Below are 55,543 nucleotides of genomic sequence, written 5' to 3'. Positions count from 1 at the left end.
GGAGCGTGGGCGAGGCGAGCGCGTCCTCCGCGACGCTGGACGCGAGGCGGACGAGGCGGGTGTCGGACAGCGGCGTCATCCCGTCCGGCGGGTCGACGTCGCGCAGCACCCGGATCACCTCGGCGCCGCCGGGCAGCGGGTCCTGCCTCGCCAGGTCGTCCGCCCGGGTACCGAGTTCGGCGGCGTAGTCGGCCAGTTCGGCGGGTGTCGGGTCGTCGGTGCCCGGCAGCGACTCCAGCGCCACCAGCACGTGCCGCCCGCGGCGCAGCCGGTCGAGCCTGGGCTCGCGGCCCTCGTCCGACCCGGTGAACGCCTCCGCCTCCACCGCCGCGCGGACCACGGCGAGCGAACGGGCCACCGTGACCTCCGGTGGGGCGTCGGCCGCGCCGTGCCGGACGCGCAGCAGGTCCGCCAGCTCGGCGGCCGTCGTCACCCCGCCCTGCCCCCGGACCAGACCGACCAGTTCGTCGCGGACGGGCGTCAGCCAGTCGGCCTCGGCCCACCGCTTGATGGCCTCGGTGTGGTGCCGGGACACCGTCGCCTGCGTCGTCCCGGCCGCCTTCGAGACGGCGCTCTGCGTGGGCCACACGTCCTTGGGAACCGCGCCGTCGGCGTCCGGGAGGCCGAGCAGCAGCCGCAACGTCTTGCCCCTGCGCGAGCCCCGGCGCTCTTCGGCGGGGACGAGCAGCGCCGCGAGGTCGTCCACGCGCGTCCCGACACCGGGACCACCGCCCGGCGGAGACGCGTGCGCCGGACCGGCGACCGCCTCGTCCCCCGGCTCCTCGCCCGCCCTGCGGTGCGGGCGCAGCGCGGTCGTCCACTGCTTGTGCCGCCGGTTCAGCTCCTTCTTCGCGACCGCGCCCGCGCCGCGCGCCTTCGAGATCTGGTACGGCGGGACGTCCAGGAGCTGCCCGACCGTCGTCGCGTTGAAGCCCGCCGCGACCGCCACCGCGCGCGGCGACAGGCCCGCCGCGATCAACGGTGTTTCGAGAGTCGCCGCGTCCGCGGCGATGTCGCGGGCCGCCTTCAACTCCTCCGGGCCGAGCCCGGACTCGGCGTCGCCGCCGGCGAGCGTCGCCTGCGTCGTCGCCGGGGCCGTCGCGTCCGCCCGGCGGAAGATGTCCTGCCAGGCGGCCTCCATCTGCGCGAACGTGTCGAACCGCTCCGACACGTCGCGGTGCAGGGCGCGCTGAAAAAACAGGGTGAGGCCGTCGCGCAGCGCGGGCTCGAACAGTTCGGCCGACAGGTACGGGTACGGGTCGTCGCCCGTGCGCGGGTCGGACCTCTCGTCGCCCCAGCGCGGCCGTTCCCCCGACGCCATCTCGTGCAGCGTCACCGCGGCTGCGTACCGCTCGGCGTGGTCGTCGAAGTCGGGACGGCTCGGCGTGCCGAGGAACGGGTCGAGGTAGCCGCGCGTGCCCGCGGTCGGGTCGCGGTCCGACACGTCCGTGAGGGAGAAGTCGAGCAGCTTCAACTCCCACGTGCGGTCGGCGCGGCGCAGCACCCCGAAGTTCTCCGGCTTCAGGTCGCGGTGCCGCACGCCCTTCGCGACGAGCTGGTCCAGGGCGCGGAACAGGTCGCGGCCGAACCGCTCCAACTGGTGGTAGGTCAGCTTCCCGTCGTCGTGGAGGACGGCGGCGAGGGTGCGGTCACCGGCGAACTCCAGGTCCAGTACCGTGCGCTGGGCGAGCTGCCGTGGACCGCTCAGCAGGCGCACGATCGCGCCGCCGCCGACCTTGGCGAGGGCCTCCGCCTCCGCGGCGAGACGGCCCGCCTTCGCCTCGTCCAGCGCCACCTTCAGCACCCGCTCCGGGCTCGGCTCGGCGCTCTCCTCGTCGTCGGCGTCGCGGCGCACCAACAGAGCCCGCGACGTCGCGCCGGAGCCGAGGACCCGGTCGACCCGCCACACGCCGTCGGCGTCACCGTCCACGACCTGGCCGGGCATCGCGGTCAGCGGGTCGGTGCCCTCCCAGTCGGCGGCGAGGGCGTCGTCGGGGACGACGGCGTCCTGCTCGGCGGCGTCCAGGTCCGCGAGGAACCGGTCGGCCGACTCCAGCCGGTTCGGCGGGTTGCCCTGCGTGGCCTCGAACACCAGCCGGTCGAGCCGGTCGCCGAGGCCGTCCGCGACCGCGTATGGGTGCAGGCCCCCCGCGTCGCTCAGCGTGTCGATCAGGGTCGCGCGGTCGGGCGCGGGCGGACGGCCGGTGAGGATCAGGTACGCGATCGCGCCGACGCCGAACACGTCCATGTCGACCGGGTCGGGGTACGGCTGGTCGAACTCGGGTGCCAGGTAGACGAGCGCGGCGTCGTCGACGAGTTCGGCGTCCAGGCTGGACTGGCCGATCGTCATCGGGGTGGTGGTGTCGAAGTCGCGCGCGGCCGTCTGCCAGTCGATGATGCGCAGCACCGGCTGCGACCCGTCGTCCTTGGCCGACACGTACACCGACCGCGCGGAAAGCGCGCGGTGGTACAGCGACCGGTTGTGCGCGTACCGGACGGCCTCGGCGAGCTGCCTGACCAGCGCGAGGCGCGTCTCCGGTGTGAGCGACGCTCCGTGCACGTCGAGGTAAGAGTCGAGCCGGAGGTCGCGGTGGTGGTGCCGGAAGAGGATCGCCGAACCGCCCTGGTGCTCGCGGATCTGCACCGCCTGCGCGATTCCGGGGTGGTTGATGCCCTGGAGCACCTGGTACTCGCGGCGGGCCGCGCGGTCGACCGTCCGTCGCGCCTCGTCCGTCGCCTGCTGGTTGACCAGGTAGATCCGGACCCGGCCCTCCTCGTGCACCATGTCGTGCCGCTCGGCCAGCCGGTCCTCCCAGCGCGGCCCGGCCTCCAGGACGCGGGGCTCCATGCGCCACTCGTCCCCGAACCGCAGGTGCGCCGTGGAGTGCGTGATGCCGGTCCGCTCCAGCATCTGCGGAAGGCGCTTGGAGACGTCGGCCGCGACCCTGCGCTGCTCGTTCTCCGGAGGACGGCCCAACAGGTCGTGCCAGATCCGGCCGAGGCCGGTCTGCCGGTCGTCGCGGCCGTACACGCGGGTGCGCTGGACCTCGTCCAAGCCCGAGTCCAGGTTCGGCGCGGACAGGAACACCGCCGGTTCGATCCGCGGCATCTTGACGCTGAAGAACCCCAGCTCCTTCGCGGCCCAGGCCAGCCGGCTCTTGAGCTCCTTGGACTTCCAGTCGGTCAGCGACAACGGGTTGCGGATCGTCCTCGGACGGTCGGCGGTGAACGTCCACGTCGCGCCGCTGTTGACGAGACGCCCCGGATGCCCTTTGAGTTCGACGAGGTAGAGCCCGCCGGGCGTCGCGATGAACAGGTCACACTCGTGGACCCGCCCCGACGGAGCGACGAAGGAGAACAACGCCCAAGCCCGGTACGGCTCCACGTTCGGCATCAGGGCCTTGACGTGGTCCAGCCCCTCCTGCTCCCAGGGGTAATCCGACTCCCTCTCCTGGAACCACCGCCGGACGGGCCTTGGCGGCCCAGGAACGGGCCTGCCCGACCGCGACATCACCACTCCGCTCCCCACACTCCCCAGCTCTGAGCGAGCCTAGATTCTACCGACGCGACTATGCCGCTCTGGAGCGCTTTTTCGCGGAGCTATGTCAGGAAACGGCCATCAATAGCCGTCATCTCGCGCCCAGCCCCAGACGTCCCCGGCGCCGGGGACGTCTGGGGCTGGGCGCCGGCGCCGGAACGCGCCGACGCTCGCGACGTCGTGCACGTGGACCGGACGGCTACAACGTACGCAGGGTCTCGCTGAGATAGAGGGACATCATGCGTGCCAGGCTGTCCCTGTTCTGTTCGTTCAACAAAAAGGTCTCGACCCCGGGCAGCTTCTTGAACTGATCAGCCCACGGCGTGCTCCGTAACACGATCGTGCCGAACACCAGGGCGTGGGGCGAACCAGAAAGAACCGCGGTTATGGCCTCTTTGAACGGCTCGGAATAAAGCTGCATCGGCCCGATCTCGTCAAGGACCAATATTTCTCTACCGGATCTGGAAGTCGCCTTCCGGATGAGCGGTACGCACACCTTTTCGAGGAAGTCCAACTCGATGCCGTAGCGGCCGACCCCTGCACTGTTCGGACCGCCGACCCTCAGCGTGCTTTCGGAATCGGTGGATGCGAGCACGCCCTTGTGGCCGTCCAGGGTCGTCAACCCGAATCCCTGGCGTTTGCCGTCTCGCCGGACCTCGTCCGCGAAGAAGCCGAAGCAGCGCTCGATGCCAACCTCCTCGACTACACGCCGGACCGCTGTCGTCTTACCCGCGGCCTTGTCGCCCGTAAGAAGCAGAAACCTACCCATGGATGTGTCCTGTCGTCTGATGAGTCCGTTGCGAAGCCACTACCTGAAGATGGGGAGGTAGGCCCCTTTCACGGTTCCGTGCATGACCGGATTCTGCCGCGATCGGCTGAATCTCGACACACCCTCGTACACCACGTCGTAAAGCGTGGACAGGCCGATCCGCTCGCCTCCGGCGGCGGAGGTCAGCCCCCTGTGAAGGAAATAGGTGAAAACGCCGTGCCGCAACGACGGATCCTCCCAGGCGACCTCGTCTTCCGCGGCGGCGCCGAGAAAGACGGTTCCCTCACCGAGCCTCAGTTCTGGCAGCCGGACGGCCATCCGATTCTCCCTGCGCCGGGCGGCGAGCATGGGGCCGATGATGCCGCGGCCTCCTGAGAAGCCGCTGAAACAGGCGTCGGTGACGAAGACCACCAGGGCCGCCGGCAGACGGGCGGCCAGCCTGGCTAGATCCAGCTCGACGTCGATCGACGTCGGCAGCAGGGAGTCGTATCTGCTGTCGTGGCAGATCAGGTAGCGCGAGGCCGTCTCCGCCCCCGGCGTCTCCAGTTCGGGGGACCCGTGCCCGGCAAAATAGACGAGGACCACGTCTTCCGAGGAGGAATTCCGTGGGAGGTCCACTCCTATCGCTTGCATGATGTTCACGCGGGTGGCCCGATCGTCGAACAGCTCGGTGATCTCAATCGACTCGGCGAACGACGAACTCCTCAACATGGCGGAAACGGCCTCCGCGTCGCGGCGGGCGAAACTCAGCTTGTTGATGGCGGGATCGGCATATACGTCCACCCCGATGACAACAGCATGGATACGCATTAGAGCGACTCGACCTTCCCGGAAATCGGCTCCCCTTCGGGTACCGCTCCGACGAGTTCGGAGAGTACCTCGCAGGTCATCGTGTCACCATATCCCCGGAGACCGAGCCGCTCGGGAATGGGACGTTCAAGGTCCTTTACGAGCCCGTCACGAGTACGCACTGACTGCCGGTAAGCCGAGCCGGACCGATAGCGCAGCACGGTAGCGGTGACCTGTTCCAGCAGCAGCTCGGCCGTCTCGTCGAGAAGCCGCTCGGTGAGCGTCTCGCCGGCGTCGCCCAGCCCGAGCAGTCTCCGGGCGGAGGGCAGTTCGGAGACCAGCCCATGGATCGGCCCCACTTCGGCGGCGATCGAGGGCACGTCGGAAAAATGGCGGTGGAACTCGTGCGGAACGACGTCGAAAAGGAGCCTTACACCGCCGGCGGCGGCACCGGCGGCGATCTCGCGCACACTCGCGTAGGTCGGTGTCCCCTTCCTGGTCAGACTGAGGCCGGACACCCAGACGGCGTCGAACCCCGGCAGAGCTTCGACCGCCTCACGAACCGCTGTACCGGACAGGCCCTCGTTGGCGGCGCCCCGGGAGGCGAACATGATCCGTGCCCCGGTCGTGCCGTAACCGATGATCGCCCGGCCGGTCGGCCGCCGCTCGTCGACGGCCAGCCGGTGCCCGATGGCCCCGTCGGTCAGCGCCTCCGTGATCGCCCGACCGGCGACGTCGGCGCCGATGGCGCCGACGACGACCGGTGTGTGACCGTGCCGCCCGGCGGCGGCGGCGAAATGGTAGGACGTGCCGCCGGGAACGTCGGCCATGGGAGTCCACAGCGAGAGGTCTCCGCCGTCGCGGGCCATGACGGAGTCGAGCGCCAACTCGTCCTCCACGACGGTGTCGAGGCAGAGATCACCGAGCACGAGTACCTTCATGCCGCCGCCTCGACGCCATGACCGCGCGGACTCGGATCCGCGCTCACGGGGACGGAGTGCCCGCGCACCAGATCTCGATCTCCCGCAGGGCCTCGGATACCTCACCAGAGGCGTGCACGATGTTCTCCAGAGCGCGCTTCTCCTGGAAGCTCAGGATCACGTCGTCGGAGCAGTGGCCGCCGCGGAGGGAGCCCGGGTCCGCCTGCGACGGCAGCGTCGCACCGATGATCTGCCGAGTCTTGCGGACCGCGGCCGGACCCGCCGCCTGGAGCACTACGATCGGGCCGCTGCACATGTAGTCGACCAGCCTCATCCTGATCAGCCGGCCTACGTCCGGTGCGTTCTCACAGCCGGTGAGCTCGCGCCAGTCGATGCCGTTCGCCTGGAGCCGCTCGACCGCACGGGCGCCCGCGTTCTCAAGCCATTCCGGATCCTCCGCGTAGTGGTCGAGGATCTGGGCCTTGGTCGCCCGCGTCAGCTTCAGTTGTACGATGCGCAGGCCCGCCTGCTCCAACCGGCTGACGACGCGCCCCACGAGGCCGTTCGCGACGCCGTCGGGCTTGATGATCACCAGGGTCCGCTCCACCGTCAGACGCTCCCGCTCTTGAATCCGCCGATGGTGTACCCCCGGGCCAGCTTGTCCTCGTAGTACGCGCGGAGCCCGGGGTGCTCCTCGAGATCGACCGCGACCGAGTGCATCCCACTGACCGCAATGTTCCGCTCGGTGAGCCCTTTGGCCTTCTCCGGGCTGTCCGAGAGCAGCAGGACGGACCCGACCCGCAGGTCATGGAGGACGGCGGCGGCACTGTTGTAGGTGCGACGGTCGGCCGCGTAGCCGAGCCTCTGGTACGCCTCGGTCTGCGGGATGGACTCGCGCTCGGCCAGGCTGGCCGCCAGCATCAGCGCCATATGCCCGTTTCCCCTGCCGTCCTGGTCAAGCCAGATGATCACGCCACGGCCCTGCTCCTTGATGAAGAGCTGGGCGGAGATAAACTGCTCTCGGCAGTCGCATTCGACGCTGTTGAAAACATGCGCCGAAATACAGTCGGAGTGCATGCGACAGGGAACGTCCGACGCGCCGCTCACCTCGCCGAGGACGAGCACTATCAGCTGGTCCTGCCCGTCATAGTAGAGCATCTCGCGCCAAACGCCGAACGCGGTTCGTAACGGCCTTTCGGCAAGCCGTATGATCATCTCTTTCACCTCGGTTCCTGAATCGGTTCTTTCTTACGGCCGACGGATGCCCAGATTGTCGAACAACATCTCCTGCACGGCCATGACATGGCTGCAGGTCTTTCGCATCGCATAGAAGTCACAGGTGCAGGACCATATTTCGTTCGAGAAGGAGACCTCCCTTTGCGCGTGTTCGGACTGCATGGTCACTCTGAACTCACGGAGCGTCACCCGCCCGGGTTCCTTGGTGTATCTATGAGCCTTCTTCCGTTTGGCGACGATCGCACTGTCTTCCTCTACGTTCATGGGAACATCCTGGGTGTTGAGCCTCATTGATCCGCAGCAGGTCGCATGGGGATCTTTTCCTGCACGGCCCAGCCGACGATCTCCTTGGCAAGCCCGATGTTCAACTGCCGGGCGAGATTGACCGCCTCCAAGGCATGCGTTCCGGCCTCCTCACGGGCCCCGCGGGCTGCCGCGAGAACGGCGCGTCCGTATTGGGCATGGGCGATCCATACAAGGTCGACCAATCCTTCCGATATCTGACGACTTTCGGTGAAAAGCCGCTCAGCGGAGACCAAGTCGTGCTGTTCTACGGCAAGTTTCGCCAACTGAAACAACGTCGCCTGCTCCATCACCGGATCACCGACCAAACGCTCGATGGCGAGGGCCTGCGAGTACAGATCTCGTGCCGTGTCTATGTTGCCATCCGCGTGCTCGATACGGGCGAGTTCGTGAATAGTCTTAGCAAGATCCCGATCGGCGCCTCGCGCCTCCCTAACGGTGCGGGCATACTCAAACAGCAGTCGGGCGGCAGCCAGGTCGCCTCTGCGATAGAGGACCTTGCCGAGCTGGTGATCGATGTCCGCGAGGGCGTGTCTCAGCTCGGAAGCGCTTTCCTCGGCCAATTGGCGGCCTGCCCGGTAGGCGGCTTCGGAACCGTCGAAATCACCGCATCTATACAGGACTTGCCCTTTTCCAAGCAAAGCGGTCAGTTGGTCTCGCGGCCGGTTCAGCGCCCGTGCCGCCTCGAGGGCCAGTTCGTAGTCGGAGGCCGCTTGGTCGAACTCGGCGAGGCGGTAGCGGACGAGCCCCCTCCTGAGAAGGAGGCGGAGGCGGGCGGGCGCGCCATCGGGGACCATCGCCGCGGCAGACTCCCCGATGTCGAGAAGTTCCTTCGCGACCTTCCACGGGCCCCGGCGCAGGAGCGGCAGATCCGCGTCGCCGACCACCTCGACGCAATAGGAGATGATCTCCCGCCACATTTGTAGGTCCTCGGCGAGCCGGAGCGTCCGCCTGATGTTGCCGAGTTCGTCGCCAGGGTAGCCATCGAATTCAGAGGACACTTTCTTCTGGATGTCCAGATGTCCTCTGATCAGCGAACGAGCCTTCTCGTCGGACAGCCGGTCATGGTGCAACCTCAGGTGAGAGACGACGAGCGGGTGCATCACGCAGTGCACTTCGCCGGCGAGATCGTACCGCCCGATGATCGCCGCTCCATGCAACTCGTTGAGGACCTGGGAGTAGAGGGCGCGAGCGGCCTCATCGGCTCCTGCCGCCTGCGCCACGAGGCTGCGCCAGGTCTTCTCCCTGCAGCGGTCTTCGAACATGGACCACGCGGCGATGAAGTCCATGACTAGGGGCTGCTTCTTCTCCAGTTTAGAAATGATCTGCCCCAACACCTCAGAGTTGATCTGTACGGGGCCGCGCAGGTGGTTCCTCTGAAGGTCTTCCTTGAGCGTCGACCACGACTGTCCGATGTCGAGCACCGAACCGGCGGATACGAGCGTCCGAGGGTGCATGAAACATAACTCCGCGACGAGCGCTATCTCGTCTCCGAGGAGCTGCTGAGCACGTTCTCGGCCGCCGAGCAGGCCGATCATCAGGTCGCTGGACGCCGACACGGGAAGGGAACCGACATTGACTCTGTTGGGGCCGATCATCTCCTTGAACTCCTGCGGGTATTCCTGGGAGATCAGGATGGCCCGGCCGCCCACGCTCGTGTTCCAGGCGGTGAACAGCGCGCGAAGTTCCTGCAAGGTCTCCTCGGACGCGCTTTCCAGGTTGTCCAGGACCAACAGGCATCTGCTCGCCGAAAGGCGCCGGGAGACCTGCGCGGCCAGGACCGCATCCGGCCCCTGCGTCAGTTCCCATCCCAACGCCCTCGCGACGCCCTGGTAGACCGGTTCGCCACCTGGCCGGAAATAGCCGATTCCGTCAGGAAATCTCCAGTTATAGCGGCTGGCGAGCGTCTGGGCGAGGGCCGTCTTGCCGAACCCGGTCACACCGGTGATCGCCACGAAAGGCGAGTGCGATCGCTCACCGAAGAGGATGTCATAGATCTTGATGGCCTCGGTCTCGCGGTCGAAGAACTGGTGGTGAAGCGCGGGGAAACTGTTGTGCGGAGAGCAGGCCAGGAAGTTCGGAGATGCAACCCCTGATTCGATCTTGAAGATCGCCTCCTCCGTCGCCCGGCCGCGGACCCTCAATGCAGGCTCCGACTCGGGGGCCAGCCCGGAAAGTTCAGTCGACGCCTCACTGACCGCGCGCTCCGGGCTCATTCCCGCGAACAGCATCCGATAGATATCCACGAGCACGGCCCGAGCGGAGGCTCGCGGAATATCCCCGGCAGCCGATATGACGGTGACCCCGGCGGCCGATCGCGCGATACTGTCCGCCAGCTTCTCGGTCGCGCACCCGTTGAGAACCAACAGTAGATCGGAGCACTGTCTGAAGAGCCGGGCGAACCTGTCGTACGGCAGCCTTACCATCAACCCATTGTCCGCCTCGAACTCAAGGTGTTCCCCGGTGGCGTGCATCGCGATATGGACGATGTCGAACTTATTGGTGGCCAGCGCCATCCTGAGCATGCCCACGGTCGGCGGATTGAGCGCGATGATGTCGACGTCCACACGAAGCTCGTCCAGCGCGCGGTAAATCTCCTCGAGCTCGTGACGAGGCTCCAGCCGCTCCGGATCATTGAGCGGGGACGGAGTGACAAGCAGGATGCGATGCTGCGCCGTACTAGCTGCGAGCGACTCTGTCAGGGTTACGGGCCGCCGACCCGAATCCCGGTTTTGGTCATACAATTATCCCCCATGCCACCTGGAGTGGGCCGATTTTATACCAAGGTCCCTACGTTATTGCAGTCCAGATACGGACACTATGTATAAGCACCAATTTGGAACCCTCTACAGAAAGGATCTCCACACAGATGGCGTCCGTCGCACACTGGATCATGATGGAAAGTCCAGTGAGGAGGCTCTTCGCCGCGTTCCGGTGCGCGCGCTCGGTCGTGGGGCCGGCCAACACCTACCGACCGATCGCGGACGTGCCGTGAGCACTCCGCGGAAGGCGCGACGCGACCGCGCTACCGGCTAGCCACGACCCGGCCGCCCTGTGCGCCATCGTGAGCCTCGCCGCTCTACTCCATGAGGCCCCGACCGCCTCGGGCTCCACGCGCAGGTGACCACCAAGACGGCGAAGAGGCCGCTTCCATGTGTTGGAAGTGGCCTCTGGCCTTGCTTGGTGAGGGGTGGGCGATACTGGGTTCGAACCAGTGGCCTCTTCGGTGTGAACGAAGCGCTCTCCCACTGAGCTAATCGCCCCGGTGGCCGAAACTCTAGCGCATGTCGGGGGTTGCGCGTGCATCCGTTCGGCGGGGGTCAGGTCCAGAAGGCGGGGTCTTCGATGTTCCAGGGGACGACGAAGCCGTAGATGGCCAGGTAGGCGGCGACGGCCGCGGCGGCCAGGACGGCGGTGGTCGTGCCGAGGATCAGGTTGCGGCGGCGTTTGCGGGGGTCGAACGCCTTCTCCTTGGCGCGGTCGGCGGCGGTCTTGGCGCGGTGGAGGGCGCGCTGGGCCCAGGCGAACTCGGTGGCGAGGATCGCGAGGCCGATGACGATGCCGAGGAGGCCGGGGCCGGGGGTGACCATCATGACGAGGCCGCCGATGAGCACGGTGGCGCCGACCGCGAAGACGCCGGCGCGCCAGGCCGTGTTCAGGAGGGGGTTGCGGCGGAGGCGGGCGCGGAAACGGTGGAACCGTCCCTCCTCGTCCGGTTGGGCTTCCTTTTTGTCGCTGATTGCCACGGCTTTACTTTAAGCCAGGGAGTTGAAGTCGAAAACCGGGAAGATCCGTTGGCGAGGGTCGCGCGGGGCGTCTTTGTGCAGGTCAAAGGCGGTGAGATGGGTCACAAGGCCCCGGGACGCCGGAATGTTCCAACGCGCTCAGGCAGTTAGGCGTCATAGATCGCGGGGATGTCCGTGGGTGGGAGCACCGGGGGCACTCCCCGCCAGGGGACCGACGTCAGAGGGAATGGCCATGGACAGCAGTACCACAGTCTCAGCGGAGCTGGGCCTTCGTCTCGTCGTCCCCGACCGCACGACCGTCCCTCTGCTCGCCGGGATGGAGTACGCGGCCGACGACCCGTACGCGATCCGCATGGCCTTCTACGTGGGCGATGACGAGCCGGTGGAGTGGATTTTCGCTAGAGAGCTGCTGACGGTCGGCATCGTGCGCAAGGTCGGGGACGGGGACGTGGAGGTCTGGCCGGGCTCCGACGACGGCACGCTCAACATCGCGCTGTCGTCCCCGTTCGGGGACGCGCTGTTCGAGGTGCCGCTGTCGCCGCTCGCGGACTTCCTGCACCGCACCTACCAGGCCGTCCCGGCCGGTGAGGAGAGCGAGTTCATCGACATCGACGCGGAGCTGGAGAACCTGCTCTGGCCGTCCTAGCCGGACAGGCGGGCGATGTGCCGCATCTTGTTCATCGCGTCCAGGGCGGCGACCTTGTAGGACTCGGCGAGCGTGGGGTAGTTGAAGACGGCGTTGACCAGGTAGTCGACCGTCCCGCCGCAGCCCATGACGGTCTGGCCGATGTGGACGAGCTCGGTGGCCCCGGTGCCGAACACGTGGACGCCGAGGAGCCGGTGGTCCTCAGGTGAGACGAGGAGCTTCAGCATCCCGTAGGAGTCGCCGATGATCTGCCCGCGGGCGAGCTCCCGGTAGCGGGACACGCCGACCTCGAAGGGGATCTTGGCCTCGGTGAGGGCGTCCTCGGTGCGGCCGACGAAGCTGATCTCGGGGATGGTGTAGATGCCGATGGGCTGGGTCTCATGGATCTCCGCGACGGGCTCGTCGCAGGCGTGGTGGGCGGCGAGGCGGCCCTGCTCCATGGACGTGGCGGCGAGGGACGGGAAGCCGATCACGTCCCCGACCGCGTAGATGTGCGGGACCTCGGTGCGGTAGTGCTCGTCGACCTTGATCCGGCCGCGCCTGTCGGCGGTGAGCCCGGCGGCGTCGAGGCCGAGGTCGTCGGTCATGCCGTGGCGTCCCGCCGAGTACATGACGGTGTCGGCGGGGATGCGCTTCCCGCTCTCCAGGACGGTGATCGCGCCGCTCTCCATGCGCTCGACGGACGCGACCGTCTCCCGGAAACGGAACGTGACGGCGAGGTCGCGCAGGTGGTACTTGAGCGCCTCGACGATCTCCAGGTCGCAGAAGTCCAGCATGCGCTCGCGGCGCTCGACGACGGTGACCTTGGTGCCGAGCGCGGCGAACATCGAGGCGTACTCGATGCCGATCACGCCCGCGCCGACGACGACCATGGTCTCCGGGATGCGGTCCATGTGGATGATGCCGTCGGAGTCGATGATCGTCCGGTCGTCGAACGCGACGGTCTCCGGACGGGCCGGGCGCGTCCCGGTGGCGATCACGACGCGGTCGGCGCTGACCTTCTGCTCCCGGTCGCCGTTCCCGTTGATCCCGACCGTGTCGGGCGACCGGAAGCGGCCCCGGCCGGGCAGGACGGTCACGCGGTTGCGGGCGAGCTGGCTGCGGATGACGTCGGTCTCGCGGCCGATGACGTGCTGCGTCCGCATGCCGAGGTCGGCGACCGTGATGTCGTCCTTGACCCGGTAGCTCTGGCCGTACAGCTCGCGCTGGTTGAGGCCGGTCAGGTAGAGGACGGCCTCGCGGAGCGTCTTGGACGGGATCGTCCCGGTGTTGATGCAGACGCCGCCGATCATGTCGCGGCGGTCCACGATGCCGACCCTGCGGCCCAGCTTGGCGGCGGCGATGGCGGCGCGCTGCCCGCCGGGACCCGAACCGAGGACGAGGAGATCGAAGTCGCTCACGCCCCCAGTCTGACGGCCCGCGGGCGTCCGGTTAAGGGATTCTCGTCATGATCTGCCCAGATCATCCGGCCGGTGCGCCCGAGAGGAGCCCGGAGGCGAGGGCGTCCAGGCCGTCCTTGATGCGGTCGAGCGGCATCCCGCGGGTGCGGCGCTGGTGGAGGAACAGGTTCGCGGCGAGGGGCGCGAGGAGCGCGTCGGCCAGGTAGGCGGCGTCGGCGTCCGGGCGGATCTCGCCGATGAGCAGGGCGAGGTGCCGGTGGTAGAGGCCGTAGGAGCCGTCCCTGAACCGGGCGTCGGCGGGGTCGGACTCGGCCGTCAGCAGCAGGTCGGCCTGCGCCTCGGTGCGGTCGGCCAGGGCGTGCAGGAAGGCGCGCAGGCGGTCGCCGGGGGGCGCGCCGGGCCCGAGCGGCGGCGGCCCCTGGATGAACGCGGTCTGGAACTCGCGCTCGCGCTCGTCGAGCACGGCGTAGACGAGCCGGGCGCGGTCGCCGAACCGGCGGTAGACGGTGCCGACGCCGACCCCGGCGGCGCGGGCGACCTCGTCCATGGACACGGCCTCCGGGCCGCGGGTGGCGATCAGCTCGGCGGCGGCGCGGAGGATGCGGCGCCGGTTGAGCGCCGCGTCGGCGCGCTCGGCGGGCGGGCTTCCGACGACCGGCAGGTTCCGCATCCCGTCCCCTCTCGGTTCGGCTTGGCAGCGTAGCGGAGTTGTATCCGGAAAGTTTTCCGGTTAACCTCGCTAAGCGGAAACTTTTCCTATTACACCCCGGAGGACGGGATGGGTGCGAATCTTGAAGGACGATCGGCCCTGGTCACGGGCGGCGGGCGCGGCATCGGCGCCGCGATCGCGCTGCGCCTCGCCCGTGACGGCGCCGACGTCGCGGTGACCTATGTGCGGGCCCCGGAGCGCGCCGCGGAGGTCGTCCGCGGCATCGAGGCGGCGGGCCGGCGCGGGCTGGCGATCGCCGCCGACGCGGCCGACCCGGCGGCCGTGACCGCGGCCGTCGACCGGACGGCGGCGGAGTTCGGACGCCTCGACATCCTGGTCAACAACGCCGGGATCGCCCCGTACGGGCCCCTGGAGGACGTTTCGGCCGACGAGTTGAACCTGACCATCGACATCCACGTCCGGGCGGCTTTCGTGGCGGCTCAGGCGGCGTCCCGCCATCTGGGCCGGGGCGGCCGGATCGTGAACATCGGCAGCAGCATGGCCGAGCGCGTCCCCTACCCGGGGTGGACGCTGTACGCGATGAGCAAGTCCGCGCTGACCGGTTTGACCAGGGGCCTCGCCCGCGACCTCGGGCCGCGCGGGATCACCGCGAACGTCGTCCAGCCGGGCTCGACCGACACCGAGATGAACCCGGCCGACTCCCCGGACGCCGAGTTCGAGCGCGGGTTCTCCGCGCTCGGCCGCTACGGTCGCGCGGAGGAGATCGCCGCGATGGTCGCGCACCTGGCCGGGCCGGGCGGCGACTACGTCACCGGCGCGGCGATCTCGGTCGACGGGGGGTACGCGGCCTGATGGCTTGGATCTTCCTGCTCGTCGCCTCGCTGATGGAGCTGGTGTGGGCGACGGCGTTGAAGCAGTCGGACGGGCTGACGAAGCTCTGGCCGACGGTGATCGGGCTGGGCGTGGCGGTGCTCAGCGTCGCCGTGCTGTCGCTGTCGCTGCGGCAGCTCCCGGTCGGGACGGCCTACGCGGTGTTCGTCGGCCTCGGCGCGGTCGGCGTCGCGGTCGCCGGGATGATCGCGTTCAGCGAGAGCACGTCGCCCGCCCGGCTCGTGTTCCTCGGGCTGATCGTGGCGGGGGTGATCGGCCTGCAGCTCGTGGAGGGCTCTTAACGCCCGCGCCCACGGGGCAGAGTGGAGTCATGGCAAGCGAGATGCTGGGGATCGACATCGGCGGGTCCGGGATCAAGGGGGCTCCCGTCGACCTGTCGGACGGTTCGTTCACCCAAGACCGGTTCCGCGCGGCGACACCGCATCCGTCCAGGCCGGAGGCGGTCGTCCGGGTCGTCGCCGAGATCGTGAAGCACTTCGGCTGGGAAGGGCCGGTCGGCGTCACCTATCCGGGCGTGGTGATCGACGGGGTGGCGCTGTCGGCGGCGAACGTGTCCAAGCACTGGATCGGGGTGGACGCCGCCGCCCTGATCACGGAGGCCACCGGGTGCGCGGCGACCGTCCTCAACGACGCCGACGCGGCCGGGATCGCGGAGATGCGGCTCGGCGCCGGACGCGGCCGGGGCGGCACCGTCGCGGTCCTCACGCTCGGGACGGGCATCGGCAGCGCGGTGTTCACCGAGGGCGTCCTCGTCCCGAACACCGAGTTCGGGCACATCCAGATCGACGGCCGGGACGCGGAGCATCGCGCGTCCGCGAAGGCCCGCGAGGACGAGGGCCTCGGCTGGGAGAAGTGGGCCAAGCGGCTGAGCGTGTACCTGGGCACGCTGGAGGCGCTGATCTCCCCGTCGCTGTTCATCCTGGGCGGCGGGGTGAGCCGGAAGGCGGAGCGGTTCGTCCCGCTGATCAAGGGAGTGCGGGCGGAGATCGTCCCGGCGCGGCTGGTGAACAACGCGGGCATCGTCGGCGCGGCGATGGCCGCCGCCGCGCACTCCCCCGGTCGCGGCGCCGGTCAGGTCACCGCCTGAGTCGGACGGTCGCGATCTCCCACGGGCGGAGCGCCAGCGTGGCCGTCCCGTCGCGGACGTCCAGCGGCAGGACGGGCCGTCCGCGCAGGTCGACGCGGTCGGCCTCGGTGAACGCGCCGCGCAGCACCGCCGTGACCGGCTCGTCCCGCTGGGCGGTGATCCGGGCCTCGATCCAGCCGTCGCGGGCGCGCAGCGAGGTCATGACGACGCCGTCGCCGGTGATCGCGAGGCCCTCGCGGGACGGCGTCGCGGGCGCGCCGGCGGGCCCGTACCCGGCGGCGGCGAGCAGGTCGTGGCGGAACTCGTCGGCGGCCCGCAGGACGTCCGGCCCCGGCCGCTCGCCGGAGGGCATGACGGCGAAGGAGACCGTCCGCTCGCCCCGGCACTGGGCGGCCGGGGTGGGGAGTTGCGGCCCGGCGGGCTGGTCGCGGTAGGCGTTGCGGTCCCGCGACAGGTGACCGACCGAGCGGAGGAGGGTGAGCGCCAGCTCCCGTCCGCCATCGGTGACCTCGTACTCGGTGACGTGCTCCAGCAGGACGGCGAGCCCGCCCGCCGCGACGAACCCGGACGCGGGGAACGTCGGCACCGGACGCTCCCCGAAGCCGCCCTCCGCCGTCAGCCCCCGCTCGGTGATCGCGAACTGCCCCTCGGCGAACGACGACCCGGCCAGGCCCGGCAGCGGCAGGTGCAGCCGGACGCGGTGGTCGTCGCAGCGGTTGTCGAACGTGACCGACAGCCGCAGGAAGGGCTCGCCCACGCGCAGCTCCGCCCGCGTGGTGACGGTCACGTCTTCCTCAGCCTCGGACCTGGCGTCGCGGTCGAAGTCGCCGGAGGCGGGCCACCGGTACGTCCGGACGATGTCGTAGGCGGCGATCAGAGGGCCCGTCCAGACGGGCTCGACGCGGACGGTCAGCGGATCGGAGACGAGCCGGTCGGCGGCGGGCGGCGCGTGGTTGTAGGTGTCGCCGAGGTCGCCGCCGTCCACGACGCGGCCGACGCCCTCGGCCGCCCAGCCGGACGGGGTCCGCAGCCCCAGCGTGCCGTCGTCGCGGATCTCGGCGCGCAGCAGCCCGTTGTCCAGGACGTTCCCGGAGGCCGTCACCGGAACGAAGTTCGGGACGGCGGCGGACGATCCGCCGGCACGCACCGAGGTCAGCCCCAGCGCGGGCACGCCGACCAGCGCGGCGACCGTCCGCCTCGGGTCGGCCAGGATGCGGACGCGCCACTCCCCCTCCGCGTCGCGCAAGGCGGAGCGCACGTCGCCGATGTCGAACGGCGTGTCGGCGCGGGACGTCACGTGGAAGGTGAGCGTCCGGTCGTCGCGGGACACCGACCAGTCGCGGACCTCCTGCCCGAACAGCACCCGCCCGTACACGCGCTCCAGCACGATCGGCAGCGCCGAAGCCGGGTGGACGGCGTCGTCCAGCACGGTCGGCGCGACGTCCAGCGTCTGCGCGAGCACCGGCTCCCCGTCGCCGGTCACCAGGGGCTCGTCGCCGGGGACGTCCACGGTGACCAGGCCCGTTCGGGGCGCCGGCGACGGGTTGAACACCGCGTGCGCGCCGAGCGGCACGAACACGGCCAGCTCCGCCGTGACGAGGTCGCAGACGGCCCGTCCGAGCTGCTCGGCCTCCGCCATGTGCGCGGCGACCTGCTCGGCGGTCTCGTCGCTGCCGCAGCCGGTGACGGAGTCGTGGCAGCTCGCCTCGACGAGCCGCCGCCAGGCGAGGTCGAGGAACCGCCGCGCGTCGCCCGTGTACCAGAGCGCGGTCAGCGGCTCGGCGTACCGCTCGACGAGCCGCTCCGCCCGTCCCATCACCTGCTTCAGCCGGATACGGGCGGAGAGCACGCCGGGCAGGATGTTCGCGCGGGCGTGCGAGCGCAGCTCGCCCCGGACGCGGAGCAGGCCGTCCACGGACGGGTCCTCCCCCGCGAAGTACCCGGCGAGCGTGTCGAGGCGCATGTCCGTCCCGGCGTCCGCGACGCGGTCGGCGAGGTCGGCGGCGGGCGCGGTGTGGTCGGCGCCGTACATGGCGAGCAGCGGGCCGCCGCGCGGATACCAGCCGCCCATGGCCTCAGCGAACCCGGCGGCGCGCCCCGGCAGCAGCGACGCGCCGTCGCCGAACTCCTCGAACATGGACGCGGCGTTCCCGTACCCGCCCTCCGGGAGGTACTGGGCACGGATGGCCGTCCCGTCCGGGGCCTCCCAGGCGAAGGCGTGCGAACGCACCCGGTCCGGGACGCCGCGCCACACGCACGCGTGCTCGATCCCCGCCAGCCGCAGAATCTGCGGCGTCTGCGCGCAGTGCCCGAACTGGTCGGGCAGGTAGCCGACCATCATCGAGCCGCCCAGCTCGTCGGCGCGGCGCGTGCCGAGCTCCAGGTTCCGGACGATGTTCTCCCCCGAGCACAGGAACTCGTCGTGCAGGATCTGCCAGGGCCCGACGGCGAGCCGCCCCTCCGCGACCAGCGCCGCCACCCGCTCCCGCCGCTCGGGACGGATCTCCAGGTAGTCGTCCACGGCGGCCATCTGCCCGTCCAGGGTGAAGCGCCAGCGCGGGTCGGCCTCCATCCGGTCGAGGACGCCGTCGAGCAGCGACACCAGCCGCAGCCGGAACCGCTGGAACGGCAGGTACCACTCGCGGTCCCAGTGCGTGTGCGGGACGACGACGATCTCCGGAACCGGGTTCACCCGCACAGCGCGATCACCTCGTTCTCGTAGGTCTCCAGCCGGTGCATGCCCGGCCCGTCCGCCGCGACCCGGACGCGGTCGCCGCGCACCGCGACGCGCCGCCCGTCCGGCCGGATCAGGACGGTGCCGTCCGCGCCGACCGCGATCAGCTCGTCGTCGACGCGGAGCAGGACGGGCGCGTCCGGCCCGGCCGACACCGACGTGCGCCCGGCGGCGAGCGCGCCGAGCACGTCCCCGTCCTCGGCGAGGACCCAGGTCAGCGGGTCGCCGAGGGTCTTGTGCTGCGCCGGGTCGTGGAAGTCGCTGCCGCCGAGCGGGACGATCCCGTCCGGCCGCCACACGTCCGCCCAGGCGAGCGGCGCGCCCCAGCGGCGGTCCCACCAGGACGAGTGCCAGATCTCGGCGAACCGGGGCCGGGCGGCGGCGGGCAGCGGGCGGCGCCACGCGCAGTCCCCGGACAGCGGATGGTTGATCGACATCACGCCGCCGCGCTCCTCGGCGAACGCCGCCCAGTCGGCGCTCGGCCGCCGGAAGTCGACCCAGCCGGTGTCGCCGAACACGTTGGCGTGCCCGAGGTCGGTCGTGACCTCCTGGCCGGGCACCAGGTGGATCCCGGCGTGGGCCCCGGCGGCGGGCAGCAGCGGATGGTGGCTGACGGTGTTGTGGTCGGTCACGGCGAGGAAGTCCAGGCCCCGCGACGCGGCGAGGCACGCCAGCTCGTGGACGGTCAGCGTCCCGTCGCTGTGGACGGTGTGCGAGTGCAGGTCACCGGCGAGCCAGCGCATTCCTTCCGGAGCCGGGAGATCCCGGCCGGGCGGACGTTCCGGCGCGGGCGGCGGGGTCTCCTCGGGCCGCCGCGCGGGCGACGTCGACGTGGTGACCGTGACCTCGTATGGAACGCCGTCCGGCAAGATTCGGTGGAGGCCGAGCCAGACGTGCCATGTGCCGGGTTCCAGTTCCCCTGGCAGGTACCCGGGCGTCGCCCACTCGGGACCGATCGTGAACTGGGTGCGCGCTCCACCGGACCAGCCGCGGAACCCGTCCGGTCCGTGGCAGCCCAGGTCGATGACGCCTCCCTCAAAGGAAAGCTCGACCGTGATGGACGCCGTCCCTGCCGGGACGTCGAACGGCAGTTCGCGGAGCCCTCGCTCCAGGCGGTCCTCCACGGTCCAGCGTCCTCGGTGCACCGTCGTCATGCATGTCCCCCGTCCTTGGTCAGCCCATCCTCAGCAAGCGAGGCCACAGCCCGCTCCTCCCGTCCCGTCGCCCTTGCCGTCACCAGTTCGCCGTCCCGGTAGAGGAGGAGGCGTCCGGGACGCGGCAGCGCCCACGCCTCGCTGCCGTGCACGACTTCCATCTCCTCCCCCACCACAACGGACAGCGGTTCTCCGTCCACGTCCAGTGTCACGAGTGACGAGCCGCCGAGGTGCTCCACGACCGACACCCGTCCGTGGAAGGCGCCCTCCGCGGGCTCCTCTGCGTAATCCAAGTACTCGGGGCGTACCCCGCACACGATCGGCTCGCCCGCGCTCATCTGGCCGCGCGCCTCCTCCGGGACGGGCAGTTCCGTGCCCGCGACGGCGACGCGGCCGTCCCGGACCGTCCCGGGCAACAGGTTCATGGGCGTCGAGCCGATGAACGACGCGACGAACAGGTTCGCCGGACGCCGGAACACCTCCACCGGCGTGCCGAGCTGGCGGACGCGCCCCGCCTCCATGACCGCGATCCGGTCGGCGAGCGCGAGCGCCTCCGCCTGGTCGTGCGTGACGAACACGGTGGTGACCCCGAGCCGGAACTGAAACCGCTTGAGGAACGTCCGGGCCTCAAGCCGCAGCCGCGCGTCCAGGTTCGACAGGGGCTCGTCGAGGAGCAGGATGCGCGGTTCGGCCACCAGCGCCCGCGCCAGCGCGACCCGCTGCTGCTGACCGCCCGACAGCTCCCCGGGACGGCGTCCCTCCAGCCCTTCCAGGCCCAGCTCCCCGGCGGCGTCGGCGGCGCGGGCGTGCCGCTCCGCGCGGCGCCGCTTCTTGACCCGCAGCGGGTAGGCGATGTTGTCGCGGACGGTCATGTGCGGGAAGAGCGCGTAGTCCTGGAACACCATGCCGACGTCGCGCCGCCCGGGCGGGAGGCGCGTCACGTCGGCGCCGCCGAGCCGGACCGTCCCGGCGGTGGCCGTCTCCAGGCCCGCGGGTACTTGGTGCCCGGGTTCAGGACGGTGATCGCCCCGCCCGACATGCTCACGAACGACTGGCCTCGCACGCCCTTGCCCGGTGCGACGGCCGGGATCAGCGCGTAGCCGACGTCCTGGTCGCGGGTCTTCATCTTCGCGACGCCGGACCTGGGGTTCAGGACGTCCCGCCAGAAGTAGTCGCCCTCGGCGAGGATGCCGATCCTGCCGTCCGCGAACTCCTCGAACGACTTGTCGCGGCCCTTCGCCTCCTGCTGGAGCTTCGGGTCGCCGAGCCCCTCACGTTCGTAGATCTGCGCGTACAGGCCGAGGACCTGCTTGACGGCCGCGCCGCCGCCCGTCCACTTGCCGTCCGCGTAGACCTCGGCGCCCGCCCCGGCCAGCATGGGCAGGACGCCCTGCATCGTGGTCGCCTCGCCCATCGCGGTGCCCGCGTTCAGCTGGACGGGTGTCACGCCGGGGAGCCGTTTCAGCTCGCGCGCCGCCGAAAGGACGTCCTGCCAGTTGCTCGGCTGCCACGCGGCGGGGAGCCCGGCCCGCTCGAACAACCTCTTGTTGTAGAAGAGCACGCGGCCGTCGGTGGCGGGCGGGATCCCGTACCGCTTCCCCTCGAACGACGCCAGCCGCTGGACGGACGCGGGGATCGTCGTCCAGCCGTCCCAGGCGTCGGCCGGCGCGCCGACCACGTCCTGGAGCGGTTTGAGGTATCCGGCCTGGGCGAACTCGCCGACCCAGATCCCGTCGATGTCCATGACGTCGGCGCCCGACCGGGACTTCAGATCGAGCGCCAGTTTCGTCTTGTACGCCTCGTCGTCGACGCCCTGGCCGCGGAACGTCACCTTCGCGGTGACGCCCTTCGCCTTCTGCGCCGCGACGAACCTCGGGATCACCGTCCTGGTGATCCATTCGGCCTCTTCGCTGTTCTTTCCGCCTTCGATGGCGTTGCGGGTGATCGTGAGGGAGAAGCTCTTCGCGTTCCTGCCCCGGTCGGGGTCCGTCGAGGATCCGCCGCCGCCGCACCCGGCGAGCGCCGCGCCCGCCATGACGAGCGCGGCCGCCGCGCCGATCCGCCTCCTGGAGAAGACCATGTGGTGGGAGAAGACCATGTGGTGACCTCCTACAAGCGTCACCACATAACGTGCGCGAAGAATCTGATCACGTAAAGCCTCCGGGGAATGGCGGGTCGACGTCGAATTCCCCGCCCTGGTCAGGGGTCCGGGAGTTCGGCGGAACGGGCGGCGAACGCCTCCATCGCCTTCGCCGTGATCGGCCCTGGCGCGGCCGGGAGGACCGTTCCGTCCACGGCCCGGATCGGCTGGACGTCCCGCGTCGTGGACGTCAGGAACGCCTCCTCCGCGCGGAACAGGTCGTCGAGCGCGACGTCCTCCTCCTCGCCGCCGCACCATTCCAGCGTCAGCGCGCGCGTCACCCCGGCCAGGCACCCGGACGCCAGCGGCGGAGTGACGAGCCGCCCGCCGAGCACGACGAAGACGTTGCTGCCCGTCCCCTCGCACAGGTTGCCGACCGTGTTGCCGAAGACCGCCTCGCCGCCGCCGCGCTCCTTCGCGTACGCGAGCGCCAGCGCGTTCTCGGCGTAGGACGTCGTCTTCAGCCCGGAGAGGGCGCCCCGCTCGTTGCGCGGCCACGGCACGACCGTCACGTCCGCGGTCGCGGGGAACGGGTCCTGCGGGCCGACGATGATCGACGCCGTCGGGCCCTCGTCGCCGCGGGCGGAGCCGAGCGGGCCCGGCCCGCTCGTGTAGGTGATGCGGACCCGCGCCAGCGGCCACGTCGGCGCCGCGGCGAGGACCTCCCGCACGCCGTGGGCGAGCGCGTCGCGGTCGGGCTCGGGCAGGCCGAGGCCCGCCGCGGACCGGGCCAGCCGCCGGAGGTGCCGGGTCAGCGCGAACGGCTCGCCGTGCGCCGCCTTCACCGTCTCGAAGATCCCGTCGCCGACCATCATGCCGTGGTCGAACACCGACACCACCGCGCGGTCAGGGTCGACGAGCTCCCCGTTCAGCCAGATCCTGGCCCGCTCCGTCACCGGAAGCCACCTCCAATAGCCGAGCCGCCTTGAGCTCGGTCTCGCGCCACTCGCGTAGCGGATCGGACTCCCACGTGATCCCCGCGCCGGTGCCGAACCGGAGCAGGCCGCTCTCCGCCCAGAAGCTGCGGATCCCCACCGCGAGGGCGCCGCGCCGGGAGTCCGCGTCCACCCAGCCGACGGCCCCACAGTACGGCCCCCGGGGAACGGGTTCGAGCTCTTCCAGCAGCTTCAGCGCGCTCGACTTCGGGGCGCCCGTCACCGAGCCCGGCGGGAACGTCGCGGCGATCAGCTCGGGCCAGCCCGTCCCCGCCTTCTGCCGCGCCCGGACGGTCGACACCAGGTGCACGAGCCCCGGATGCTCCTCCACCGCGCACAGGTCCGGGACCTCGACCGTCCCGACCTCGGCGACCCGTCCGAGATCGTTCCGGACGAGGTCGACGATCATGACGTTCTCGGCCCGGTCCTTGGGCAGCAGGTCGCCGGCCGTCTTCCCGGTCCCCTTTATCGGACGCGACTCGACCGTTCTTCCGTCCTTCGACAGATACAGTTCGGGAGACGCGCAGGCGATCTCCAGGCCGAGCGTCTTGAGCGTCATCGAATAGGGGGCCGGATTTCCCCGCGCGAGCCTCGCGCCGAGGCCCGCGATTTCCGCGTCCGGCGCCATTTCCGCGGACATGACGCGGCACAGGTTGGCCTGGTAGACGATGCCGTCCGCGATCGCGTCCCGGATCCTCCCGACGCCCGCGACGTATTGGGCCTCGTCCAGGGAGCTGCTCCACTCCCCCGGCGCCGCCCACGCGCCTTTCGGGTGCTCGGCCCGCCGGACGTCGTCGAAGCGGGCGCACGTGACCTTGCCCTCATACGTCACCACGACCGCCCACCAGCCGCGCGAGTCCAGCGCGGAGAGGTCGCTGGTCACGTCCCTCAGGCCCGTCGCCAGCATGCCGCCCGCGTAGGCGAAGCTCACGCCAGCACGCACCCGAACGAGTCGGCGAGGCCGTTCAGGCCCGCGTCCGTGACCGTCAGCGCGCGGGGAGTCGTGCCGTGCTCGAACCAGGCCAGCTCGATCATCCGCGCGGTGAGCGCGGCGCCGAGCGCGCCGTTCAGGTGCGGGCGGCGCTCCGTCCAGTCGAGGCACTGCCAGGCGAACCGGCGCCGCGCGCGCCGCACGGCCGCGAGGTCGAGGCCGAGCGTCCCGAACCGCTCCTCGCCCTTCTCCGTGACCTCGAACGTCTCCCCGTCGCCGGGCTCGATGAGCCCGCCGTCGCGTAGCGCCGCGAACAGCGCCACCCCCGCCTCGCCGGCCAGGTGGTCGTAGCAGGTGCGCGCCTCGTGCAGCCGCCGGGCGTCCCGCGACTGGCGCAGGCTCCGCACCTCGACCCGCGGGCTGATGTGCGACAGCGCCTCGATGACCCGCGCGACCTCCTCGCCGCTCAGCCGGTAGTAGCGGTGCCGCCCCTGCGGGACGACCGTGACGAGGTCCCCGTCGAGCAGCTTCGCCAGATGCGCGCTCGCCGTCTGCGCGCTGACCCCCGCCGCCCGCGCCAGCTCCCCCGCCGCGAGCGGGCGTCCGTCCAGGAGCGCGGTCAGCATCGCGGCCCGCGCCCGGTCGGCCAGCAGCGCCGCGACCGGCGCGAAGTCGGCGCTCACGGCATGCTCGGTACCCATGCCTCCGACCCTAGGCGACCCATGCTTCGACCGGCGTCGAAGCGTCCCGCGGCGATATCCGGTTTGGGGAACGGCGCGGGACGCGCTAAGGTTTCCCACGTCGCCGAGAGGCGCAAGCGGAAGTGGCTCAGGGGTAGAGCATCACCTTGCCAAGGTGAGGGTCGCGGGTTCAAATCCCGTCTTCCGCTCTGAGGGGCCCTTTCAGGCTATGACCCAGAAGGTCTCCTTCTGGTGGAGTGGCCGAGAGGCGAGGCAACGGCCTGCAAAGCCGTGTACACGGGTTCAAATCCCGTCTCCACCTCAACCCCGTGCCTCCCCCGGAGGCCACGGACCCGGGCGATTAGCTCAGTGGGAGAGCGCTACCTTGACACGGTAGAGGCCACTGGTTCAATCCCAGTATCGCCCACCATGACCGTCTTACTTGAACCGTGACCAAGATCGCGATCAAGCCGGACGATCAAGGAATGAAGATCACTAAGGCCGGGCTTCTTCGGGAGCCCGGCCTTAGGGGTGTTCGGGGTGTGCTGCCCGCTCTCCCAGCGCTCGGCATCGGCTTGGGCATGGTCCCGCTGCACCTCATACAGCCGGTACAGCACGTCGAACGGCTCCTTGAGGTCGGAGCCAGTCACCCGGTCTCCGTCCACGTAGAGCTTGCGGAAGAACGCCTTGTTCAAGATGGAGCGCACGGCCTCGCCACTCGTGGCATACAGCTCGTGGGGCCGCTCCAGTAGGTCCAGAGCTCGTTCCAGCACATCCCTGCCCGTCGCCAGCCGCCGCTCCGCTTGCCCGAACGCCCGCTGGATGCCCTGCTTCTCGGTGTGCAAGGCCAGCAGCTTCTCCCGCAGCTTGTCCTTGGGCCACTCCTCATCGGCTGCCAGGTCGAGGAAGTAGCTCTCTTTGCGGTCAATGGCTTCCAGTCGCCGCTCCAACCGCTTCCGCTCCTCCGGGCTCATGGCGGCGTTGTCTCGGGCGGCCTGGATCACCCCCTCCCGTACTGTCTGGATGAACTCCGGCGGCAGCACGACAGCACGGGCGTAGTGGTCCGCTACCGCTTGCTCCATCACCTCAACCGGGATGTACGGCTGGTCGCAACTCTTATCCTGACGTCCGGCGCACATGAAGTAAAAGTACAACCCGCCGTTGCCCTTACCCGGCTGGATGATGAAACGCTTGGAGCAGCGACCGCACCACACCGTGCCCTTCAAATAATGGTGATGTTTGCGCCTGCGGGTCCCCGCGCCCTGGTGCGCGTCCAGCACCCGCTGCACCCGGTCGAACGTCTCGGGTGTCACCAGGGCCTCATGCCGTCCGGCGATCCACACCCCATCCACCTTGACCTCGCCCAGGTAATACCGGTCCCGCAAGGTCTTGCGCAGCGTCTCCTCCGATATGGGCCGCCGGGGCCATTTGGCCGTCGCGGGCAAGTACAGCCCGGCGTCCGTCAGCCGCTCTTGCAGCCTCTCCACCGTGTAGCGGCCGGTAGCAAACCACTCAAACGCACTCGTCATGAAGGCGGCCCGCTCCGGATCCACTTCGACCGTCCGCACTTCCGCTCCGTCGATGCGCTTGCGCACGTTCAGGTAGCCCACTTTGGCGCGGCTAATCGTGCCGCCGTTGCGGGCCTTGTTATGCATCTTCGTCTTAATATCCTGCCCGTTGAGCCGGACCTGCACCTCGTTGAAGATGTCAGTGATGGCCTCCATGGCGTCAGCCATGATGCCCTCACCAAAGTCCTCTTTGGCAGATATCAGGCGCACGCCGAGCTTGAGCAGCCGCCGTTTGGTGACCGTGGCGTCATACGAGTTACGAAACACCCGCGAGCGCAGATAGATCACCACATAATCCACGTCGCCTTCCTCAGTGATGCGCCGCAGCAGCTCCTTGAAGACCGGCCGCCCCTCGATGGATTGACCAGAGTTGCCCGGCTCGATGTACTCACCCACGTTGGTGAGCCCCATCGCCACCTCCTTGGCTACCGTCTCCTTGCGCTGCGTGTCGATGGAGTTGCCATCTGCCGTGACGTGCGCGTCCGTCTCCATCTGCCGGGGGTCACTCACCCGTAGGTAGCGCACCGACCGCTTGCCCGTACCCGGCGGCAACACCAGTTCCTCAGCCTTAATCTGCATTCTCTCCATCGTTCCTACCTCCATTACTAAAAGCCGGTTCGGATCGTTTCTCCGCGATCCCTTCCCCTAATTCTCCCGCCGGTTCGTCGCCCGTTCAAGAGATGCCCGGACCCCCGAAAAAGATCTTGAGCGTCCCAGCCCGCGCGAAAATGACAGCCCGACACCCTTAGGCCCCAGTCCGCTCGCGACCCTCCTCGATCTCTCTGCGCTCCCCAGAATTGCCCGACAGCTCACGCATGGGGCGAGTCCGCTCCGCTTCTTCCCATTGCCGGGCGAGCGTAAGCAATGCCTGGACCACCAGTCCCGCGTCAATGTCCGCGCGTTGCTTACCTCGCACGCGAATGCGCCATTGTTGCCTCATTACTTCATGTGTCCTCCAGGTAAATGTCGTTGGTGAGGGTTCCTTGGGCGGGGTGTGACCGCCCAAGGAACCCCTTATGTACCGCTCTGGGGCTACGCGGGTGCCTCGCCACCAGACTTGCGGGCCCGGCCCTTAGCCGACGCCTCACTCGCCGGGGCCGGCTGGCCTCCGAGGAGCGACTGGATAGCCTCGCGTCGCTGCTGAGCCTCCCGCTCAATCTCCTCCAGAACAGCGGCGGCGCGCTGCTGGAAGTCGGCGGCCGACTGCTTCGTGGTGACGTACTGCGCGACCGCCGCAATCACGGCATCGGCCAGGCTCAGCCCTTCGAGCTGAGCCACCAGCGTGAACTGGGCGTGGAGCTCGTTTTTCAGTTTCACACCCAGCGTCTTGACGGATTCGGCCATGAGAAGCCTCCTTGGTGCGGATGCGGCCGGTCATCCCGGGGTCGGGATGGACACCCGGCCGCATGACACCGGTGAGGCGTCACGCGGCGGTCTCCGGTGGGGTCAGTCCCAGACGCGCCCGCGCCATCTCGGCATAGTCCGGGTTGAGCTCGATGCCGACCCAATCCCGGCCGTACCGCGCCGCCACCGCTCCCGTGGTGCCCGTACCGAAAAATGGATCCAGCACCACGCCCGGCACGGTCGGCGCCCCACAGCGGCAGTCCGGCCGCAACTCCGGCAGCGTGATCACGCCCTCAAGCTCGGTCGGCAAATCGCGGGACCGCAGGACCCGCCTCCGCCACGGACGGCCGCAAGCCGAACAGACCTTTTCGGGACAAGTAGCAAGGAGCGGACGGCGAACCAGTTCTTCCGGGAAGACCGCGAAATGAGCGCTTGCCGTGCCGCGTGTGGCGATCTGCCAGACATCGCCCGGGTTCTTCCCCAGCGGATGCCCAGGCCGGACGATCCCGCTTCGGCGCAGGCCCTCCCGCGGAGCCGCCAGCGGTCCGGCCCAACCGCCCCCAATATTGCGCGGCGACCGGGAGCGCTTGGCCGCGCTCGACCGGTGCGGCTCCCGGATCGCGTCCAAGTCGAAGAAGTACTCCTTCGACCGCACGAGGAAATAGACCACCTCGTAGGTGAGGCTGAGACGATCCGTGACCGACGACGGCATAGGGTTGCTTTTCGCCCAGATCACTTTGTTGCGCACGATCCAGCCGTCTTCGGTCAGAGCCAACAGCAGCCGTTCCGGCGCAAGCAACAGCCCCTTGGGCGGCGCGCCGTGGCGCGGGTGCCGACTGAACGAGTCGCCCAGATTTAGCCACACCGAACCAGTGGGCTTGATCACGCGGGCAACGTCCGCGAACACCCTTTGCAGGTTGGCCGTCCACGCGTCGACGTGCGGCTCCAGGCCGAGCTGCTCGTCCACGCCGTAATCCCGCAGGCCAAAATACGGCGGCGAGGTAATGACGGTGTCCACGCTCGCCTCGGGCAGGTCCCGCAGTCGCTCCCGCACGTCGCCGACGAGGATGGTGTTGCGCGGGAGCCTCTTCATACGCCCGCTCCCTGTGCCAGCCGCGTCACGGCCTCGTCGGTGCGGGCCACTGCAAACAGCGGCCAAGCCTCGGCAGGCTGACGCCCCAGGACCTCGGTAATCACCTCCCGCCTGTGTTCGTCGGGAACCAGGAAGATCACGCGCGGGAAGACGCCCGTCTTCGCTTGCTCTGATCCGGATCGCCAGTACTGCCGGTAGCGGTCGGCCTTGCGGGCGAGGGTGGTCCGGGACTCGGTGCCAAGATCCACTTCTACAAACCAGCGGTCGACGTAGCGGCCAAGCTGCGACCGCAGGTACGCGTCCGGCTTGAGGGTGACGCGCTCACCACCAGGCCCAAAGAACGAGCGCCAGCAAGCCGGTTCTGCCGCGAACTCGACCGCTCCGATCTCTCCCGCCCGGACCGCGAGCATGAGCCCGACATACAACTCGGTCACGGCCAGGTTGTGGGCGAGGAAGAGCGGCCCCAGCTCCCAGGGGCGGCGGGGCCGGCTGCCCGCAGATGCCAAGAGCCGCAAGCCCGCCGGCCCCAGGGTGTAGACATACCCGGCCGATCCGGCCCGCGCCCCGCCGACCACGCGCTTGAGCCGCGCCAAGACCTGGCGGTCGGCCAGTGAGGCCAGCACCGCGCGAGCTTGCCGGGGACGAACGTCCGCGCAGTGCAGCGCCACGAGCTGCCGGGCGGTGGCGACCCGGACAGCTCCGAGTGTCCCGACAATGGCGCGTTCGCGGTCAGTCAGGGTGGCGCCGAGTCCAGCCACCCGCCGCGCTGTGACGTAGCGGGCCCTCATGAGTTGGACTCCACAAGACGTGAAGGAGTCGTTGGCATATTCACCTCCTTGGTAGTTACTGAACTGCAAAAACAGGTGGCCATTCGGCACGCGACCGGCGAAGCGAGCGGCAGGGCAGATTTCATAGCGCGCCCTCCGTTCGGCCGACCGCTCCGCCCGGACGCGGGCCCTCGTGCCGTGAGCGAATCGCGGCCTCAACCTCATCGCGCGGGATGCCGTAGTGCTCCCGTGAAGCGCTGCGCGCCGCTTCGGCCTGGTCGGTACTCGGCGGCGGTGGCAGCGTCGCCCCAGTCGCGGGCGGAGCGACCCGCGCGCCGCTAGCCAGCGTCGCCACCACCTCATACGGGCCAAGGCCGCCCAGGTCCGTCGCCGACAGATGCGGGGCCAGCTCCCGCGCCAACGCATGCGCGTCCGTGGCCGATAGCTGGAACATGATCCGGCTGCGGGCATTGGCCAGTACTGCGTCCCGGATAGCGGCCGGGAGTTGTCCCAGGTGCTGATGCGCCAGGGTCAGGCCGAGCCCGAGGCCGCGCGCTTGGGCGAGGATGTCGGCGACGCCGGTCGGCAAGTTGAGGTAGTCCTGAAATTCGTCGATGAAGGCGAACGTCACCGGGCGGCGGTCGGCTGACAGTCCCGCTCGGTACTGCACGGCCTGCCACAGCCGGGCCACCACTAGCGAGCCAATGAGCGCGGCCGCCTCCTCGCCGAGCAAGCCCTTACTCAAAGGCACGAGCAAGATTTTGCGGCTGGCCAGGGCCTTCCCGAGGTCGAGCCGGGGCTGCGCTTGGCCGAGGACGTTACGCAGCCGCCGGGACAGCAAGAACGCCCGCAGCTTGTTCATCACCGGCCCGATAGCGGCCGCGCGCTCGCCGTCGCTCATGCCCTCGTACCAGCCCCAGAAGGGGCCAAGCGCCACCGGATCATCCAGCCGGGCCACCAGCCTCCGCCGGAAGGCCGGGTTCGTTAGCAGCAGCGGCACCTCGCACAGCGTCATGCCCGGTTGGGTGCTGAGCGTCAAGAGGCTGGCGTTCATGATGTCCGAAGTCCGGGGGCCCCAAGACGAGCTGTAGAGCCGGTGGAAGATCCCCACTAGCTGACTCGTCACCAGCTCGGGCTCCCGGTACGCGCCGGCCAGGAGGTTGAGGCCTACCGGCCGCTCCTCGTCGGTGGGGTCGAGCACGACCACGTCACCGACGCGACGCTCCGGCACTCGGTCGAGCACATCAGCCACCAGATCGCCCTTGGGATCCACGACCACCACCCCGCGCCCGGCCGCCATATCCTGGGTGATGAGCCCAAGCAGCAGCGTTGACTTACCGACGCCGGTCGGACCGATGACATGCAAATGTCGCAAACTGTCTGAGACACCCAAGGCGAGGGGCCGCTTACTCCCCGGGAAATTGGACCGGGCCACGATGCGGCCCTCAGCGGGGATGTCTGGAGCCGGGGCGAGCTGACGGCAGCCACCCAGAGCCAGACCGGGCAAAGCCAGGTCGCCGACCGGGATTGCCGCGAGCGTGACAAGTTCGGCGGCGTTGACCACGCACGGGGTTCCCACCAGGGGCGGGCGGTGCTCACTCATCGCGGAAACCGCAAGCCCCTGCGGCAATCGGCGGCGGTACAGGTGGACGCCGGGAGCCGAGATAGAGCGGTAGAGCGACAACATTCGGCGCATCAGCTGGGACGTGCGGACCGGGCTACCCGACACCACACCGACCCGTCCAGCCGCCAGAAACACCGGCGTCTCGAACTTGGCGCGGGCCGCCTTGATCTCGTCGGCATCGGGTTCGTGTGCGGCGAAGCCGCTCCACAAGTGCGCCAAAAAGCCCGGAATCAATTGAGCGGTAGCCGTCCGGGGAACCAGCGACACCGGCCCCAGCGGCGCGGCCGTCCACTGGACATACAGCCGTTCCCCTTCCTGCAAGGGTTGGAGTCCGGCCAGGATGCGAACGCTCAGGGTTTCCTTGCTCGAAACAAGCGGACGCCGCAGGTGTGACAGCGCCAGCTCGGCGGCCCTGGTCGGCCGCGGCGGCTGGTACTCCTCGTCAGGCGCGGCAACGACACCCGGCAGTGAAGCGCGAAGGGCACTGAGTACGACAGGTGTAGCCGAGCGAGGCACCAGCAAGTGATGGGTAATGCCCGCGCGGGTGGCCGAAACCTCGAAGACGACGCCCCGGACCACGAACGGCCGGACGATGTGGCGAGCGCTCAGCCCCGACAAGCCGGCCAAGAAGTCTCCTACGGCAGCCGGATCAAGCCCGCGGGGAAACCGCAGCCGGTAGGACACGAGGCTGCGCCGCCAGCGGGCAGCACTTCGGGCTCGAACCAGCAGAACACCACCCATGCTGGCAAGACCGACAACAGCAGAAGCGAGGAGGAAAAGCGCTTCAGTCATCCGCCACCTCCTCGGTACCCGTGACCGCTGGCTGCACCTCCGCGCGGTCACGGGCCGACCGGTCCCGACCTTCTCGCAGCTGATGGGCGAGAGTAAGGAGGGCGAGCACCCACAGGCCCACGTTGCATTCCTCCCTATCCCCGCGTTTGCCCATGCTCCACTTCATACTCGCCCCCCTTCTCTTGTAAGTGACTCAGGCACACGGCTACCCACCCGCACCTGGGTAGCGCGCCGAGAAATAGCCGGTTGCTTGCGTTCGGTACCTGTTATACGGGAGGCGCATGTTGGCCTGCTTCGGAGGTAAACCCGAAAATAAACCGAACATGCGGATAATCTTTCAGGGATTGTTACAGGCGGCGCTGACTAAACAGCACGCCGTAGATGATGGCGAGAATCAGGAACACACCCACCAGGGGCAAGAGTGGCAGCAGCAGCTCATACACCAGACGTGCTGCCAGCGCCACGCCCAGCAATAGCGTGGCCGCTGCCATCGCCTTTCCCAGGTGTTTGGAGGCCTTGGGCTTGCTATCACTCATGCGCTGTCACGCTCCTGGGTAGGTGGCGGGCAAGCCTGGGATGGGCGCCTGCGCGCCAGACGGCGCAGTTCCCAGGCCAGCGCCCGCAAGGAACGCTCACGCTCGGCCTGCTCTCGGTCCTCTTGCTTGCCATTGACCATTCGGCGACGGGTGCGTCGGCCCATAGACCTCCCCTTCGGATTCGAGCTGAGACATAGGGCTAGGGCCGCACGTACGGCGGTGTTGCGCCTCGATCTCCCGCAGCCGGGCTTCGCCCCGGCGCATGAGTTCATCGACCAGGCGCCCGTCGTCGGCCTGGAGCCGATCGAGTTGGCGCTGGAGCTGGACGGAGCGTTCAGCCTGCTTGGCGGCTTCGTACTCTTGCTCCCGCGCCTTCTCCCACATGCCAACCGCCACGAAAGCGGTGACAACGTAGGTGATGAAAAGAGCGACAACGAGCGCCGTCACGGGCGGTTCATGTAGCGGGCGATGAGCTCGCCGGAGCAGTAACCGAGCGCCTCGTGCAGGTAGCGCCGAAGCATCATCTCCAGGTGCGGTTTACCCTGGGTGCGGCGGGCGATGTACGCATCAAGCTCGATGAGCTCTTCGGCGGCTCGGTGAGCCATCCGCCCGCCGGCGGCGATCCTGGCCTCGGCTCGATACGCCGCGTCCTCCTCGTAGAAGCGGGTGACCTGACTAACGGCCCGAGGAGACGGGAGGCGATCTGCCTCGGGCCGAAGCCACGGCATTAGGGCGGCTTCCTCGTCTTGGCGGTAGTGCATGATGTGCTCCTTTCCGGTGGGCTCGCCTCAAGCCTGCACCGGAAAGGAGCCAAAAGCTGATCGATTTGTGACGGCTATCTGCTGGAAGTTTGATGATCCTCTTCGGCCAGCAGAAGTCGCTCGGCCAGCACCTCTAGGAGCTGCCATTCCCGACCGAAGCGCGCCCTCCATGTACTGAAGGCGAAATGCGCGCCCATTAGTTCCATTACATCAGCACGCCGCGAATCGACAGGAACTTTTCCTTTATTCAAAAAGAGAAGCAGGGTGAGAGCTTGCTGCATTCTCTCAGGTGATATGGGGTCAGGCAGGAAATCTACTCGCGTCGACTCGTTAATTTCATCGACAGCTATCCTCAGATAGTTGCGGATCCGCATTTCAGCAGCACGCTGCTCCAGGCCATCCTCCACCTGTGCAAGCGCTTTGATTATCGGGGACTTGAGAAGAAGTTTGCTTGTGAATCCGTGAGGTACGGCCTTGTATAGCTCTTCCGTCAGCGCAACAAGGCGCTCTACATCTATCCCCATCTTTACTTGCCTCCAGAACACAGTGATTGCGTGTTCTGGTGTGCCAGAAAGACTCGAAGGGATGACAATAAGACATTGCCGACTCCTAGCAGCACCAGTATTACAGTGCCCCCGTATTGAAACAGCCCGGAAAATCATACCCCCAGGATCCGGGCCCGCTGCCTAGAGTAAGGACCAAGCCGAGAGTGTCAAGCGCCAGCCCCGCAGTGCCTCCAAATGTCTGACTTCACCCCATTCGGTTAATTGCACACAAAATGATAATCGTTATACTCTAAGTGGCAATCACCAGACCGGACCCCTGCTTCAAGGCAGCGGCTCGGCCTTGTGATTCGCACAGGGCCCAGACCCAGCAGGAGGCTCGCGAGTGAGTGACCACGAAGCAGTCAGGCGGCGCGTGAAAGCGACACTGGGCACATATGGCTCAATCGAGACGCCGGCCCTCGACGCGTTCACTGAGCGCCTCAGGAAGGAGTTCCCGGACAAGCTGGCGGCCGTCCATAACGGCGAGAACCCCACCACCGTGTTCTGGGAGTTCGCTCTCGACACGCTCACCTGGGAGGACGCCCTTCCGGTTCTGGAGGAGCTCTTCGAGCTCTCCGAACCCTCTACCTACTTCCTCCAGGACGAGCGCGGCGGAGTGGAGCAGATCTTCGCGGGGGTGGAGGGACCCATGGACTACCTGCGACTTCTCCTCGTCCATGTCGCCGTCGCCCGAACCTTCCCGATGAACGAGGAGGGATATATGATCATGCGGCCAAGGTCGTAACACAACGCCCGGCCCTCACCACGGGGGCCGGGCGTCTGACCATACGGCTACATGCGCTCAGTCAAGCTTCCAGCTCTTAAAGGTCTCAATCACCGTCTTTTTCCCGATGAAGAACCCTTGCGCCCACCAGCCCTGTGCCCGCACAAAGTCCAGCTGCTCCGCTGTCTCGATGCCTTCGGCCACCACTTCCAACCCATGGCGCTGAGCCAGGTATGCCGCATGCCGGATCTTCCGCAGTCCGGCTCGGCTCGCCCAACCCTGCATTAGGGACATGTCGAGCTTGAGATAGCGAAACGAGAAGACCCCGCACAGAGCCTTGACCTGGGCTGCGGTGGCATACCCAGCCCCGAAGTCGTCAATGGCCAGGCTCATGCCCATGGCATGCAGACCGATCAAATTCTTTCTTACAAACTGGCAGCTCAGATCCACCGACCGACACTCGGTCACCTCCAGCGTGAGCAGGCGGGGATCGAGGCCAGTGAAGGCCACGAGCTCAGCGATCCGGGCGGCCAGAAACCGGTCCTCCAGGTACGCCGGGTGCACATTCACCGACAGGCCCACTCCCGGCTGGTGGTCTTGCAAGTCCGCCACCTGCAGGCAAGACGCAAACACCATCCAGCAGTCATGGGCCGCCAACTCGGCCAGGGGTAACGATCCCAATGGGCTCGTATCAGCCGCCAGTGCTTCGAGCTTCAAGCCGCCCGTCGGACCGACAATGGGCATGAAGTGGATCTCAGGAGGTGACTCCACCTGCCACCTTCCAGATGAACTCAGCCCATACCACCTTGCCCCCATCGCTGGGGTAGTGGCCCCATCGGGAGGCGTAGGCCTCGACCAAGATGAGGCCGCGCCCACCCAGCGCGATCAGCTCAGGGGTTTGCGGTACCGGTGGGGTGGGGTCGGCGTCCCAGACCTCGACGTAAGCTGCGGGCGGCGACCACCGGAAGCGCACCTTCACGCCACCGGCTTGGGCCTTGAGCCCGTTCGTGATGAGCTCACTTGCCACTAGTTCGCCGGCCTCGACGATGGAGTCGGAGAGTCCCCAGTGGCCGTACCACTCCCGCAGGAAGCGGCGGGCCAGCGGAACCGATGACGGGTGATTCCCCAACGTCACCTCGAACGAGTCCAGCGACTGAGGCGGCGAGAAGACACACGTGGCCACGCTCGAAACTCGCTGAGTGGCCGGAGATGGATGCAGGACCGACGCCGGAGCATCGCTCTCGGAGGCTCGCCCTGGGGGCATGGACGGCGAGCCCTCACGACGGCGTCGGTCCTGCGGCTGGGCACGACTGGCGTTGTCCCCCTCCTGACCTCCGCCAGCCGTGCGCATAGAAGGGGTGGTGGTTGCGGAATGGTTCGGCTTCGGAGTGCCCGGTGGGTTTGGCATGGGAAGATCCGCCGCCTTCCGATTTGGCCGGGTATGCGTAGCGGGACGTGACCGGATCAGCCGCCCATGCGTCATGCGTGGGCGTATGATGCATCGCGGTACGGTCATCAGAATGACGCCGTGGGCAAGGACACGCAACATACGTCTACGTATCATTCCAAGATCTTTTATGGAATGCCCGGTTCAGCCGTCAATGTCTGAAAGAAAGGTGAGGCTTTTGTCCGGTACACCCAATCCCACCGTCAAGCGCAAGCGTCTCGGGATCGAGCTGCGGGCCTTGCGTGAGCAGGCTGGCCTGACCTGTGAGCAGGTCGGCGAACGACTCGGCTACTCCGGTCCGCGCATCAGCCGTATCGAGACCGGCAAGATCTCCGCCAAGCCCGGTGACGTCCACGAGCTCCTGGAGGTCTACGGCGTCACCGGAGCCGAAGCAACCGCCCTCGTACAGCTCGCCCGCGACGCTCGCAAGAAGGGCTGGTGGCACACCTACGGCATGAACCTGCCCGAGTGGTTCCAGGTGTACGTGGGCTTCGAGGCCGAAGCCGTCACCTTCGGCGACTTCCAGCCGCTCTACATCCCCGGCCTTCTCCAGACCGAGGACTACGCCCTGGCCGTCCTCCAGGCCAGTCCCACACCCGGCATGCCCGAAGAGATTGACCGGCAAGTCGCTGTCCGGCTGGAACGGCAGGGCATCCTCACCGCGGATCACCAGCCGGAGTTCTGGTTCGTCATCTCCGAAACCGCCCTCCGGGTCCGGCTCGGCAGTGACGACGTGATGCGCGGGGAGCTCCTGCACCTGGCGGAAGTGGCCAGCCGGCCAAACGTCACCGTTCAGATCTTGCCTGCCACCGCCGCCGCTCACGTCAACCCCGTGACCGGCTTCCGCATCCTCGGCTTCGCCGACCCCAAGGACCCCACCATCGTGTACGTGGAGCACCTCACCGGCGCCCTGTTTCTGGAGCGAGAGGATGAAGTGCGGCGGTATAGGCTGGTCTTTGACCATCTTCGGGCAGAGGCACTCGGCAAGAGCGCATCGCTCGACCTCATCCGCCGCATCGCAGACGAGATGAGCTAAGGCGACGGGCGGATGGAACGAAGGAGGGGCGGGATGGCACAGACACACCCCCGCGTAGACCTGTCCCGCGCCCAGTGGCGCAAGAGCAGCTACTCCAACGGCGGTGAGGGCGCGTGCATTGAGGTCGCCACCAACCTGCCGGGTCTGATCGCGGTACGCGACTCGAAGGACCCGGACGGGTCGGCGCTCACGTTCGCGGCGGTGGCGTGGCGAAGGTTCGTTGAACGCCTCAAGGATGGCCGTCCCCAGCCGTAGGGCGAGCAACGCCATACATTGGGAGCCACCGGCGACTCCTGCGACCCAACCCCTGGCTTCCTTATCCGGGGCGAAGCCTGTCCACACAAGTGGAACGGCGACTTCGGCAGCCATCCCCTAGCTCTGCTTCTGCTGCGCAGTACGGCAGCCAGCCGTGTACCGCCCGGAGGGATGCGAAAGATCAGACTATGACTCACAACAGCATCCGAAATCACTCAATCACCACCAGTCGCTGACGAATGCCCCAGATACGCCCCTCCCTTTGACGATCAACCGCTAGCATGCCTTCGGGTAGTTAGCCCTCCCGGGGAAGCATGCCAAGGGCGATGATTGTCGACGGGGGAACGCGTGACGGCACTAGAGGATAAGCTAAACCGGTACAAGGAGCCGTCGAGCCCGACCGAGCAGGACAAGCAAGATCGTGCCGAGCGCATGGTGCGCAATGCCGCACTGGACTGGTCGGGCTTCGACCAGATCACGCTCGGCTTCTTCCCCAAGGGGTCATACGCCAATAACACCAACGTGCGCACCGACAGCGATGTCGATATCGCTGTCCTCCACGAAGGCCTCTACTATCACGATTCCAGTGCGCTGAAGCCATCAGACAAGAGTGACGGGGCAGTCACTGGCTTCCATTACCCAGGCCTTGCGTTTCGTCGTGAGCTTGAAAAGGCTATGAACGACGCCTTCGGGAGCGCCTGCGACACTACCGGGAAGACGGCTATCGAGGTGGCCGAGAACTCCGGACGCGTCAAGGCCGACGTCGTACCTTCGTTCCATTTTCGAAAATACTTTTACGACGAACAAGGCAAGTTGACCTACCACCAGGGCCACAAGGTGTTCCGGACCGACGGCACCACCGTCGTAAACTACCCCCAGCAGCAGCTTGATAACGGCAGGGCAAAGAACACACGCACACGTCGGCGCTACAAGTATCTGGTCCGCATCCTCAAACGCCTCGAGAACGACCTCGTCGCAGCCGGAAAGATGGACGAGCTGCCCAGCTACTTTATGGAGTGTCTAGTCTACTGCGTTCCCGACGGACACTTCAATCACCAAGGCGAAACACCGTTGACCGATGACCTTAAGGCCGTTCTCGGGTATATCTGGAACCGTACCGACACCGGCGGTGAGGCACAGAAGTGGTTTGAGCCCAACGGCATCAAGCAGTTGTTCAGTACCGGGCAACCATGGACAATGGCGGATGCACGCGATCTCACCGCCAAGGCTTGGAGCCACCTAAAGTTGAGCTGATATGCAAAATATCAAGGTTACAGCCACGGTAGCGATTGTGGCGCTGGTGTGGCTCGCCATGGCCTTGTTGACCGGGCAGGCCATCTCCAGTGATGTCTTGCGCGTCTTCTCCATTGCCGCCAGCCTCGCCACGATCGTGTTCCTCCTCTACGATCACTTTATCTGGAAGTGGTATATCGTCCGGCTCTTTACCGGCAAGCCCACCGTTGCCGGCACCTGGCGCGGGCTGCTGCAGTCAGACTATATCCGGCCTGGCGAGAGCCAGCCCGTCGCGCCGATTCCTACCGTCATTCGCGTCAAGCAAACCAACTCGACACTGGTAGCAACGCTATTCACCGGTGAATCATCGTCAGTGACCGAACAAGGGCGGCTGATCAGAGAAACCGATGGCCGGTGGCGCCTGAGCTGGATATATGTGAACGAACCACGTCCACCGTTCCAGCATCGCAGCAATCACCATTGCGGCGTCTGTGATCTCTATCTGGCAGGCCGGGATGGCGAGTTGCTGACTGGTCGCTACTTCACAGACCGCAAGACCGTGGGCGAGATAGAGCTACCCGAGTGGAGTAAGGCAAGCTACGGCGACGCCGCCTCGGCCCTTGCAGCTTCCGAGTTTGAACCGGCCAAGCCGTTCGCCCGTTGGCGCCGGCCCTAGGACGTACGTTGGCACAGCGCCATATACAGCAGTTCATGTGGGCCTATCAACACACGTTCCGGCTGACGGTAGAGGCCGGAATAAGAGCGGCGCTAGAAGCTATCGGTTTCTTCGGCGATCCTGCGATCGTGCTCGTAGGGTTCCAGGTGGCCGGCGAGCATGATTTCGATATCTGCATCGAACCAGAAGTTGGCCCCTACAGGCCGAGCGATTTCAAGAAGGTCCGTGAACGGGCTGCCCACCTATATGAACAGCATCCCGACCGTAACGTTTTTCACTCAGACGCACGGGCTGAAGCATCGTTTCATAAAGGCCTACGCAACTGGATGCGTGCCCAAGCTATTGAGGAGACCCTGGCTGACCTGCCTGGTGGTCAGGACAGGGCGTTTTTCGTACACGGCGCGGTCAAGCTTGACGACTACCTCGTTCATATTGTTCTTGGGGTTGACAAGGAAATCCTAAGGCAAGTCCCCCAGATCACGACTAAACTGCGCGGTCGCCTTCGTATACATAGATCCTTGGTGCATGCAGTCATTGATGAAGCGTTGAGTTTTGCAGCTCAAGAGCTTCGCATACGAAATCTGGGCGTTGACCTGGGACTCGGGCATCACGAACTTGCACGAAAGGCCGCCGGGCTAATGGTGGCTACGACTCTGTATTGTGCGGGGACGGACGCAAATGTTTATGACGGGCACCGACTGATGAGCGATCTCTCCGCATTGCCCTACGAAGGCCGGTCGGGGGTGGGGCGCGTAGTCTTCGCCAGACGGGGGCATTCAGCAGTTGACGTCAAACTGAAGCTAGGCCAATCCGCCTCGATTCGCAATATAGCCGCAGCGAGAAAACTGCTCGAGGTCAGCGGCCCTGGGGTAGATCTGCTGTCTGACGGCGAAAACGTATATGGGCTAGGAACGCTAAGGCCCGACTACGATGCGGCGAGTGAGACTGCCTTCGTAGTGGACATTACCGGCCGGGGCTCCTGGGAACTCTCTCACGCTGGTAGGGCACTCCTCGCCTTTCGAAACGGCACCCCGCACCTCCCCTCGCGCGTCCTAAACGAGTCTTACCTCCACGACCTTGTTGATCGCTTCTTCTTCCCAGATGCCGACGTAGGCGCACTCCTGGAAGCTGCCAAGGCTGCGGGGAAACACAAGCACGGCGCCATGCTCGTTATCTCTGGTGATGCGCGGAGAGAGGCCGCCAGACTTTTCCCGCAAGCCTGGTCGGTTGAACCAGTCCGCCTCACACCCGAGCTCCTGACCCAGTTGACCAACATGGACGGTGCGATTCTCGTAGACCCCCAAGGACTCTGCCACGCGATTGGCGTCATCCTCGACGGCATTGCCCAAGGCGAAGGTGATCCGGCTCGCGGCAGCCGGTTCAACAATGCCGTCCGATATCTAGGCGGCCAGACGCCACCAACCATCGTCGTGGTCTACAGCTCCGACGGTGGCGTTACCATTCTGCCCCAGCTTCACTCGCGGATTTCAAAATCTCATGTGGTGGGCATTGTGGAGCAGTACCTTGCTGTTGCCTCTGCGTCCCCGCGTAACCTTCGAGACGTTCATCAGACCTGGGAAAAGGTAAAGGCGGTGCGGTTCTACCTTTCACGTGGCCAGTGCGACATGCTCAATCAAGCTCGCGCCAGCGTCGACGACTGGGCTCAACAAGACTCGAGCATTACCATCTGGCCCGTTGAAACCGACCTGGAACCCGACCCGAAGATGAATGACAGCTATTGGCTATAGTTCCCTTTCCCGCCAGTTCTCCGGAAGACGTCTACCCCCCCAAACGGGATCTAGAACAAGCTGTACGTGCCGTCCGCGTGCCTCACAAAATAGGCCGTATCGTCACCGGGATTGCCCACCCGGTGATCAGAAAGCACCGTGCTGTATGTGTTCTCTGCCCAGCCAGGGCACGCCTCTCGGACGTCGGCTGCCCGAAAGCGCTCCGGGAGGCGACCATCTTCACGGGCGCGGACGATTTCGGCGACCATCCGACTCATCCGACGCCCCCGTCCCGAGTTCGGATCGGAGTCACGCCTGAGTGCATCGGAGGGCCGTGCCTTCCGATCGCGCAGAATGCGCTTCACAGTGCTCAGCCCGATCTCGTAGCGCTTGGCCAGCTTCCAGGCGGCGGTGCCATCCTGAAACTCAGCCACCAAGGCGCTGATCTCGGCCTCCGTGAGGCGGACGGTCACACGCTGACGGGATGCACCAGCCGCTGAGTTGGTCTGCCTCCGGACGCTGGACGAAACCTCGACTGGCGTCGCCAGACTCTTCTCAAGGTTCCGGATGGAGTATTCAAGATCCACAAGGATGTCTGTTCGGTTGGTGTACGGGAGAAGCAGGTCCACCACACGTAAGCGCAGGTAGAGGACTTACTTGCGTTGTTGACAAGCGAGGCGTCAGGCCCGGGCCCGCCTTGGCCGGTGCTGAAGCGGATCCCCCGGCACGGGTCGGCCAGGATCTTTCGGGCCCGGTCCGCCACATTGTCGGTGGGAGCAGCCTCGGATCGGCGGGGAATGACGCAATCGTGCGTCCCATGGCCGGACATGGCCCGGTGGTTGAACTCCGCGGTGAACGAGGCGGCGCCGCGCGGAGGGCGTGCGTAGCGTGCTCGCTGTGGGAAGCGATCCTCCGGTGGAGCCGCCCGGTCGGGACGAGTCCGAGTCAGAGTCGGATGGCGGTGCCGAGGCAGGGGCCCGCCAGGATGTGGGCGCCGCCCGGGACGCCTACGCTGCGGGCCGGGACCTGTACATCACTGTCGGTCAGCCGAGCGCGGCGTCGCCCGGGGGCCCGCTGGATCGGGTGATCGCCAGCGAATTGCTCGCGTTCGCGCGGTTGGCGCGGGTCAGCCAGGACGAGGCGCACGCCGCTCAGCACCTGCTGATGCGGTACATGGCCCTCGCCTCTGACTTGAAGCGTCACCTTGACGAGGTCACCGGTGAGCGGGACCGGCTGCTGGAGCGGTTGCGGGAGCGGACCGGCGCCGGTGATGACAGCGTGACCAGTCAGTTGCAGGAGCAACTGGCCCAGACGCAGCAGGAAGTTCTGCGCGCCAACCAGCGTCACTGGCGTACCGAGTCGGAACTCGGCGAGGTACGCGCGCAGAAGCAGGCCGCCGAACAACTCGCCGACCAGGCCCTAGCCCGCCTGACCGCTCTGGGGCGGGGCATCCGGTCGGTCGAGGCTGAGCCCTGCCTCGATGAGCAAGAGCATGCGCTGAGGAACCTGGCACGCGCCGGTCGGCGCCATAGGCAACGGTTCGATGAGCTGAAGCAGTCGCTTGACCAGCCTGCGGCCCTAACGCACTCGGAGCAAGGAGAAGTCCACGAGGCCGGACAGCCGCCGGCATTCCCAGACGACCCTTCGACCAGCGACGACTCCAGCGGTGGCAGTGCCCTTCACTTCTACTCGGCCGCTACGTCACCTCTCGTCCAGAACGATGAGGAGGCGCCCAGCTCCCCTGAGCCCGACGCCCACAGATGGCACCCGCGCCTCATGAAGGTCGTCGGCATCCTCGCGGCGCTGGCGGTGGCCGCGGTCCTGCCAGTGCTCCAGGCGGTGCCTTCCCGGAAACTCCAGCCGCCCATCAAGAAGGGGAGCCCTACAGGTCGGCAATCGACATTGCGGCTCAACGCCCGGTTGCTGGGGAGTCTCCCGACCGATCCCGGGGTCAACCTGTCCGCGCTGGCCTTCAGCCCTGACAGCACGACCGTGGCCGTCGGCACCGATGACAACCGCACCCGGTTATGGAGTATCGCCGACTGGCGTCCCGTCAAAGCTCCACTCGTTCACGACGAGCCCGGGAGCGGTACCGGGTCGCTCATCGGCGTGACCGCCATCGCATTTCATCGGAACGACACCATCGCCACCGGAACCCATGAAGGGTTCGTACGGGTATGGAATGCCCGGAACCATGCCAGGATCAGCCAGTTCCGCATCGGGCCCAGCGATATCGAACCCTCCATCGACGACCTCGCCTTCACCAGCGACGGCAAGACGCTGATCATCAGCAACAACTATCCTGCTCTGCACTTTCGGGATCCGGTGTCCGGTCGGCAGCGCCGTCCTCCGATCATCGAGGGTCCAGGTGACCGAGACCTCCACAAACTGGTCCTGCGCCCGACGGACCTCACGACCGTCCTCAGAGCTCGCGTGGACGACATGCAACTGCGCAACGTCAACGCTTACGGCAAAGCGGGGCAGTCGCTGACCGGATGCCACGACGACCCACATTTCACCCCCGACGGCAAGACCTTCACCTGCCAGAGCGTCAGGGCCGATGGCGAAAACCTCGTACTCATCTGGAACCTCGCCAATCTGGGCGCCCGAACGACCATTGCGCTCGGATCTACGGATCCCCCCGACTACATAACCGCCATCAGTCCCGACGGTAAAACGCTCGCCGTCGCCAACGACGGGATCGGCATCCAGATCTGGGACGTGACCACCCAGCGACATCGCGGAACGATCGATCCAGGTTTCACGAGCAACGGCATCGCGTCGCTGCTGCAGTTCAGCCCCGACGGCAACACCCTTGCCGTGGGCGAGACCCCTCAAACCATCAAGTTCTGGCGCCTCAACTGAGCAAGCGGATCCGATGCCGCACCTGCTCGGTGCCGGGGTGGTCGCGTCGTTCAGGGGCGGGGGATGGCGACGGCGTTGTAGGGGACGTCAGGGGTCGGGCCGGTGGCGAAGAACCGGATGTTGGACAGGTAGAGCCGGGAGCCGAAGGCGGCGATGGTCGTCGGCAGGTCGAGGCGGGCATCCGTCACCCGCTGGACGACATGACCGTCGGTGCCTTCGGCGTTCAGTCGCAGGACCGCCACGGTGTTGAAGCGGTTCTGCACGGCGAACAACGTCCGGCCGTGGAGCAGTAGGCCGTCGCCTTCCGGCAGGGACTCGCCGTGCAGGTTCACGCGGCGGGTCGTGCCCGTCGCGGGGTCGACGCGGAACAGTCCCCCGGTGTTCGACTGCACGACGATCAGGCCCCGGCCGTCCGGTGTGGGGGTGATGCCGTTGGCGTTGAAGGCGGCGCTGTCCGGGCCGGTCCGGTACACGAGGTCGCCGGTGAGCGGGATCCGGACGGCGGCGGCGGGCAGCCGTCCGTCGCGCAGCGGCAGTTTGTAGAGCACCGGGTTGGTGGAGTCGGTGAACCACGCCGCGCCCTGCGTGAGGATGACGTCGTTGACGAAGGCGGGGCCGGTCGCCAGCCGGTAGGTGGCCAGCGTCCGGCCGGTGCGGGTGTCCAGGACGCGGGCGTCGCCGCCCGTGCCGCCGGCCACGAAGAGCCGTCCGTGCCGGTCGGTCTTCAGCCCGAGCGCCTGCGTGCCCGGCCCGCGGCTGAGGATCGCGCCGTCTCCGGTGCGCAGGTCGGCGCGGTAGACGGAGCCGTCGGCCATGGACCCGACGTAGGCGACCGGGCCTGGTCCGGTCGCGATGCCCTCGGGCTGGAACCCGTTGGGCAACCGGATCGTGTCGGGATAGGCCGCCGCGCCGGGCCGCTGCCCGGCGGTACGGCGACCGGCGGCCGCTTCGACCGGCGCGGCCGTCGTGACGGCCAGCCCGAGCACCAGCGCGGCGGCGGAGATCGTCCGAAGGCGCATGAACTACCTCTCAACGTTGAAATGTTTAGCGTTAAGGACGCTACGCCGGATGCTAACTTGATGTCAAACAGTTCAACGCTGAAAGGTGCGTGCCGTGGTGCGTGACGCCGTCGACGTCGTCGTGGAGCAGTGGTCCCGCGCGCGTCCCGACCTCGACCCGTCCCCCATGAGGGTCCTCGGCCGCCTCTCGCGGCTGACGCGGCTCGCCGAGCGCGAACTCAAGGTCCTGTTCAGCGAGTTCGGCCTGGAGCGGGGCGAGTTCGACGTCCTCGCCACGCTCCGCCGCAGCGGCTCTCCCCACGGCCTGACGGCGGGAGAGCTGGCCCGCTCGTCGATGGTCACCTCGGGCGCCGTCACCAACCGGCTCGACCGGCTCGTCGCCAAGGGTTACGTCACGCGCGAGCTCGACCCCGCCAACCGGCGCACGGTCATCGTCGCCCTCACGCCCGCCGGGCGCGACCTCATCGACCGCGCCGTCGCCGCCCACCTCGACAACGAGCGCCGCCTCCTGGCCGCGCTCGACCAGGGCCGGCAGGACGACCTCGCCGCGGTCCTGCGCACCCTGCTGCTCAGCCTCGGCGACGAGGCGGCCGACCCCCGCGCACCGGGCGACCTCTGAGTCCCGGCGCGGCTCCCGTGGGATGGGCTCGACCTTCAATGGAGAGTGACCGGTTCACTACTTAGAGTTATCTCTCGCTACATAGGGGCATGTGGGGATTCGTAACCGTCGGAATGCTCACGGGGAGAGATCTCATGCAACGGCAGTACAAGATCGCCACCGTCCTGCTGGCCGGTGTCGTCGGGACCGGCGTCGTCACGCCGGTCGCGCTGGCGTCGCCTCTGCCGGCCACGGCCGGGCCGGTGGCGAGCGTGGCCATCAACGCCTACCCGAAGGGGCGGGTCATCAGCCGCCACCGCCTGGCGATCCGGGCGAAGCCGACCACGCGCTCGGCGATCCTCGGCCACCTGAACCCGGGCCAGGTCGTCGACATCAAGTGCTGGGCGCTCGGCCAGAAGATCGGCAACACGCGCAGATGGTACCGGCTGGGCATCAGCACGCCCGAGTGGGTCTCGGGCCGCTACATCAAGATCATCAAGGGCCGGGTCACGCACTGCTGACCCGGCCGTGATCCGGGACCCGGCACGGGTCCGGATCGCCGACGCCGGCCGCGGGACGCGAGCGCGCCCCGCGGCCGCGCGGACCGGTCAGCCGGGATGGATCTCTCCCCCGGCCGGGACGAGGTTCTGCCCGGTGTAGTAGGACGACAGCCGCCCGCTGGCGAAGAAGACGTAGGACGGCGCGATCTCGTCCGGGTCGGCCGGGCGCCCCATCGGGGCCTGCTCGCCGAAGCCCTCGACGCGGTCCTCGTCGAACGTCGCCGGGATGAGCGGCGTCCACACCGGGCCCGGGGACACGGTGTTGACCCGGATCCCGCGGTCCATGAGGGACTGGGCCATGCACTGCGCGAAGGTCATCGCGGCCGCCTTGCTGGCCGAGTAGTCGATCAGGGTCTTGTTGCCGCGCAGTCCGTTGATCGACCCGGTGATGACGATCGACCCGTCGTCCGGCAGGTGGCCGAGGGCCTCCTGGACCGTCCAGAAGAGGCTGTGGACGTTCACCCGGAAGGTGCGGTCGAGCTGCTCGGTGCCGATCTCGCGGACGTCGTCGACGGGCTCCTGCGTGCCGTGGTGCAGGACCAGCACGTCCAAGCCGCCGAGCCCCTCCGCCGCGCGTCCGACGACCTCGCGGGCGTGGCGCTCGTCGGCCAGGTCGCCGCCGAACGTCAGGCAGCGGCGGCCCTCCTTCTCGACCAGCCCGGCGGTGTGCCGCGCGTCCTCGTCCTCCTCCAGGTAGGTGATCGCGACGTCGGCGCCCTCCTTGGCGAACGCGACCGCGACCGCGCGGCCGATGCCGGAGTCGCCGCCGGTGATCAGCGCCCGCCGTCCGCTCAGCAGGCCGCGGCCCTCGTAGCCGCGCATCTCGTCGCGCGGCTGCGGATCCATCTTCCGCGTCTCGCCCGGATAGGCCTGGCTCTGGCCCGGAGGACTGCCCACGGTTCGTCACCTCGCTCGATCTGCCGCCGTTCCGCGTCCACCGGACGGAGCGTTCTCCGCACCGGCCTCGCGGGTGGTTCGTCGGCTCTTCCCGTCTCGCGGGGCCCGTAACTTCCGGACCGGAGAGAAATACGGCGGGCACGCGGCCGTTTCACATCGGCACGCGGGGAAGGGCCCGAAGGGTCCATGCCTGACCCGACGACGAAAAGGGAGGCGGGCAGAATGCCGAACCCGCAGCAGCCCGAGATCCGGCGGTCGGAGCGGACCTCCGTCACCGAGGAGCCCGCGCCGGAGGCCACCGACCCGAAGTCGACCCGCTCCAAGGGCCACGCGCACGGCACCGACAAGGGGAACAAGGGAGGCGGCGAAGGCGGCGGGACGCCGCCCGACCAGCGCCCGCCGCACCCCGACTAGCGACTCAGGGGACCTCGGTCTGCGGGCTGTAGCCGTCGTCCTCGCCGCCCGGCGCGTCGGCCCGGGCGTTCGGCGGGTCGGTGGCGCTGGGCGTGTGCTCGTCGGCGAAGTCCGCGTCGGTCTCCTGCGGCGCGCCCTGCTCGGCCCGCCGGTCGGCGAGCGGCTTGTCCTGGTCGTTCTTCCGTTCGGCCATGGCCGGGCACTACCCGGCCCAGCACGGCGATAACGCACCGCCCGTTCAACGAGGAGGTGCTGGGCACCGGCGAGCGGGTGCACCCGCACGCGGCCGCGCTCATCCCCAAGATCCGCGAGGAGGCGGCGACCTGCTCACCACGCTGCGGATGAACGCGAACTGGGCCTTCGCGCACCCACGGCGCGCGGGCACGCGGCGGGAGTTCTTCCGGCGGCTGCGCCGCTACCTCGACCGTCCCGAGCCGGGCAGCCTGGCCGGGCTGAGGGCGGGCGTGCGTCCTGGAATCAGTGCGCCTTTGGCCCACGACGATGACGATTCTGCGCGACAGCACCCTTCCGACCGAATGGGCGGGCAGGACCCTGCCCGCCGGAACCGGATTCCTGATCCACACGCCATTCCTCCAGTGGGACGACGAGACCCTCCCCTACGCCGATTCCTTTGAGCCCGAAGTCTGGCTGGACGGAACGGCGGAGCGCGAGTGGGCGGTCGTGCCGTTCAGCGAAGGCCCGGGGAAATGCCCTGGAAGGCATCTGTCGTTGTTGGCGGCCAGCCTTTTCCTCGGGCTGGCGCTCCGCGACTTCGACCTGCGGCAGGACGCCGGGCTCCGCCTTTCCCGGGAACGGCCGCTGCCGCGCACGCTGAGCCCGTTCCGGCTGGGCTTCGACGCCCGTCCCCGCTGACGCGCCGGAGGCCGACCTGCTCGCCGCGCACCACGTCCTCGAACGCACCCCGATCCGCGTAGGAGGCGGTCGTCGCCCACGTCTGCGCGGAGCTGGCGTCCTACAAGGAACCGCGGATCGTCCGGTTCGTGGAGGCGTTGGCCCGCAGCGCCGCGGGCAAGGTAGTGAGGCAGGAGCTGAGGGCGAACGCCTGAGGCGTGCTGTATACAATATTTCCTGCATAATGTGGGGGGGACGATGCGGCTGACCCAGTACGCGCACGGTGGCGGATGCGCCTGCAAGATCCCTCCGGGTGAGCTGGAGGAGGTCGTTGCGGGCCTCGGCGGGCGACCGGACGACGACCTCCTCGTCGGCCTCGACTCCGGCGACGACGCCGCCGTCGTGCGGATCTCCGGTGACACGGCGGTGGTGGCCACGGCCGACTTCTTCACCCCCGTCGTCGACGACCCGTACGACTGGGGGCGGATCGCCGCCGCCAACGCGCTCTCCGACGTGTACGCGATGGGCGGACGTCCGCTCGTCGCGGTGAACCTGCTGGCCTGGCCGCGGGACGTGCTGCCGTTCGACGTGGCCCGCGAGGTGCTGCGCGGCGGGCTCGACGTCGCCGTCCTCGCCGAGTGCCACGTCGGCGGCGGGCACAGCGTGGACGACCCGGAGCCCAAGTACGGGATGGCGGTGACCGGGATCGCGGACGCCGGCCGCCTGCTGCGCAACGACCGGGGACGTCCGGGCACGCCGCTGTCGCTCACCAAGCCGCTCGGGCTCGGCGTCCTGAACAACCGGCACAAGGCCACCGGCGAGGTGTTCGAGCAGGCCGTCGCCATCATGACCGAACTCAACCGCGACGCCGCCGAGGCCGCGCTGAAGGCCGGGGCCGTGTGCGCGACCGACGTGACGGGGTTCGGTCTCCTCGGGCACCTGCACAAGCTGGCCCGCGCCTCCGGCGTGTCCGCCGTGATCGACGCGGCCGCGGTCCCCTACGCGGACGGCGCGCGCGAGGCGGTGCGCGACGGCTACGTCAGCGGCGGGACCCGGCGGAACCTCGACTGGGTCGCCCCGCACACCGACTTCGGCTCGGCGGACGAGGAGACCCGGCTGCTGCTCGCGGACGCGCAGACCTCCGGTGGCCTGCTCGTCGCCGGGGAGGTGCCGGGCGCGCCGATCGTGGGCGAGCTGGTCGCCGCCCGCGACCACAGCCTGCTGGTGCGCTGAACCGCACGCTCCTACCGCTCATCGCGGCGCACTCTATTTTCTATTGACTTACCCAATTTCGTATATGATCCTGTGCCCCAGGCGCCGGTCGGAGCAGCCACCGGCCAGAGGGAGCTCAGATGAGCCGCAGGATCACCGTGCCCGGCGACCGGTGGCGGCGGGAGGACGGGCCCGCGGGCGGTGCGCGGAAGCCGCCCTGGGCGCTCGCCTTCGTCGGCGTCGTCCTGCTGATCGGGATGCACTTCGCCGCCCCGCTGTCGGGCGGCGTGTACGCCTTCACCGACTGGGACGGCTTCAACTCCGCGAACTTCGTCGGCTGGGACAACTTCCGCGAGATCATGGACTCGCGGGTCCAGCGCGACGCGCTGCTGCACACGTTCGTGCTCGCCGCCTGCTACCTGGTGCTGGTCAACGTCGTGGGCCTGGTGCTCGCCCTCGCGCTGAACCGGACGCTGAAGTCGCGCAACGTCCTGCGGACCCTGTTCTTCGCGCCCGCCGTCCTCAGCCCGCTCGCCGTCTCCTACGTCTGGCAGTACATGTTCACCTACGACGGCGCGATCAACCGGATGCTCGGCGGGATCGGCCTGGACCCGCTGCGCCACGAATGGCTCGGCGACCCGTCGACGGCGATCTGGTGCGTGCTGGTCGTCATGGTCTGGCAGCACTCCGGCCAGGCGATGATCATCTTTCTGGCGGGGCTGCAGGGCGTGGCGGACGAGTTGGAGGAGGCGGCCGTCATCGACGGCGCGCGGACCTGGATGCGGCTGCGGCGCGTCACGCTGCCGCTGCTCGCGCCAGCGTTCACCATCGTGTCCACGCTGATGCTGATCTCCGGGCTGCGGGTCTTCGACCAGGTGTACGCGCTCACCGGCGGCGGTCCCGTGTACTCGACCGAGACCCTGGCGACGCAGGTCTACCAGCAGACGTTCGTCGAGGGCCGGTTCGGGTTCGGCGCGTCCATCGCGATGGTGATGACCGTGCTGATCTCCATTCTGGGAATCGCCAACATGATGTATCAGCGGCGCCGGGAAAGGCGGTTGTAGATGGGTGCCTTCCGGTACACCTCACGGTCTTTCGTCCGCGAGTTGGCGATGATCCTGGCGGCGATGCTGTTCTCGTTACCCTTCTACTTCCTGATCGCGATCTCGCTGAAAAGCGACCGGCAGCTCACGCGCGAACCGCTGAAGCCGCCGCTGGCCGACCCGGACTGGGGCAACTACGCGGACGCCTGGTCGAACGGCGGCACGACGGGCGGCATGGGACGCGCCTTCTTCAACACGGTGATCATCACGGTCGGCAGCGTGGTCTGCCTGGTATTGGTGTCGTCGATGACGGCGTACGTGATCGCCAGGCGGACGTCGAAGCTGAGCAACGGCCTCTACATCCTCTTCGTGATCGGCTTCATCATGCCCGCCACGCTCGGGCTGGTGCCGGTCTACGTCGTCATGCGCAGCGCGGGCCTGCTCGCCACCTACCACGGGATCATCTTCCTGCACACGGCGGGCATCCTGCCCTTCGCCGTTTTCCTCTACGTGGGTTTCATCCGCGCGCTGCCCACGGAATACGAGGAGGCCGCGCAGGTGGACGGCGCCGGAATGCTCCGCACGTTCTTCAGAGTCGTCATCCCGTTGCTGCGGCCGATCACCACGACCGTGGCGATGCTGTCCGGGCTGATCGTGTGGAATGACTTCTTCATCGCGCTCATCTTCATGAGCGGCAGCTCGATCGGCACCTTGCCGGTCGCTCTGAACTCCTTCGTCAACGAGAACTACACCCAATGGAACCTTGTGTTCGCGGGAGCGACGATCGCCATTCTCCCCATGCTCGGCGTCTTCGTCGTCGCGCAGCGGCAGTTCGTCCGAGGCTTGGCCGGCGGAATCCGGGGCTGACCATGGGAACGATCGGCATTCGCGGGCTGGGCAAGGTGTATCCGGGCGGGACGCGGGCGCTCCGCGACCTGAACCTGGAGATCGCGGACGGCGAGTTCATGATCTTCGTCGGGCCGTCCGGCTGCGGCAAGACGACCGCGCTCCGCATGATCGCCGGGCTGGAGACGATCGAGGAGGGCGAGATCAGCATCGGGGGCACGGTCGTGAACCGGGTCGAGCCCCGCAAGCGCGACGTCGCCATGGTGTTCCAGAACTACGCCCTCTACCCCCACATGAGCGTCTACGACAACATCGCCTTCCCCTTGCAGTGCGAGGGCAGGCGCAAGCAGGAGATCAAGGAGCGGGTGGAGGAGGCGGCCCGGCTCCTCGGCCTCGGCGAGCTGCTGAAACGCAAGCCGCGCGCGCTGTCCGGCGGACAGCGGCAGCGGGTCGCGATGGGGCGGGCGATCGTCCGCAAGCCGCAGGCGTTCCTGCTGGACGAGCCGCTCTCCAACCTGGACGCGAAGCTGCGCATGCACATGCGGGCCGAGCTGTCCACCGTCCAGCGGACGCTCGGCGTCACCACCGTCTACGTCACCCACGACCAGGTCGAGGCCATGACGATGGGCACGCGGATCGCCGTCATGCGCGACGGTCTGCTCCAGCAGGAGGGCACGCCCGAGCTGGTCTACGGGCGTCCGAGCAACATGTTCGTCGCGACGTTCATCGGCTCGCCCGGCATGAACCTGCTGAGCTGCCCGCTGGTCGCCGACGGCCCAGGCGACCTGCGCTGCGTCGTCGGCGACGAGCGGATACCGGCGCCGCGCGAGCTGCACCGGGCGCTGGAGCGCTTCGCCGGTTCGGAGGTCGTCGTCGGCGTCCGTCCGGAGAAGCTCACCGACGCGCCGCGCACCGCGCCCGGGGACGCCGCCGGGCGGCTGCGCGGCAAGGTGACGGTCGTGGAGATGCTCGGGCACGAGCGCCTCGTCCAAGTGGAACTGCCCGGACGGCCGGTGGCCGCCGGCCCCGGCGCCGCGGACAGGGTCACCGTGTACGCGCGGTTCTCGCCCGCGTCCCCGGTGAAGCCGCAGGAGACCGTCGCCATCCCGGTGAACCCGGCCGACCTGCACTTCTTCGACCCCGAGACCGGGGAGGCGATCAGATGACGGACGACTTCGAGATCCTCGTCGCGGGCGGCGGCGTGGCCGGGCTGACCGCCGGGCTGTTCGCCGCCCGCAACGGACGCCGGACGGGACTGCTGCTCGGCGACGACATCGGCGGCGGGCACCTGATCGGCGTCGGCCGGATCGAGGACTTCCCCGGCTTCCCGGCGGGCGTCCCCGGCTACGACCTGTGCCCGATGATCCAGGAGCAGGCGCAGGACGCGGGCGTCGAGTTCGTGACGAGCGCCCTCAAGGGCCTCGCCCCGGCGGACGGCGGCTGGACGGCCACCACCGGCGACGGCGAGGTCCGCGCCGGAGCCGTCATCGTCGCGACCGGGTCGGCGCTGCGCGAGCTGGGCGTGCCGGGCGAGGAGAAGCTACGCGGGCACGGCGTCTCGACCTGCGCGACGTGCGACGGGCCGCTGCACCGAGGCAAGGCCGTCGCCGTCGTCGGCGGCGGCGACTCGGCGCTGCTGGAGGCCCTGGAGCTGACCGACCACGTGGAGCGGGTCGTGCTGCTGCATCGCGGCGAGCGGCTCGCCGGACAGCACACGTACGCGAGCCGCGTCCTGGAGCACCCGGCGATCGAGGTGCGCGGCTCGACCGCCGTCGAGGAGATCGTCGGCGACACGGCCGTGGCGGGCGTCAAGGTCCGGCACACCGGCACGGGCGAGACGGCGGAAGAGCAGGTCACCGGCGTGTTCGTGTACGTCGGCCTGCGCCCGCGGACCGACGTGCTGCGCGGCCTGCTCCCGCTGGACGACGACGGGCGCGTCCCGACGGACGGCGCCATGCGCACCGCCCTGCGCGGGATCTTCGCGGCGGGCGACATCAGGTCCGACTCGGCCGCGCAGGCGGTCGCCGCGGCGGGCGACGGCGCGACCGCCGCGCTCGCCGCCCACCGCCACCTCGCCGACCCGGGCCGTCCGTGGCCGGTCCTTTCCGCCCCTTGAAGGGACTCAACTCCGGGTGGCGTCCCAGGACTCGTCCATCGCTTTGAGGATGTCGTCGACGGTCCGGGTCTTGTTGTAGAGGCCCGCCATCATCTTGTAGGCGGCCAGCGCCGGGGCGTCCGAGGGCCACATGGTGCTGGCGCCCAGGCTGTACCTGCCCTGCTTGGCCAGCGGCTCCAGCGGTTTCAGGAAGGCGGGCAGCTCGCCGCGCGCCATCTGGGCGGGCGAGAAGGAGCCGGTCGCCGTGGCGAGCTGGTCGCGGCGCTGCGCCACGAAGTCGAGGAACTCGATCGACTCCTTGACGTGCTTGCCGTGGGCGGCGACCGACATCGCGCCCACCTCCAGTGGAAGCGTGCTGCTGCGCCGTCCCGGCACCGGGATCGCGGCCCACTTGCGCTTCGGGTTCCGCGCGGTGACGTAGGTCGACGCGGTCGACGGCCCGATCCCCATCGCGGCCTTGTCGCCCTTGATCTGGAGGTTCTTGCCCTCCTCGGTGGTGCGGCCCGCGCCGCCGGGGTAGTAGCAGTCCGCGTTGATCATGTCCACGACCTGCTGGAAGGTCTGCCGCCAGCCCGGCGTGGTCTGGAACTTGACCTGCCCGGCGGCGCGCTTCTCGTCCCAGCCCGGGTCGTCGCTGTAGACGTTGGCGGCGGAGAAGGACTGCAACAGCATGCGGTTGCCCGCCGGGTCGGCGGCTCCCGGCACCAGCGCGTACTTGCCGTGCTTGCGGATCTCCCCGCAGAGCTTCAGCAGGTCGGCGAACGTCGACGGCGGCTTGAGCCCCCAGCCCTTCAGCTCGTCGACGGTGTAGTCCATGAACTCCGTGGACATGCCCGTGACCAGGGCGTAGACCTTGCCCTTGTAGGTCACGGTGGGGGCCAGCAGCGGCGGCAGGCCCTTCGTCCACGGCTTGGAGCTGAGGTCCTCCAAGCGGTGGGCCTTGGCGAGCTTGTAGAGCGGCAGCCCGGTGGCGCCGCCGCCCGACCCGGGCGAGATGCCGAGGATGTCGGGCGGGTTTCCGGCCTGGATCTCGGTGGTCACGGCCGGGCCGATCTTCGGCGCGGGCATGTACCGCACCGTCATCTTGATCCGCGGAGCGTTGGCGGTGTTGAACTCCTTGATGAGCGCGTCGAGCCCGGTCTTGACCGCCGGGGACGCGTACATCCGCAGCGACGCGTCGCCCGAGCCGCCGCCGGAGCCGCCGCAACCGGCGGTTACCGCCGCCAGCGCGGAGGCCCCGGCGATCCACGCGATCCAGGCGGGCCGCCTTCCGCGGCCCCGCCCTTCGTGCCGGTCCCCGGGGAGCGTGGGAGGCCCGCCCCCCACAGGGAAACCGAGCGGTCTGCCTTTCATGGGTCCTGGTCCTCCTCTGTGCCGGTTGCCTGTCGCGGGCGCGCGCACCCTCCGTGCTCAGCGCCATTCGTCGACGGACACGGTCCGGCCGGACAGCGACCGGTCCAGCTCGGTGCCGTTGGCCATTCCCTCGAGGACGCTCCAGGCGGCGGCGCTCCGGCCGCCGACGACGATGACGTGGACGTCCTCGGGGACGTTGATCCGCACCTGCTCGTCCGGGTCCGCCGCCAGGTAGCTCGCCCACGGCTCCTCGCCCGCGCGGGCGCGGTAGCCGAAGAACAGCTCCTGGAGGCCGTGGCCCCACCAGCGGCGCGCGGTCATCCGCCCGGTGTCGGAGATGAACTCGATGAGGTCCGCCTTGCGGGCGAAGCCCTGGTGCTCGACGAGGTTCTGCGCGGCCAGGGGGTCGAGCAGCAGCACGACGCCGCCGCTCGCCCGGGTGGCGTTGAAGACCCGCCGGGCGGAGTGCTCCCGCCAGTCGTCCGCGATCCCGCCCGACGTGATCATGGTCCGGACGCCGCGGAAGATCGTCGCGGTGCTGTCGCCGGGCGCGAAGCCGTGCTGGACGTGGTAGGGCTCCCACGGGCTGCGCTCCTCGTTCTCGGCGAACGTGAGGTTCGTGAACGAGAACGGGTTGCCGAGCGACCCCATGTAGCTGATCCCGGGCGCCGAGCCGCCCTGGAGGTTCTGCGAGCCGATGCCGTAGGCGCGTCCGATCGTGGCGTTGGCCCGGCTGTAGGGGCCGAGCGCGCCGATCCCGGAGTTCATCCCGATCTCGTCGCGGACCGGGCCGTTGACGACGACCGCCTCCGACATCGAGGAGATGCTGCTGTGCCGGGCCGAGTAGCCGCTGCCGAGCAGCGCGAGGATCACCGGGAAGTACTCGGGCCTCGCCCCGGCCATCACCGCGTTCACCGCGGCCTGCTCGACGGTGAACTCCCAGTACTCGCGGGTGGACGCGGCCCGGAGCCGGCCGGCGACCTCGCCGGGCGCGCGGCTCGTCCCGGCGAGCATCGCGGCGACGCGCTCCTCGGTGGGCAGGACGATCGGCAGCCTGTCGGTCCAGCCGTT

At 68.3% G+C, this 55,543-nt stretch carries 55 protein-coding genes, 4 tRNA genes and 1 pseudogene (2 of these 60 running past the window's edge); 25 read left to right on the top strand and 35 right to left on the bottom strand.

The annotated features are described in order from the left end of the window. The 10 genes from pglW to FXF68_RS34625 all read right to left on the bottom strand — a co-directional run. Positions 1-3,511, bottom strand: partial view of a BREX system serine/threonine kinase PglW gene (gene pglW / locus FXF68_RS34670; protein WP_148766984.1) — the 5' portion only. The gene continues 899 nt to the left of window position 1, outside the view; the window shows 3,511 of its 4,410 coding nt (coding positions 1-3,511); its start codon is at positions 3,509-3,511; the stop codon falls past the left edge of the window. A gap of 226 nt (positions 3,512-3,737) precedes the next feature. Continuing rightward, positions 3,738-4,307, bottom strand: coding sequence for a nucleoside-triphosphatase (locus FXF68_RS34665; protein ID WP_148766834.1), 570 nt, complete (start codon positions 4,305-4,307; stop codon positions 3,738-3,740). A 39-nt stretch (positions 4,308-4,346) separates the two neighbouring features. After that, complete coding sequence (locus FXF68_RS34660; protein ID WP_148766832.1) at positions 4,347-5,117, bottom strand: caspase family protein; 771 nt, start codon at positions 5,115-5,117, stop codon at positions 4,347-4,349. Next, entirely contained in the window at positions 5,117-5,983 is an 867-nt protein-coding gene (locus FXF68_RS34655; RefSeq protein ID WP_187438255.1) for a carbohydrate kinase family protein, read from the bottom strand. The genes FXF68_RS34660 and FXF68_RS34655 overlap by 1 nt, the downstream gene beginning before the upstream one ends. A 97-nt stretch (positions 5,984-6,080) precedes the next feature. Beyond that, on the bottom strand, positions 6,081-6,623 hold the full coding sequence (locus FXF68_RS34650) for a nucleoside-diphosphate kinase (protein WP_148766827.1): 543 nt from the start codon (positions 6,621-6,623) through the stop codon (positions 6,081-6,083). A 2-nt stretch (positions 6,624-6,625) separates the two neighbouring features. Beyond that, complete coding sequence (locus FXF68_RS34645) at positions 6,626-7,231, bottom strand: GTP cyclohydrolase II (RefSeq protein ID WP_246179104.1); 606 nt, start codon at positions 7,229-7,231, stop codon at positions 6,626-6,628. 33 nt (positions 7,232-7,264) lie between these two features. Next, positions 7,265-7,516, bottom strand: a complete 252-nt coding sequence (locus FXF68_RS34640; RefSeq protein ID WP_148766823.1) for an SWIM zinc finger family protein — start codon at positions 7,514-7,516, stop codon at positions 7,265-7,267. 23 nt (positions 7,517-7,539) lie between these two features. Continuing rightward, complete coding sequence (locus FXF68_RS34635) at positions 7,540-10,122, bottom strand: tetratricopeptide repeat protein (protein ID WP_148766821.1); 2,583 nt, start codon at positions 10,120-10,122, stop codon at positions 7,540-7,542. 624 nt (positions 10,123-10,746) lie between these two features. Then, a tRNA-Val gene (locus tag FXF68_RS34630) sits at positions 10,747-10,818 on the bottom strand. A 57-nt stretch (positions 10,819-10,875) separates the two neighbouring features. Next, positions 10,876-11,301 (bottom strand): TIGR02611 family protein, encoded by a 426-nt coding sequence (locus FXF68_RS34625; protein WP_148766819.1) that lies wholly within the window; start codon positions 11,299-11,301, stop codon positions 10,876-10,878. 232 nt (positions 11,302-11,533) lie between these two features. Here FXF68_RS34625 and FXF68_RS34620 point away from each other — a divergent pair, with 232 nt between their 5' ends. Next, the gene (locus FXF68_RS34620) at positions 11,534-11,947 is read left to right on the top strand and encodes an SsgA family sporulation/cell division regulator (RefSeq protein ID WP_067887785.1); all 414 of its coding nucleotides are present in this window, start codon (positions 11,534-11,536) and stop codon (positions 11,945-11,947) included. On the opposite strand, the gene sthA is transcribed toward FXF68_RS34620, so the two are convergent. Next, on the bottom strand, positions 11,944-13,347 hold the full coding sequence (gene sthA / locus FXF68_RS34615) for a Si-specific NAD(P)(+) transhydrogenase (RefSeq protein WP_148766817.1): 1,404 nt from the start codon (positions 13,345-13,347) through the stop codon (positions 11,944-11,946). The two genes, FXF68_RS34620 and sthA, sit on opposite strands and share 4 nt — an antisense overlap. A 61-nt stretch (positions 13,348-13,408) precedes the next feature. Continuing rightward, positions 13,409-14,017 (bottom strand): TetR/AcrR family transcriptional regulator, encoded by a 609-nt coding sequence (locus tag FXF68_RS34610; RefSeq protein ID WP_148766815.1) that lies wholly within the window; start codon positions 14,015-14,017, stop codon positions 13,409-13,411. A gap of 108 nt (positions 14,018-14,125) precedes the next feature. Here FXF68_RS34610 and FXF68_RS34605 point away from each other — a divergent pair, with 108 nt between their 5' ends. Genes FXF68_RS34605 through ppgK form a run of 3 tightly spaced genes read left to right on the top strand, consistent with a single transcriptional unit; the run spans position 14,126 to position 15,995 of the window. Further along, positions 14,126-14,869 carry an SDR family NAD(P)-dependent oxidoreductase gene (locus FXF68_RS34605; RefSeq protein ID WP_148766813.1) on the top strand — a complete coding sequence of 248 codons (744 nt, stop codon included), beginning with the start codon at positions 14,126-14,128 and terminating at the stop codon, positions 14,867-14,869. Next, positions 14,869-15,189, top strand: a complete 321-nt coding sequence (locus FXF68_RS34600) for a DMT family transporter (RefSeq protein WP_148766811.1) — start codon at positions 14,869-14,871, stop codon at positions 15,187-15,189. The genes FXF68_RS34605 and FXF68_RS34600 overlap by 1 nt, the downstream gene beginning before the upstream one ends. Before the next feature lie 29 nt (positions 15,190-15,218). Continuing rightward, the gene (gene ppgK, locus FXF68_RS34595; RefSeq protein ID WP_148766809.1) at positions 15,219-15,995 is read left to right on the top strand and encodes a polyphosphate--glucose phosphotransferase; all 777 of its coding nucleotides are present in this window, start codon (positions 15,219-15,221) and stop codon (positions 15,993-15,995) included. On the opposite strand, the gene FXF68_RS34590 is transcribed toward ppgK, so the two are convergent. The 7 genes from FXF68_RS34590 to FXF68_RS34560 all read right to left on the bottom strand — a co-directional run bounded on the left by FXF68_RS34590 (position 15,985) and on the right by FXF68_RS34560 (position 24,590). After that, positions 15,985-18,693, bottom strand: coding sequence for a glycoside hydrolase family 38 N-terminal domain-containing protein (locus tag FXF68_RS34590; RefSeq protein ID WP_187438254.1), 2,709 nt, complete (start codon positions 18,691-18,693; stop codon positions 15,985-15,987). The two genes, ppgK and FXF68_RS34590, sit on opposite strands and share 11 nt — an antisense overlap. Beyond that, the gene (locus FXF68_RS34585; protein ID WP_148766807.1) at positions 18,684-19,883 is read right to left on the bottom strand and encodes a CehA/McbA family metallohydrolase; all 1,200 of its coding nucleotides are present in this window, start codon (positions 19,881-19,883) and stop codon (positions 18,684-18,686) included. The genes FXF68_RS34590 and FXF68_RS34585 overlap by 10 nt, the downstream gene beginning before the upstream one ends. Then, on the bottom strand, positions 19,880-20,824 hold the full coding sequence (locus tag FXF68_RS34580; RefSeq protein WP_246179098.1) for an ABC transporter ATP-binding protein: 945 nt from the start codon (positions 20,822-20,824) through the stop codon (positions 19,880-19,882). The genes FXF68_RS34585 and FXF68_RS34580 overlap by 4 nt, the downstream gene beginning before the upstream one ends. Continuing rightward, positions 20,821-21,981, bottom strand: a complete 1,161-nt coding sequence (locus tag FXF68_RS34575; protein WP_246179097.1) for an ABC transporter substrate-binding protein — start codon at positions 21,979-21,981, stop codon at positions 20,821-20,823. The genes FXF68_RS34580 and FXF68_RS34575 overlap by 4 nt, the downstream gene beginning before the upstream one ends. 101 nt (positions 21,982-22,082) lie before the next feature. Next, positions 22,083-22,919, bottom strand: coding sequence for an aminotransferase class IV (locus FXF68_RS34570; protein ID WP_246179096.1), 837 nt, complete (start codon positions 22,917-22,919; stop codon positions 22,083-22,085). Then, the gene (locus FXF68_RS34565; protein WP_342787219.1) at positions 22,870-23,889 is read right to left on the bottom strand and encodes a chorismate-binding protein; all 1,020 of its coding nucleotides are present in this window, start codon (positions 23,887-23,889) and stop codon (positions 22,870-22,872) included. Before FXF68_RS34565 ends, FXF68_RS34570 begins: the two co-directional genes overlap by 50 nt. After that, positions 23,886-24,590 carry an ArsR/SmtB family transcription factor gene (locus FXF68_RS34560; protein WP_148766805.1) on the bottom strand — a complete coding sequence of 235 codons (705 nt, stop codon included), beginning with the start codon at positions 24,588-24,590 and terminating at the stop codon, positions 23,886-23,888. The genes FXF68_RS34565 and FXF68_RS34560 overlap by 4 nt, the downstream gene beginning before the upstream one ends. 116 nt (positions 24,591-24,706) lie before the next feature. Here FXF68_RS34560 and FXF68_RS34555 point away from each other — a divergent pair. The 4 genes from FXF68_RS34555 to FXF68_RS44200 all read left to right on the top strand — a co-directional run bounded on the left by FXF68_RS34555 (position 24,707) and on the right by FXF68_RS44200 (position 25,321). Then, positions 24,707-24,778: transfer RNA gene (locus FXF68_RS34555), tRNA-Gly, on the top strand. A gap of 42 nt (positions 24,779-24,820) precedes the next feature. Then, positions 24,821-24,891: transfer RNA gene (locus FXF68_RS34550), tRNA-Cys, on the top strand. 33 nt (positions 24,892-24,924) lie between these two features. Beyond that, positions 24,925-24,999 (top strand) — tRNA-Val (locus FXF68_RS34545). Positions 25,000-25,018: 19 nt separating this feature from the next. Beyond that, on the top strand, positions 25,019-25,321 hold the full coding sequence (locus FXF68_RS44200) for a hypothetical protein (RefSeq protein WP_246179095.1): 303 nt from the start codon (positions 25,019-25,021) through the stop codon (positions 25,319-25,321). A gap of 315 nt (positions 25,322-25,636) precedes the next feature. Here FXF68_RS44200 and FXF68_RS44830 read toward each other — a convergent pair. From FXF68_RS44830 to FXF68_RS34510, 6 genes and pseudogenes are all read right to left on the bottom strand, one after another. Continuing rightward, positions 25,637-26,716 (bottom strand): annotated as a pseudogene (locus tag FXF68_RS44830) (recombinase family protein); the annotation flags it as partial. A 453-nt stretch (positions 26,717-27,169) separates the two neighbouring features. Beyond that, a complete protein-coding gene (locus FXF68_RS34530; protein ID WP_148766803.1) occupies positions 27,170-27,481 on the bottom strand; it encodes a hypothetical protein in 312 nt (103 codons plus the stop codon). A gap of 79 nt (positions 27,482-27,560) precedes the next feature. Beyond that, positions 27,561-28,574 carry a DNA-methyltransferase gene (locus FXF68_RS34525; RefSeq protein WP_148766801.1) on the bottom strand — a complete coding sequence of 338 codons (1,014 nt, stop codon included), beginning with the start codon at positions 28,572-28,574 and terminating at the stop codon, positions 27,561-27,563. Next, positions 28,571-29,362, bottom strand: coding sequence for a replication-relaxation family protein (locus FXF68_RS42760; RefSeq protein WP_187438253.1), 792 nt, complete (start codon positions 29,360-29,362; stop codon positions 28,571-28,573). The genes FXF68_RS34525 and FXF68_RS42760 overlap by 4 nt, the downstream gene beginning before the upstream one ends. Before the next feature lie 121 nt (positions 29,363-29,483). Continuing rightward, positions 29,484-31,757, bottom strand: coding sequence for a type IV secretory system conjugative DNA transfer family protein (locus FXF68_RS34515; RefSeq protein ID WP_148766797.1), 2,274 nt, complete (start codon positions 31,755-31,757; stop codon positions 29,484-29,486). Between the two features lie 347 nt (positions 31,758-32,104). Further along, entirely contained in the window at positions 32,105-32,293 is a 189-nt protein-coding gene (locus FXF68_RS34510) for a hypothetical protein (RefSeq protein ID WP_148766795.1), read from the bottom strand. A gap of 219 nt (positions 32,294-32,512) precedes the next feature. Here FXF68_RS34510 and FXF68_RS34505 point away from each other — a divergent pair, with 219 nt between their 5' ends. Next, entirely contained in the window at positions 32,513-32,755 is a 243-nt protein-coding gene (locus FXF68_RS34505) for a hypothetical protein (protein ID WP_148766793.1), read from the top strand. Here FXF68_RS34505 and FXF68_RS34500 read toward each other — a convergent pair. Together FXF68_RS34500 and FXF68_RS34495 are read right to left on the bottom strand one after the other, a co-directional pair. After that, positions 32,737-33,054 carry a hypothetical protein gene (locus tag FXF68_RS34500; protein WP_148766791.1) on the bottom strand — a complete coding sequence of 106 codons (318 nt, stop codon included), beginning with the start codon at positions 33,052-33,054 and terminating at the stop codon, positions 32,737-32,739. The genes FXF68_RS34505 and FXF68_RS34500 overlap by 19 nt on opposite strands. A 74-nt stretch (positions 33,055-33,128) precedes the next feature. Next, a complete protein-coding gene (locus tag FXF68_RS34495; protein ID WP_148766789.1) occupies positions 33,129-33,578 on the bottom strand; it encodes a hypothetical protein in 450 nt (149 codons plus the stop codon). A gap of 364 nt (positions 33,579-33,942) precedes the next feature. On the opposite strand from FXF68_RS34495, the gene FXF68_RS34490 reads away from it, so the two are divergent. Then, positions 33,943-34,344 carry a hypothetical protein gene (locus FXF68_RS34490; protein WP_148766787.1) on the top strand — a complete coding sequence of 134 codons (402 nt, stop codon included), beginning with the start codon at positions 33,943-33,945 and terminating at the stop codon, positions 34,342-34,344. A 57-nt stretch (positions 34,345-34,401) separates the two neighbouring features. Here the strand turns inward: FXF68_RS34490 and FXF68_RS34485 are convergent, their stop codons facing one another. Then, positions 34,402-35,067, bottom strand: a complete 666-nt coding sequence (locus FXF68_RS34485; protein ID WP_187438252.1) for an EAL domain-containing protein — start codon at positions 35,065-35,067, stop codon at positions 34,402-34,404. A 10-nt stretch (positions 35,068-35,077) separates the two neighbouring features. After that, positions 35,078-35,506 carry an ATP-binding protein gene (locus tag FXF68_RS42755; RefSeq protein WP_187438251.1) on the bottom strand — a complete coding sequence of 143 codons (429 nt, stop codon included), beginning with the start codon at positions 35,504-35,506 and terminating at the stop codon, positions 35,078-35,080. 442 nt (positions 35,507-35,948) lie between these two features. Between FXF68_RS42755 and FXF68_RS34475 the strand changes: the two genes are divergently transcribed. The 5 genes from FXF68_RS34475 to FXF68_RS34455 all read left to right on the top strand — a co-directional run bounded on the left by FXF68_RS34475 (position 35,949) and on the right by FXF68_RS34455 (position 40,718). Beyond that, on the top strand, positions 35,949-36,806 hold the full coding sequence (locus FXF68_RS34475) for a helix-turn-helix domain-containing protein (RefSeq protein ID WP_222870217.1): 858 nt from the start codon (positions 35,949-35,951) through the stop codon (positions 36,804-36,806). 33 nt (positions 36,807-36,839) lie between these two features. Continuing rightward, the gene (locus FXF68_RS34470) at positions 36,840-37,061 is read left to right on the top strand and encodes a DUF397 domain-containing protein (protein WP_148766781.1); all 222 of its coding nucleotides are present in this window, start codon (positions 36,840-36,842) and stop codon (positions 37,059-37,061) included. Between the two features lie 348 nt (positions 37,062-37,409). Beyond that, positions 37,410-38,315 (top strand): nucleotidyltransferase-like protein, encoded by a 906-nt coding sequence (locus FXF68_RS34465; RefSeq protein WP_148766779.1) that lies wholly within the window; start codon positions 37,410-37,412, stop codon positions 38,313-38,315. Positions 38,316-38,352: 37 nt separating this feature from the next. Next, complete coding sequence (locus FXF68_RS34460; protein WP_148766777.1) at positions 38,353-38,970, top strand: Cap15 family cyclic dinucleotide receptor domain-containing protein; 618 nt, start codon at positions 38,353-38,355, stop codon at positions 38,968-38,970. 35 nt (positions 38,971-39,005) lie between these two features. Beyond that, positions 39,006-40,718, top strand: a complete 1,713-nt coding sequence (locus tag FXF68_RS34455) for an anti-phage protein (RefSeq protein WP_148766775.1) — start codon at positions 39,006-39,008, stop codon at positions 40,716-40,718. Between the two features lie 50 nt (positions 40,719-40,768). Here the strand turns inward: FXF68_RS34455 and FXF68_RS34450 are convergent, their stop codons facing one another. Beyond that, on the bottom strand, positions 40,769-41,326 hold the full coding sequence (locus tag FXF68_RS34450; RefSeq protein ID WP_148766773.1) for a hypothetical protein: 558 nt from the start codon (positions 41,324-41,326) through the stop codon (positions 40,769-40,771). A gap of 268 nt (positions 41,327-41,594) precedes the next feature. Here FXF68_RS34450 and FXF68_RS34445 point away from each other — a divergent pair, with 268 nt between their 5' ends. After that, positions 41,595-43,562 carry a WD40 repeat domain-containing protein gene (locus FXF68_RS34445; RefSeq protein ID WP_148766771.1) on the top strand — a complete coding sequence of 656 codons (1,968 nt, stop codon included), beginning with the start codon at positions 41,595-41,597 and terminating at the stop codon, positions 43,560-43,562. 50 nt (positions 43,563-43,612) lie between these two features. Here FXF68_RS34445 and FXF68_RS34440 read toward each other — a convergent pair whose 3' ends face one another. Continuing rightward, entirely contained in the window at positions 43,613-44,581 is a 969-nt protein-coding gene (locus FXF68_RS34440) for an NHL repeat-containing protein (RefSeq protein WP_148766769.1), read from the bottom strand. A gap of 94 nt (positions 44,582-44,675) precedes the next feature. Between FXF68_RS34440 and FXF68_RS34435 the strand changes: the two genes are divergently transcribed. Together FXF68_RS34435 and FXF68_RS34430 are read left to right on the top strand one after the other, a co-directional pair. Further along, positions 44,676-45,200 carry a MarR family winged helix-turn-helix transcriptional regulator gene (locus FXF68_RS34435; RefSeq protein WP_342787217.1) on the top strand — a complete coding sequence of 175 codons (525 nt, stop codon included), beginning with the start codon at positions 44,676-44,678 and terminating at the stop codon, positions 45,198-45,200. Between the two features lie 134 nt (positions 45,201-45,334). Continuing rightward, the gene (locus FXF68_RS34430) at positions 45,335-45,700 is read left to right on the top strand and encodes an SH3 domain-containing protein (protein WP_187438250.1); all 366 of its coding nucleotides are present in this window, start codon (positions 45,335-45,337) and stop codon (positions 45,698-45,700) included. Positions 45,701-45,787: 87 nt separating this feature from the next. Here FXF68_RS34430 and FXF68_RS34425 read toward each other — a convergent pair whose 3' ends face one another. Continuing rightward, positions 45,788-46,585: an SDR family oxidoreductase gene (locus tag FXF68_RS34425; RefSeq protein ID WP_148766968.1), complete on the bottom strand. Its 798-nt coding sequence runs from the start codon at positions 46,583-46,585 to the stop codon at positions 45,788-45,790. Positions 46,586-46,858: 273 nt separating this feature from the next. Here FXF68_RS34425 and FXF68_RS34420 point away from each other — a divergent pair, with 273 nt between their 5' ends. Then, on the top strand, positions 46,859-47,050 hold the full coding sequence (locus FXF68_RS34420; protein WP_148766765.1) for a hypothetical protein: 192 nt from the start codon (positions 46,859-46,861) through the stop codon (positions 47,048-47,050). A gap of 4 nt (positions 47,051-47,054) precedes the next feature. Here the strand turns inward: FXF68_RS34420 and FXF68_RS34415 are convergent, their stop codons facing one another. Beyond that, positions 47,055-47,243, bottom strand: coding sequence for a hypothetical protein (locus FXF68_RS34415; RefSeq protein ID WP_148766763.1), 189 nt, complete (start codon positions 47,241-47,243; stop codon positions 47,055-47,057). A 278-nt stretch (positions 47,244-47,521) separates the two neighbouring features. Between FXF68_RS34415 and FXF68_RS43315 the strand changes: the two genes are divergently transcribed. The 6 genes from FXF68_RS43315 to FXF68_RS34385 all read left to right on the top strand — a co-directional run bounded on the left by FXF68_RS43315 (position 47,522) and on the right by FXF68_RS34385 (position 53,119). After that, a complete protein-coding gene (locus tag FXF68_RS43315; protein WP_281292250.1) occupies positions 47,522-47,923 on the top strand; it encodes a cytochrome P450 in 402 nt (133 codons plus the stop codon). A 237-nt stretch (positions 47,924-48,160) separates the two neighbouring features. Then, positions 48,161-49,135 carry a selenide, water dikinase SelD gene (gene selD, locus FXF68_RS34405; RefSeq protein WP_148766761.1) on the top strand — a complete coding sequence of 325 codons (975 nt, stop codon included), beginning with the start codon at positions 48,161-48,163 and terminating at the stop codon, positions 49,133-49,135. Between the two features lie 119 nt (positions 49,136-49,254). Further along, positions 49,255-50,178, top strand: a complete 924-nt coding sequence (locus tag FXF68_RS34400) for a carbohydrate ABC transporter permease (protein WP_148766759.1) — start codon at positions 49,255-49,257, stop codon at positions 50,176-50,178. Between the two features lie 48 nt (positions 50,179-50,226). Continuing rightward, a complete protein-coding gene (locus FXF68_RS34395) occupies positions 50,227-51,024 on the top strand; it encodes a carbohydrate ABC transporter permease (protein ID WP_246179103.1) in 798 nt (265 codons plus the stop codon). A 2-nt stretch (positions 51,025-51,026) separates the two neighbouring features. Then, positions 51,027-52,169 (top strand): ABC transporter ATP-binding protein, encoded by a 1,143-nt coding sequence (locus FXF68_RS34390; protein ID WP_148766754.1) that lies wholly within the window; start codon positions 51,027-51,029, stop codon positions 52,167-52,169. Then, the gene (locus FXF68_RS34385; protein WP_148766752.1) at positions 52,166-53,119 is read left to right on the top strand and encodes an NAD(P)/FAD-dependent oxidoreductase; all 954 of its coding nucleotides are present in this window, start codon (positions 52,166-52,168) and stop codon (positions 53,117-53,119) included. The genes FXF68_RS34390 and FXF68_RS34385 overlap by 4 nt, the downstream gene beginning before the upstream one ends. 6 nt (positions 53,120-53,125) lie before the next feature. On the opposite strand, the gene FXF68_RS34380 is transcribed toward FXF68_RS34385, so the two are convergent. Both FXF68_RS34380 and FXF68_RS34375 read right to left on the bottom strand, forming a co-directional pair. Beyond that, a complete protein-coding gene (locus tag FXF68_RS34380; protein ID WP_148766750.1) occupies positions 53,126-54,472 on the bottom strand; it encodes an ABC transporter substrate-binding protein in 1,347 nt (448 codons plus the stop codon). A 57-nt stretch (positions 54,473-54,529) separates the two neighbouring features. After that, positions 54,530-55,543 carry the 3' portion of a hypothetical protein gene (locus FXF68_RS34375; RefSeq protein WP_148766748.1) on the bottom strand. 309 nt of this gene lie beyond the right edge of the window, so the window shows 1,014 of its 1,323 coding nt (coding positions 310-1,323); the start codon falls outside the window, past its right edge; its stop codon occupies positions 54,530-54,532.

The organism is Actinomadura decatromicini (assembly GCF_008121305.1).
GTDB classification, from domain to species: Bacteria; Actinomycetota; Actinomycetes; order Streptosporangiales; family Streptosporangiaceae; genus Spirillospora; species Spirillospora syzygii.
Note: the sequence above shows the minus strand (reverse complement) of the source record. Positions and strands in the feature narration are given on the sequence as shown.

What these genes read in the sequence shown, in the direction of transcription:
- FXF68_RS34525 (WP_148766801.1), bottom strand. Translation starts at nt 28,574, where the DNA reads ATGAAGAGGCTCCCGCGCAACACCATCCTCGTCGGCGACGTGCGGGAG.
- FXF68_RS34470 (WP_148766781.1), top strand. Translation starts at nt 36,840, where the DNA reads ATGGCACAGACACACCCCCGCGTAGACCTGTCCCGCGCCCAGTGGCGC.
- FXF68_RS34455 (WP_148766775.1), top strand. Translation starts at nt 39,006, where the DNA reads ATGTGGGCCTATCAACACACGTTCCGGCTGACGGTAGAGGCCGGAATA.
- selD (WP_148766761.1), top strand. Translation starts at nt 48,161, where the DNA reads ATGCGGCTGACCCAGTACGCGCACGGTGGCGGATGCGCCTGCAAGATC.
- FXF68_RS34415 (WP_148766763.1), bottom strand. Translation starts at nt 47,243, where the DNA reads ATGGCCGAACGGAAGAACGACCAGGACAAGCCGCTCGCCGACCGGCGG.
- FXF68_RS34485 (WP_187438252.1), bottom strand. Translation starts at nt 35,067, where the DNA reads ATGCCCATTGTCGGTCCGACGGGCGGCTTGAAGCTCGAAGCACTGGCG.
- ppgK (WP_148766809.1), top strand. Translation starts at nt 15,219, where the DNA reads ATGGCAAGCGAGATGCTGGGGATCGACATCGGCGGGTCCGGGATCAAG.
- FXF68_RS34645 (WP_246179104.1), bottom strand. Translation starts at nt 7,231, where the DNA reads ATGATCATACGGCTTGCCGAAAGGCCGTTACGAACCGCGTTCGGCGTT.
- FXF68_RS34515 (WP_148766797.1), bottom strand. Translation starts at nt 31,757, where the DNA reads ATGACTGAAGCGCTTTTCCTCCTCGCTTCTGCTGTTGTCGGTCTTGCC.
- FXF68_RS34395 (WP_246179103.1), top strand. Translation starts at nt 50,227, where the DNA reads ATGATCCTGGCGGCGATGCTGTTCTCGTTACCCTTCTACTTCCTGATC.
- FXF68_RS34500 (WP_148766791.1), bottom strand. Translation starts at nt 33,054, where the DNA reads ATGCACTACCGCCAAGACGAGGAAGCCGCCCTAATGCCGTGGCTTCGG.
- FXF68_RS34605 (WP_148766813.1), top strand. Translation starts at nt 14,126, where the DNA reads ATGGGTGCGAATCTTGAAGGACGATCGGCCCTGGTCACGGGCGGCGGG.
- FXF68_RS34425 (WP_148766968.1), bottom strand. Translation starts at nt 46,585, where the DNA reads ATGGATCCGCAGCCGCGCGACGAGATGCGCGGCTACGAGGGCCGCGGC.
- FXF68_RS34665 (WP_148766834.1), bottom strand. Translation starts at nt 4,307, where the DNA reads ATGGGTAGGTTTCTGCTTCTTACGGGCGACAAGGCCGCGGGTAAGACG.
- FXF68_RS34510 (WP_148766795.1), bottom strand. Translation starts at nt 32,293, where the DNA reads ATGAGTGATAGCAAGCCCAAGGCCTCCAAACACCTGGGAAAGGCGATG.
- FXF68_RS34385 (WP_148766752.1), top strand. Translation starts at nt 52,166, where the DNA reads ATGACGGACGACTTCGAGATCCTCGTCGCGGGCGGCGGCGTGGCCGGG.
- FXF68_RS34420 (WP_148766765.1), top strand. Translation starts at nt 46,859, where the DNA reads ATGCCGAACCCGCAGCAGCCCGAGATCCGGCGGTCGGAGCGGACCTCC.
- FXF68_RS34430 (WP_187438250.1), top strand. Translation starts at nt 45,335, where the DNA reads ATGCAACGGCAGTACAAGATCGCCACCGTCCTGCTGGCCGGTGTCGTC.
- FXF68_RS34440 (WP_148766769.1), bottom strand. Translation starts at nt 44,581, where the DNA reads ATGCGCCTTCGGACGATCTCCGCCGCCGCGCTGGTGCTCGGGCTGGCC.
- FXF68_RS34640 (WP_148766823.1), bottom strand. Translation starts at nt 7,516, where the DNA reads ATGAACGTAGAGGAAGACAGTGCGATCGTCGCCAAACGGAAGAAGGCT.
- FXF68_RS34495 (WP_148766789.1), bottom strand. Translation starts at nt 33,578, where the DNA reads ATGGGGATAGATGTAGAGCGCCTTGTTGCGCTGACGGAAGAGCTATAC.
- FXF68_RS34660 (WP_148766832.1), bottom strand. Translation starts at nt 5,117, where the DNA reads ATGCGTATCCATGCTGTTGTCATCGGGGTGGACGTATATGCCGATCCC.
- FXF68_RS34620 (WP_067887785.1), top strand. Translation starts at nt 11,534, where the DNA reads ATGGACAGCAGTACCACAGTCTCAGCGGAGCTGGGCCTTCGTCTCGTC.
- FXF68_RS34380 (WP_148766750.1), bottom strand. Translation starts at nt 54,472, where the DNA reads ATGAAAGGCAGACCGCTCGGTTTCCCTGTGGGGGGCGGGCCTCCCACG.
- FXF68_RS34560 (WP_148766805.1), bottom strand. Translation starts at nt 24,590, where the DNA reads ATGGGTACCGAGCATGCCGTGAGCGCCGACTTCGCGCCGGTCGCGGCG.
- FXF68_RS42760 (WP_187438253.1), bottom strand. Translation starts at nt 29,362, where the DNA reads ATGAGGGCCCGCTACGTCACAGCGCGGCGGGTGGCTGGACTCGGCGCC.
- FXF68_RS34575 (WP_246179097.1), bottom strand. Translation starts at nt 21,981, where the DNA reads ATGGTCTTCTCCCACCACATGGTCTTCTCCAGGAGGCGGATCGGCGCG.
- FXF68_RS34530 (WP_148766803.1), bottom strand. Translation starts at nt 27,481, where the DNA reads ATGGCCGAATCCGTCAAGACGCTGGGTGTGAAACTGAAAAACGAGCTC.
- FXF68_RS34610 (WP_148766815.1), bottom strand. Translation starts at nt 14,017, where the DNA reads ATGCGGAACCTGCCGGTCGTCGGAAGCCCGCCCGCCGAGCGCGCCGAC.
- FXF68_RS34390 (WP_148766754.1), top strand. Translation starts at nt 51,027, where the DNA reads ATGGGAACGATCGGCATTCGCGGGCTGGGCAAGGTGTATCCGGGCGGG.
- FXF68_RS34600 (WP_148766811.1), top strand. Translation starts at nt 14,869, where the DNA reads ATGGCTTGGATCTTCCTGCTCGTCGCCTCGCTGATGGAGCTGGTGTGG.
- FXF68_RS34585 (WP_148766807.1), bottom strand. Translation starts at nt 19,883, where the DNA reads ATGACGACGGTGCACCGAGGACGCTGGACCGTGGAGGACCGCCTGGAG.
- FXF68_RS34400 (WP_148766759.1), top strand. Translation starts at nt 49,255, where the DNA reads ATGAGCCGCAGGATCACCGTGCCCGGCGACCGGTGGCGGCGGGAGGAC.